Below are 57,218 nucleotides of genomic sequence, written 5' to 3'. Positions count from 1 at the left end.
CGTGACGGAACGGTCCGAGCGGACAGTCCATTACCCGGAAGACCGAGCCGCCGCCCTGCGGCTGTCCGCCTTCACGCCGTTCAAGAGGTCGCCGAGGCCTCGGTCTCTTCGCTTCCCAGTCTGCCCCCTCCACCCACCCATGGACTCGAGCCGAGGAGCTTCATGTCCAGACCCAGACACAGCCGCGGAAGTGCGCTCGCCGCACAGGTACTTGCTCTCATCACAGTTGTGACGGGGCTTGTCGTCGCCGGCACGGGCGGCGCTTCGGCGACGGCAACCTCCCTGTACGTATCCCCCACCGGTTCGGGTGGGGTGTGTTCGGTGAGTTCACCGTGCAACTTGGACGGGGTGAAGGCGCGGGTAGCAGCCTTGGCGCCGACCATGAACGCTGACATCAACATCGTTCTACGGGGCGGCACCTACCGTCTTGACAGCACACTCAACCTGGGTGTGAAGGACTCAGGTCGCAATGGGCACACTGTCGTGTGGGCCGCTTACCCCGGTGAGACACCGGTCCTGAGCGGGGCCCGGAGAGTATCGGGGTTCACTCTCCGCGATCCGAACCAGGGCATCTATCGGGCTTCAGTGCCGGCAGGAACACAGAGTCGGCAACTGTTCGTCAACGGCCAGCGTGCCCAGCGAGCCAGGAGCACGGTGGACCCGGCTGGGTTTACCCTCACCGCGACGGGCTTCGCCACCGCTGACGGGTCGTACCGGTCGTTGACCAACCCCTCGGCGGTCGAGGTCATCGACAACAACGCGTGGAAGCACATGCGGTGTCCGCTCGCGAGTATCACGGAAGCAGACAGCAGTGGTTCCAATCTCAATGTCGAGCCGACCTGCTTCGCCAACAACAGCACTGCGGTCATCTCGCGGGGCTTCCCGTTCAACGGCAGTGGTCTCCCCTCTCTCAGCGGCGTGACCTACCTCGAAAACGCCTACCAGCTCCTCGACGAACCAGGTGAGTTCTACTTGGATTCGGCGGCCGGCCAGCTCTACTACAAGCCCAGGCCGGGCGAGGATCTGGCCACTGCGGATGTCGAACTGCCTGTACTCGAGAGACTTCTCGACGCTTCCGGCACGCCCGGCCATCTGTCCCCGATCGACGACACCAACGCAGCGGTTCGGTATACCGGCAGTGCCTGGGAGGCCTACGGACCGGGCCGAAACCTCGGAGACCTCTACGACACCGTCCACGCGACCAAAGTCAACGGCGACTCGGTCAGCTACACCTTCACCGGAACCGGTGTCGACGTGATGTCGGAGACCAACTCCGACGAAGGCGCCGCCGACATCTACATCGACGGCACCTGGGTCCAGAACATCAACGCGTGGAACACCGATCGCCTGTCGCAGCAGGTGATCGCCTCGGTCACCGACCTGCCCAAAGGTCAGCACACCGTGACGCTGGTCAAGACGGGCGGGGAGTTCCTGGTCGTCGACGGCTTCACCGTGCTCCCCGATCCCATCGCGCCGGTGCATGATGTCGCCTTCCGCGGCCTGCACTTCGCGCACACGACCTGGAACGGTCCGAGCACCACCGGGTACGTCGACAACCAGGCCGGGGTCCTGTGGGACAGCGCGCCGGAACACAACCCTGTCCGTATCCCGGCAGCCGTGCAGGTGCATCGTGGCTCCAACATCACCTTCACAGGGGTGACAGTCACGCACGTCGGCGGGGCCGGCATCGATCTCGCGGACGGAACACAGCACTCGTCGGTGATCGGTAGTTTCATCGACGACGCGTCAGGCGGAGGGATATCCGTCGGTGAAGTCGACGACTACTACCTCACCGACACCCGGCGTATGACGACCGGGGACACGATCAGCCAGAATTGGATTTCCCGCGTGGGCCAGGACTACTCCGACGCTGTGGGCGTGTGGGCCGGCTATACCCGTGACCTGACCATCGACCACAACGACATCGGCCACACCCCCTACTCCGGCGTCTCCGTCGGTTGGGGCTGGGGCTGGTCCTCGCCCTGTGAGGACCAGGCCTCCCAAGGGCTTCCGTACTGCGCCCGCGGGACCATCTACGCGCAGGGGAACCGGGTCCTGTACAACCACATCCACGACGTGATGCAGGTCCTGCACGACGGTGGCCCGATCTACACCAATGGCGGTCAGGGCGACGGGTCGGTCCGCTCGGAGGTTGCCGGCAACGTGATCGAGGCCGGCAACCACACCAATTTCATGCTGTACCACGACGAGGGGAGCTCCTACTGGAACACCCACGACAACGTTGTCCGGTTCAACGGCCAGTGGTGGACCGGAATGTGGACGCCGACCATCCACGACATCGTCGGGTACCGCAACTACTCCGATCTGAAGGACTACGACTACAACCGCGGTACGAACGTCACGATGGACCCCGCTATCAGCCCGACGGACGGTGTCTGGCCACCGGCCGCGAAGGCGATCATTGCAGCCGTTGGCCCTGACGCGACCCGCAGTCCCCTCGCCGGCCGGATGGACGACGACGACACTGCCATCGACTACACCGGTGCCTGGAATGCCACCGGCGGCCGCGGCAAGGGCGAGTACCTCGACAACGTCCACTCAGCGAGCAGGGACGGCGACAGCGCGTCCCTCACCTTCGCCGGTACCTCTGTAGCCGTCGTCGGGGACAAGAACAGCGACCAGGGCCTGGTGGAGATCTTCATCGACGGTGAGTCGAGGGGACTCGTCGACACCTCACGCGGCACCTCCGAGGGCCGCCAGGTACAGGTAAGGATCTACTCCTCTGACACACTCGCCCCCGGTACTCACACCGTTCAGGTCGTCAAACGCAGCGGGACACGCATGGTTCTCGACGGCTTCCAGGTCAACGCCGTCGTCAACGACACTTCCCCCGCCATCGATTACGGCGGTCAGTCCTGGGTCCACTACACCTACCGCGGCTTCGGCGACCTCGCCGACGACGTTCACGCCACCACCGCCAACGGCGACACCGCCACCGTCACCTTCACAGGCACCGCCATCACTGTCCTGTCCGAGACCAACCGTGACCAGGGCACCATCGCCGTCAACCTCGACGGCGTCGTCCAACCCTCGGTCAATACCTACAGCGCCGCCCGCCACGCTCAGCAACCCGTCTACACAGCAACCAGCCTGAGACCTGGCCGGCACACGCTGACCCTCACGAAGACAGGCGGCACCTGGATGCTCATCGACGGCTACCGCATCCAGTGACGCAGCTTCACGTCGGGGTCCCTCGGCGGTCGACGGTCGGCCGAGACAGGGTGCCGCTGATCCTGCCCGCCTCCCGGGGAGCGGGGGCAACACCGGCGAAGACCGCAAGCGCCTCCGGGGAGGCGAAGCCGTCCGCACTACCGCCGACGCCGGCCTGGACCCGGCGCCGAGTACGGCGTCGACCCCCGGGACGCTCTCGACCGATGCGGCGACCTGATGCTCTCGAAGCCAGTCCCCGACGAGCGTGTCCGTCGCCGCGGGCCCGGAGCGCTACGCGGCCGGCCTGCACCTACGCGGATCGATCATGTGGCTGAAGTCCCAGACTCCAGCCACATGATCCGAACCTTGAACAGTTCCTGGCGCGGTGGCTGTGCTGCTGTGCGCCCACCCCGTGTGCGGTGCCTTGCAACTGTCACCGGGGCAAACTGGAACCGATCGAGGCAATGCGTCCAACGCCGGAGGGTGGAGCGTGTACACGATTCCGAACAGTTTCCCCTGTCCGTTCGATCTGGCGATCAACCCATTCACGGGCCGGGTTGCGGGCGAGATGTGGAAATGGATCGAGGAGGAGGAACTGGCGCCGAACGAGCGGGCGCGCGAGCGGGCACGGCGTTCAAGTATCGATCTCGCGTGCTCGTTCACCTGGCCCACCGCCGACCGAGAGGTACTGCTGGAGGGCATGAAGTGGATGCTGTTCTTCTTCCGCTTCGACGACCAACTCGAAGAGGGCGCCGTCAAGGGCGACCCACGGGCGGTCGGACACGCGGTGGAGGAACTTGTCGCGATCCTGGAAAACCGCGGCCGGCCCGGCACCAGCCGTCTGTCCCAGTCGATGGCCCGCACCTGGCGGCACACCCAGAATGCCCATCCTGCGCCCTGGCTGGACGTGTTCTCCCGCCACTACTGCGAACTGCTGCGCTCCTACAACGACCAATCCCGTTACGAGTACACCCCCGGCACTCGCGAGCTCCTCGGCATCGCCCAGTGGGAGGACTGGCGCGAGATCAGCTTCGGCATGGACTGGTGCTACGACTACATGGAGCCCGCGCTCGGCACCTACCTCCCCGACCCTGTCCGCCGCATGCCCTCCATGCTGCGACTACGGCGCGCCGCGTCCCTGCACATGGGCATGCTCAACGACGTGTTCTCCACCCCCCGCGAGGCGTATCAGGAACGCGCCTTCAACAGCCTCGCGATCCTGCGCCGGGACCTGGGATGCAGCCCGCAGGAAGCCGTGGACGAAGTCGTGCGGATTCTGGCGCACCGGGTGGAGCAGTTCCACGCTGCGCGCCTCGACCTGGAGAGGGACCTGGCCACCATGGCCGTCGACCCAGGAGACCGGACCGCCGCGATGGCGCTCGTCGACAACATCGCCATGATGGTCCGCGGCAATCACGACTGGCACTACCTGGTCATGCGCTACCAGACCGACGACGTCGCCGCCCCGACCGGTGCCTTCCGATACCCCGACGACCTCCAACAGCCCCCACCCGCTACCTACTGAGGTTTGCAAGGCAGGGGCCGAGCGTGTCCGAAAGATCGTGTAAGTCCGTGATGTGACAGGCTGGCCGAGGCTCGGCCTCGGGTCTTGGCCGGCCGGAACGGACGGACATGACTACTGACAGCGAGAACCCGGCCGTCGAGCAGGTCGGGGACGACTTGGTGGACGAGGTCGTCGAGCGGTTGATGGACCGCGCCGATGCCTCCGGGGCGGCCCTGCTGGGCGAGGGTGGGCTGCTGACCCAGATCACCCGGGCCGTGCTGGAACGGGCGCTGGAGGCCGAGATGACCGAGCACCTGGGCTACGAGAAGCACGATGTGGCCGGCCGGGGCTCGGGCAACAGCCGTAACGGCACCTCGCCGAAGACGGTGCTGACCGATGTCGGAGCGGTGACGGTGGCGGTGCCCAGGGACCGCAACGGAGAGTTCGAGCCGCTGCTGGTGCCGAAGAACGCGCGGCGGCTTGCGGGGTTCAACGAGCGGATCCTGTCGCTGTACGCCCGCGGCATGAGCGTGCGGGACATCCGCTCCCACTTGGCCGCCATCTACGGTGTCGAGGTCAGCCCGGACCTGATCAGCAAGGTCACCGACGCCGTCACCGACGAACTCACCGCCTGGCAGAACAGGCCGCTGGACCCGGTCTGGCCGATCATCTACATCGACGCGCTGTGGGTGAAGATCCGCTCCGGCGCGGTGAGTTCGAAGCCGGTCTACCTCGCGGTCGGGGTCGACATGGACGGCCGAAAGGATGTCCTGGGGCTGTGGGTCGGCTCCGAGGGCGAGGGCGCGACCACATGGATGGCGGTGCTGTCGGAACTGCGCAACCGCGGCGTCGAGGACGTCTGTATCGTCGCCTGCGACGGGCTCAAGGGCCTGCCCGACGCGGTGACCGCGACCTTGCCCCGCGCCACGGTCCAGACGTGTGTGATCCACCTGATCCGGGCGTCTCTCAGGCTGGCGTCCAAGCGGGACCACCCCAAGCTGGTGCCGGCACTGAAGGCTATCTACACGGCCGCGACCGAGCAGGCCGCCGAACAGGCGCTGGAGGAGTTCGCCGCCTCCGATCTCGGCACCCGCTATCCGGCGATCGTCCAGACCTGGCAGCGGGCCTGGCCCGAGTTCACGCCCTACCTGGCCTTCCCGCCCGCGATAAGGAAGGTCGTCTACTCCACGAACATGGTCGAGTCGATCAACTCCCGGCTGCGGAAGGCTACCCGCAACCGCGGCCATTTCCCCTCCGAACAGGCAGCGTTGAAGGTGCTCTACCTCGCCGTCCGGGAGCTGATCGCTCCCCGGGCACGCGACGTCAACCGCGTCGCCGCACACTGGAAGGAGGCGCTGAACCAGTTCTCGCTGTTCTTCGAGGACCGGCTCAGCATCTAATGATCACAAGTGACTTACACGAGGTCGCTGACACGCCCCAGGGGCCAGCCCTGCACGCGCGGGGACAAGGAGCGGGTCCCCGTCGGTGCCGGTGTCAGCCCTGCGTGCGCGCGGGGACGAGGCGAGGTAGAAGAGCAGGCGGCGGTAGGAGCGCGTGTCAGCCTCGCATGCGCGAGGACGGTTCGACGAGGTTCGTTCCGGCTGGGATCGCCGTGTCAGCGTGGCTTACGCCGAGACCTGAGGGGGGTCGCCCGGTCGTCATTGTAGCCAGGACGTTCGGTGTGCTGCGTCGGTTCGCGGAAGTTGGGGATGGCCTGGCCTGTCGCTCCGGGGCGGGGGTGCGGTGGTGGTTGGCTGCGGGGGTGGGTCATGGGCGTGTGGGTGAGCGGGTGCCGGTCGGGTCGGGGGCGTCCGATGTGGTGGCGGAGGGCCGTTTCGGTGGGCTGTCGTTGCAGCCGTGGGGGAAGTCGGACAGCGCCGACGGGGTGTTCTACGGGCTGCTCTTCCATCTGCTGGACACCGCGGCGATCACGTTGGAGCTGTGGGACCGCTTCCTCACCAGGAGACAGAGGGAGTTGATCGCCGACGGGCTGGGTGTGGACGGGGCGGCGGCACGGTCGTTGACGGCGTTCTTCGCCTCGTTGCACGACATCGGGAAGCTGACGCCGTGGTGGCAGCACTCGGTCCCGGCGGGGTGGATGCGATTGGGGGAGGAGCTGCGGGAGGACGCGGGCCGGTTGGTGCACGTCCCGCACGACCGGGCGTCGATGCACCTGCTGGCCGGCCTCTTGGAGGAGCTGGGCTACGACGTGTCGGGCAACGACGCGCCGGGGGTGCGGGTGGCGCAGATCGCCGGTGGTCACCATGGCCGGTTCCTGCAGGTGGACCTGTCGGGCGCGGCCGCGGGAGCTCGGGTGAGGGCGGCTCTCGGGGGGTCGTTGTGGCAGGAGCTGCGCCGGCGCTACGTGGCGCAGCTGCGGCATCTGACCGGGGCGGGGCAGGTGCCGGGGCGGGTGTCGGTGGAGGCGGCGGTGGTGATCTGCGGGCTGGGGACGGTCGCGGACCGGCTGGCGAGCCGTCGAGCGGTGTGGCTGGGGCGGGCGCATGCTCCCGCCTACGGCGCGCGGGAGCATTTCGCCTGGTCCAGGGGGACGGCGAGGGAGGTGGTGGCCGACTCGGGCCTTGGGCGGGTGGCGGTGCCCGGGCTGCCGTTCGAGGTGGCGCACGGGCTGGAGGAACCGAACGCGCTGCAGGCGTCGGTGATGGCGCGGTTGCCGCTGCTTGCCGGCTCCGGGCGGGCGGGGATCCTGGTGGTGACCGACGCGACGGGGACGGGCAAGAGCGTCACCGCCCTGGAGGCGACGCGGGTCCTGAACGAGGCCTGCGGCACCAGTGGGGTGTGCTGGCTGACCCCGACGACGGCACTGGCGGACGCCGCCTTCGACACGGTCCGGAAGTGGGTGCGGGCGCACCGCCTCGAGGGTACGGAGGTCGGCCTGGTGCACAGCCACGGCTGGCACAGTGCCGCGTTCACCGATCGCCGGATCGCCGCCGTCGAGGGGGTGGTGACGGACGACGCGGACACTGACGGGGCCCGCGACGACCACCCCGGAGGTATCGGCGCCGAGGCCGGCCACGGGCGGCAGGGGCAGGCGCCGGCCGGTGCGGCGGAGAGACGGTCGGCGGGGTGGGAGCAGGGACTGCTGGCCCAGTTCACGGTCGCCACCGTCGACCAGGCACTCATGGCCGTCCAGCCCGTGCGCCACAACGCGCTGCGCCTGCTGGCCCTGTCGGGGCGCACCGTCGTCGTCGACGAGGCCCATGCCCTTGAGCCGTTCAGCGAGCTGCAGCTGCGCCGTCTGCTCGCCTGGTTGGGGGGCCTGGGCAGTCCGGTGGTCCTGTTGTCGGCCACCCTGCCCGCCAGCCGGTGCGACGCGCTGGTACGCGCCTACCTCGCGGGCACCGGCCTGTCGCGGCGCGCGCTCGAGCAATTCGTGTACACGCCAGCCTACCCGGGCTGGCTGTTCGCCGACAGCGCCACCGGGGTCCCGCATCGGATGGACGAGGAACCCAGGCGGCGCCACATCCGCGAGCACACCCGCACCGTCCGCTTCGAGGAGTGCCGGGTGCCGCTCTGGGGCCGGGCCCGCACCTCGGACGGGCCCGCCGCGCCGACGCACCTGGACGCGGCCGCCTCGCTGCTGGCGCCCTTCGCCGAGCACGGCGGCTGCGCCGCGGTGGTCAGGGCGAGCACGGCCGACGCCCAGGCGACCTACCTGCATCTGAAGGACGCCTGGCCGCACGCGGCCGGGGACGTGGTGCTGCTGCACGCCCGCCTGCCCGCCGACCGTCGCCAGGAGGTCACCGCCCGGGTGCGGGCCGCACTGGGACCCGCCGGCCCGCGCCCGCGGCGGATGATCGTGGTGGCAACCAGCGTGCTGGAGCTGGGCCTGAACCTGGACCTGGACGAGATGGTCGCCGACCTCGCCGCGCTGGCCCGGCTCCTGCAACTGGCGGGGCGGCTGCGCCGCTTCGAGCTCGCCTGGCGCGGCACGGGGGACCGGCGGGCCGCGTGGCTGCGCGGCCTCGTCGCCCGCCTGACCGTCCTCGTACCGACGAACGCGGACGGCAAGACGTCGATCCCGCCACACTGGCGCCCGCTCGAGCCGGCCTTCCTCCTGCACGAGACCGCGGCCCTGCTGCAGGACCTCGGACAGGAGGACATCGAGATCCCCGGCCGCGTCCAAGAACTCCTCGAGGCCGTCCACGGCGCCCCCTCCACCTTCCACCGCGCCACCTGGGACCTCGAGCAGCGGCTGGCCGGGTACATGGCGGCCGTCGGTGCCCAGGAGCACCTGAGTGCCCGCCAGCTCGTGCCGCCGCCCGCGAGGGTCTCCTCCCTGGCCGACCTGCACCGCCAGCACCTGACCGCCGCCCAGGCCGTCACCCGCCCCGGAGTCCTGCCCAGGCGACTTCTCCCGTGCCACCACCGACCGGGAAGCCGGAGCCTGACGCTGGACGCGGCCGGGGAGCACCCACTGCCCGTGACCGGCCGGCCCACTGCCGCGCAGGTACGCGCGATCCTGCAGCGCACCCTGCCGGCCCCACGCGCCTGGATCCCGCACGTGCCCGTGTCCAACGCCGCCCCGCCCGCCTGGCGCGACCATCCGCTGCTCGCCGACATCGTGCTGCTGCCCGGCGAGGGCTTCCACCGGTTCGGGGACAGTCGGATGCGGATCGACCCCGAACTCGGCCTGGTCCGCGAACGGGACTGACCGGGGCCGGTCCTTGTTCGACGTGGCCTCGAACCCGACGGGAGCGCCGGCCCGCGGTGCGCCGCAGCGCCGGGGGAAGGAGGAGTGGGACCCGGACCCGTGTCCGGGCCGCGCCCGCGCGGCGTGCACGACGGTGTGACCGGCATGGGGCGGGTGCCTGGGCGCCGTGAACGGGACACCTTACCCCATATGACGACTGTAAGTCACATAATTCTCACCGGTTGTGCATTGCCGGGAGGGCCGTGGTTGGCTGGCGCAGCGGGCACAGTCGAGCCGGAGCACGACCGGAAATCCTCACTGTTCCCTTGCTGCAGAACAGATCTGACGAAATATCAGCAGTAGCGATGGATGTGTTCCGCCTGCTTCGGATACCGCACTTGCGTCGCACGCCCCGTGCCGAGCGGTGACGGCGGCCGGGTATGCGTCTCGGTGTGGGGATGCCCGCCGCCCCCCTCCCGGCGCGTGCCGCGCATGCGTCCCCGGCGGTGCGCCGCCCGCACACTCCACCCCTGTCCACCTCTCCTGCCGCGCCCCCGCGCCGACCTGTGGAGCCGTCCCGTGTCCAGCACCGCCGCCCCCGATCCGCCGTCCTTCAGTGTCGCCGACCGGCCCTGGATCCCGGTGCGCACCCGCACCGCCTACGAGCACGTCGGACTGCGTGAACTCCTCCTGCGCGCGCACGAGTTCGACGACCTGGCGTTCGCGATCCCGCCCGTTGCCTCCGCGGTCCTGCGCGTGGCGAGCGCCATCGCGGCCCGTATCTGCGCCCTGGACGACACCGACCTGAGCGCGTCGCGGTGGAACCGGCTGCGCCGTGACCTGCTCGAGAACACCGACCGCTTCGATCCGAAGGAGGTCCACGCCTACTTCGACCGGCACGAGCACCGCCTCGACGCCTTCCACCCCGAGCGCCCCTGGCTGCAGGACCCGCGACTGGCCCACCAGAGCGACCCGGCCGGCATCAACACCCTCGTCCTCGGCCGCGCCACGGGAAACAACTTCGCCTGGTTCGGCCCCCACACCGACGCCGCACCCCACCCCCTCCCCACGGCCGAGGCCGTCCAGCACCTACTGCTCCACCACTTCTACGGACGCTCCGGCGCCGCTAAACCCCGCACGGTCGGCACCTACCGCAACAACAAACTCACCAGCGCACCGCTGCGCGGCACCGTCTCCTTCCACCCGCTGGGCCGCACCCTGTACGAAACCCTCCTGGCGGGCATACCGGCGTTCCACGGCGACTACCACCCCGCCGTCGACCTGAGCCCGTGGGAGGAAGAGGACCTGCCGGACCCGATGGCCCCGCCGGCCCCGGTCACCTGGCCGGGCCGGCTGCTCACCGGCCGCTCCCGCCACGCGCTCCTGCTCGTCCCCGGCCCCGACGGCACCACCGTCACCGACGCGCACCTGGCCTGGGCCACTCGCCACCCCAAACCCACGGCCCTCGACCCCTACGTCGTCCTGCAGCTGAACCCCACCGCCAAGGACCCCGAAAAACGCTGCACAGCGCGCCGGGCGGACACCGGACGGGCCTGGTGGCGGGAACTGGAAGCACTGCTGCTGGCCCCCGACGAGAGCGCCCGCACCCGCAGGCCACAGGTCTTCGACACCCTCAACGACCTCCCCGCCACCGTCCGCGACACCTTGCGCGTACGGGTCCACGGCTTCCACCAGGACCACCAGTGCGTCGACTACGGCTGGTACACCGCGCTGACCCCACCACTGCTCGCCTGGGCCCAGGAGAACGACCCCGGGCGCGCCCAGCGCATCGCCGACTGCTGCCGCACCGCCGAAGACATCGCGCACGCTCTGACCAGGGCCGCCAACCAGGCATGGAAGGACACCACCACCCCGCCCGGCGCCAACAGGAGCAGCCGACCCGCACGCAGGAGCCGCTGGGCCGAGCGCGCCGGCGCCGCGTACTGGCCACTCGCGGAGAAGACGTTCTGGCGCCTGCTGCACGACACCGACCACCCGGTGGGCCCCGCCTTCGCCCACGACGCGATCACCGCCCTGCGCCAGGCCACCGACAGCGCCGTGATCCAGCACAGAGCAGCCGCCCGAGCCCGCACCACCGCCACGACCACGCTGCGCCTCGCCGGCGCCCGCCTGCCCAAGGGGAGCTGATGGCCACCGCACCCGAGCACCGCCGCCACTGCCAGGACTTCGTCACCGACATCGCTGCCCTGTGCACCCGGCCCGGCATCCGCGCCGTCCTGAAGAGAGGCCGGGGCAGGCCCGTCGAGGACTGCCTCGACCTGACACCCCACCTCAGCCGCCTCACCCGCGGCCACGGGGCACGCCGCGCCCACTACACCGTCGCCGCCCTCATCGCCCTGACCACCCCCACCGTCCCCGCGGCTACCGACCCCTTCGACGAGAACACCACCCCCGCCGCGGACACGGGGGAGGACCCCTACCGGACCCCCGCGTGGCGCCGGCGCCCCGACCTCGGGACGACCCTGGCCACCGCAGCCCGCGACCACGGCTTCAACCCCGGCCGCACCGAGGACGACCTCAAGGTCCTCGTGCGTCTGGGCGAGGACCAGACCCACCGCCGTCTGCCCGCCCTCGCCGAACGCCTCGCCGCCGCAGGGCTGCGCCCCGACTGGGCCGTCCTGCTGGACGACCTGGCCGTGCGCGCCCACACCGCCGGGCAGGTCGGCACCCGCTGGCTCGACAACTTCTACCTGCGCCTCGACACCGTGAAGGACCCGACCTGATGCGCCACCGCTTCCTCGACCTGCACGTCCTGCAGGCCGTCCCCGCCGCCAACCTCAACCGCAACGACGCCCAGGAACCGAAGACCATCGACGTCGGCAACACCACCCGCGCCATGGTCTCCAGCCAAGCATGGAAACGCGTCATCCGCCTCGACATCGAGGAAGAACTCAAGGAACCCGCCGCCCGCACCCGCCAACTGCCCGCCGTCCTCGCCGAACACCTGCTCGCCCGGGGCTGGCCCGCCGACCTCGCCGCCTTCGCCGGCGCCCAGGTCGCCCGCAGCGCCACCACCGGCGGCCTCAAGACCGACCCCGCCAACAACGGCCGCACCCTCGCACTGGCCTACGTGCCCGCCGACATCACCGACGCCCTCGCCGACCTGTGCACCGACCACCGCACCGCCCTTGAGGACGGCCACACCGACTACACCGCGGCCACCAAGAAACCCGCCCTGAAAGCCCTGCTGCCCACCAAGAAGATCGCCGGAATCCTCACCCGCCGCACCGACAGCATCGCCCTGCTGGGCCGCATGCACGCCGAACTGCCCGACGCCCATGTCGAAGCAGCCCTGCAGATGGCCCCCGCCTTCACCGTCCACAAGGCCGACCTCCAGCCGGACTACTTCACCAGTGTCGAGGACTGGCCCCGGCCCGGCGAAAGCGGCAGCGCCCACCTGCAGACCGCCTTCCTCACCACCGGCCTGTTCTACCGCTACGCGACCGTCAACCTCACCGGCCTGCTCGACAACCTGAACGCCGACATCGACCGCGCCCGCCGCGTGCTCACCGCATTCACCGACGCCTACCTCATGACCCTGCCCCAGGCCAAGAAGACCGCCACCGCCCACCACAGCCTGCCCGACCTCGTCCACTACACGATCCGCGAACGCCGACCCGTCTCCTACAGCGCCGCCTTCGAACAACCCGTCACCGCCCACCCCCGCGGCGGCTACACCCAACCCGCCCGCGACGCACTCGCCTCCTACGCCACCGCCGTCGACCGCCTCATCGGCACCCGCCACCGCCACGCCCACGGCCACGCCGGCACCCTCGACACCCCCATCACCGAACTGGGCACCCACCACCCCTCCTTCGAGCACCTCACCGCCGCCGTCACCGCCACCGCCTACCCCCACACCCGGGACACCGCATGAGCGGCCTGCTGCTGCGCCTGGCCGGCGTGTGGCAGGCCTGGGGCCAGCACGCGGCCTTCCCGCACCACCGCGACACCGCCCTTCACCCCACCCGCTCCGGCCTCATCGGCCTGATCACCGCCGCCCAGGGCCGCACCCGCGACAACGCCCTCACCCCCTACGAGCAGCTGCCCGGCCGGCCCAGCCACCACGACCTGACCTTCACCGTCCGCGTCGACAACCCCGGCACTCCCCACGAGGACTACCACACCGTCGGCGGCGGCCACCCGCCCGACAAACGCCTGTACCTGGCCAACGGCAGCAAGCGCACAGCCCAGGCAGCCACACTCGTCTCCCGCCGCCACTACCTGGCCGGCGCCGTCTTCACCGTCGCCGTCACCGGCCCCGACCCGCTCATCGACGACATCGCCGACGCCCTCGACAACCCCGCCCACGCGCCCTTCCTCGGCCGCCGCGCCTGCATCCCCGACGAACCCCTCGTCCTCGGCCCGCCCCTGCCCGACCCGATCACCGAACTCCTCACCCGCGCCCCCGTCAGCTGGCCCACACCCCCCACCGGCCCCACCGCACCCGTCATCCTCTGGTCGGAAACACCCCCCACCGACCACCCCCACACCTCTCCCGACAACGAACTCGCCGCCGAACCCACCGACTGGCGCACCGAACACCGCACCTACCTCGCCCGCCCCCTGTGGCGCACCACCGAACACCTCCCCGCCCACCTGTACGCCGGAAAACGCCCCATCGACACTCTCACCGCCTACCTCCACAAGGACCCCGCATGGCCGCCCACACCCTGACCCTCATCCGCCTCAACCCGCACCACAACGCCGCCCGCGCCGACCTGAGGGCCGCCGACAGCCTCCACAAGACCCTCATGCGCCTCATCCCCGAACGCACCGGACCCACCCCCCGCAAGGACGCCGGCCTGCTCTTCCGCCTCGACGAGGACAACACCCCGACCCTGCTCGTCCAGACCGCCGTACACCCCGACCTGAGCGCCCTGCCCAACGGCTACGGCACCTGCACCACCAAAGACCTCACCCCCATGCTCAACGCCCTCACCCCCGGCCTGCCCGTCCACTACCGCATCACCGCCAACCCCGTCGCACACCGCATGACCGAACAGGTCCGCAACGGCACTGCCAAACGCGGCACCCTCACCGCCCTGCACGGCGACGACGCCCTCGCCTGGTGGCGCCGCAAAGCCACCCACGCAGGCCTCGACATCCGCACCACCACCGCCACCCGCCTGCGCTTCCGCCGCGACTACACCACCCCCGGCCCCCACCACAGCCTCACCCGCTTCGACGGCACCGCCCTGATCACCGACCCCGCCCTCCTGCACACCGCCCTCACCCACGGCATCGGACGCGGCAAGGCCCACGGCGCCGGCCTGCTCACCCTCGCCCCTGCCTGACCACCCGACCCCCCACCGGAAACCGCCATGAACCCACCACTCCCGCCCGAGCCGAGCACCACCGAACTGCGCGCAGCCGGCGTACGCCGCCTCCTGCACCTGCACGCCGAAGGCCAACTCACCGCCACCCACATCAGCCTCACCGCCGCCACCTTCGGCGTCACCCCCCGCACCGTCCACCGCTGGATCGCCAACGCCCGCACCCACCACGGCCACTACACCCCCACCACCCGCGACCGCTTCACCCTCACCCCCGACATGCACACCGCCATCGCCCGCCACCGCGGCAACGTCGCCGCCGCCTACCAGGAACTCCGCGACGAAACCCCCCAAGACACACCACCCCTGCCCTCCCGGGCCACCTTCTACCGCGCCGTCGAACACGACATCCCCAAAGGCCAACGCGCAGGCCTGGCCGGCGGCGAACAAGCCCGCCGCCGCCACGACCTCCACGGCACCCGCCCCCGCGGCCACCGCAACCAGTACTGGGAGACCGACCACGTCGAAGCCAGCGTCCGCGTCGTCATCGACAACCGCATCGTCCGCAAGCCCTGGATCACCTGGTTCGTCGACGCCGCCACCAACGCCATCTGCGGACTCGCCGTCAGCCCCCAGTACGGAAGCAGCGAAAGCATCCTCCTCGCCCTGCGCGACGCCCTGCTGCGCACCCCGGGCCACGGCCCCTTCGGCGGCCTGCCCGGCCGCGTCCGCGTGGACGGCGGAAAGGACTTCCTTTCCAACGCGGTCGGCCAGGCCCTCGCGGCCTTCGGTGTCGAACTGGTCAGACTGCCGCCCCGGCGCCCCGACCTCAAACCCCACGTCGAAGCCGTCAACGGCGCCGTCAAGGACATGCTCTTCAAGGGCCTGCCCGGCTACACCCACGACCCCGCCGCCCCACGACGCAAGAACAAGGAACCGGAACACCTGCTCACCCTGGAGTCCTTCGTCCTCATGCTGCGCGAATGGGTCACCCGCTGGAACACCGAGCACACCATCCCCACCATGGGCGGGCGCACCCCCGCCCAGGCATGGAACGAAGACCTCTCCCCGGTCTGGGACGTCAGCCCCACCGACGTGCACACCTTCACCCTCGCCCGCCACGGCAACGCACTGACCATCCACCCGGCCGGCGTGCGATGGCGCAACCGCGACTACACCGCCCCCTGGATGCACACCCCCACCACCCAGGTCGGCCGCAAGGTCCACCTGCGCTACATGCCCCACCACGAGGACGAGATCGAACTCTACGACGCCGCCACCGGTCGACACCTCGGCCAGGCCCGACCCGCCGACCAGGCCACCCCCAAGGAAGTCCGCGCGCTCCTCAACGCCCGCTCACGCGAAGCCGACCGCCTGCGATCCCGCCTCCGCGACGCAGAGAAGAGCAGGAACGAACGCTTCGCCGCACTCACCCAGCCCGCCCCGCCCAGGCACCTGCTCACCATCACCCACCAGGAAGCCACCCGCGAACTGCGCGAACTCAACGCCCACGACACGGCCGGCGAAGCCCTGCCCGACTACATCCCACTGCCCCAACCGTCCGCCCACTGGACCACCCCGCTCGGCAACAAGCCGACCGCACACCCGGCCACCGACCCCGAGAGCAACGAGGACACGTGAACGATCACCGGCCCACCGCGCGCCCCGGCCTGCTGCCCCGCCCGCAGGACGACCACTACCTGCGCCTGCCCGAAGCCCGGGCCGTCGCCACCGACGCGGCCCGCAGGGTCGCGATGCAACTGGAGAAGGTCATCGCAGCCCGCGCCATGATGGGCATCCACGGCGACGTCGGCCTCGGCAAGACCTTCGCCGTCCACGCCACCCTGCGCGAACTCGCCCCCGACACCACCATCCGCCTGCAGGTCCACCTGGGCATGAAGAACGGCGACATCCACACCGCCCTCGCCCAGGCCCTCGAACTGCCCCCCGAGGTCCCCTACGAACGCCTCGTCCACACCCTGGCCGACACCCCGAACGTCCTGCTGTGCGACGAAGCCCAACACCTCAGCGCCACAGCCTTCGAATACCTGCGCACCCTCTGGGACCGGACCCAGCGGCCCCTCGTATTCGTCGGCGCCGACAGCACCCACAAGAAACTCAGGGACCGCCGCGCCCTGGCCTCGCGCATCCACGACTGGGAGCAGTTCCGCCCCCTCACACCGGCCGACGTGCTCACCCACATCCCCGCCTTCCACCCCCTGTGGGAGCAAGCGGACAACGACCTGATCATGTACACCGACGACTATGTCTGCCACGGCAACTTCCGCAGCTGGGCCAACGTCACCTACCACGCACGCGACGAGATGGCCCGGAATGCGGGTATCGCGCTCGACAAGAAACTCATCCGCTGGATCATGAGTCGCCTCGACAGCACCATGCGGGACTTCTGAGCCTGTACAGGGGCCCCAGCCGGCGGTTCTGCACCGCAGGTACGGGTGTATCCGCGGAGACTGTCGCAGCATGCGGGCCGGACGCGGATCACGGGCAGATGATGCCGAGCGCGGCGTCAAAACACCATCGCTCGCAGAGCAGGCCGCCCTGTTCGGAGAGCCGGTGGTCTTCGTGTCCGCAGGCTCTGACCCGGTGAGCGGACGTCGAAGCCGGCGGGCCGGCTTTCGGTTTCCTGGGCGGCTCGGGCAAGAGCGAGACGCTCATGGCTGCGGTCGCGTAGGGGCCGGAACGGCCTGGGCCCGATCGACGGCGTGGGCATGCCGCGGTCACAGGGCGATTCCGGGAAAGGCGAGGTGACGGTCCGTCGGCGGTGTTTCGGTAGTTGTAGAAAGTTATTGCGCGCCCCTTGCCGACAGCTGTAGATTGTTTGGTGTGAAGACTCCGAAGATGACCGCGCACACCCAGACGGTGCTGCGCGCGCTGCTGGGGAAGACGCCGGACGGGTCGGCGATTCCGGGTGCACTGGAGGACGGCGTGTACGGGCTGGAGCTGTCGCAGGTGACGGGCTTGGCGACCGGGACGCTGTTCCCCCTGCTGGAGCGCCTGATCCAGTCGGGCTGGGTGGAGCGGTACTGGGAGGGCGACGAGGCCGCGGAGGCGGCGGGCCGTACCCGGCGCCGCTACTACCGGCTATCCGCTTCCGGCGCGGCGAGCGCCCGCCTCGCTCTGGCCGAGGCAATGGCTTCCGGAAAGGCGGCCCCCTACACTCCCCGTCGCCGCGCCACGGTTTCGCACGGGGGCGCCGCGTGAACGGCACCCCTCCCGAAGGCCGCATGCGGCGCCTTCTCCTGTTCAAGCAGCAGTTCGACGTACTGCCAGCCAGCCGTGGGGCCGACTGGCGCGTCACTGAGTTGGGCCGGGTTTTTTCCGCCGACCGCGATCCGGTGTCGCAGTCCGACGGCCGCAGCTTCCTGGTGTGGGCGACCGAGTCGGCCGAGGACCGCTGGCACGGAGACGCGGACGAGTCCGAGTTCCTCTTCGTCTATTCGTCGAGGTCCGAGCACCTGGCGGCCGACACCGTCATGAAGGCTGCTGCGGCAACACCGGATGGCTACGGCAGGACCGTCGGGGACGTTGCCCTTGCCGCATCGGCCGAGACCGGCGCCGCTGTGGTGGGGCGTGAGCGCCTGGGTGGTCGGCTGTGCCGGGTGATGGCATTCACCATTCCGTCGAAGGACCGCCCGGAGTGGGTGGAGGAGCGCCGGCAGATGCTGTCGGAGACGCCGGGGCGCTGGCACCGGGCGCGGTTTCTGCTGTCCGAGCTTCGCGGCCTGCTGGTGAACGCGGTCGTCCTGAGGTCCGGTCGGCAGCGGGAATCGGCATGACGATCGACACCGACAGGCCCCGGGTTCCTGCGCCGACACTGCTGGCTGTGGTGAGGCGCTGGTTCGACCCGACCACCGCGCGTGGCCTGATCCTCATTCCCGTGACCGTCGGCATCATCCTGTGGCTGGTAACAGGCGTGATCCCCAACCACCTGTCGGTGAGCATCACCTGGCGTTGACCCGCCGCTGTGTGCAGGACCTCCACGTGCCGGGTCCGCACCGGGTTGTTCCGGTTCGATGCCAGTTGGGTTCGGGGGCAGGGGGCCGGGGGCCGGATGAGTTGTGTGCGCCGGGTGACGGCGCTCCTCGAGATCAGCTCTGCCCGGACTGCCGTGCAGGATCCTTTGGCCTGGTTCAATGCAACGGTGATCAAGGCAGCGGGACCGGAGCGTCCCGATGGCGGGTGGGGGAGAGGACCAGTAGTGGCGTCCGAGTCCCGCCCCACTGCGAAAGGGCCGGCGCGGGCGGACTGGGAACTGACGCCATTGGAAGGTGTCGGGCCGCTGAGTTTCGGCGCGCTCGTCCCGGAGGTCGCCGCAGAGCTGCCGGGTATGGCCGAGCTGCGTCGATTCCAGGCCGACCCGTCGTTTCCCGAGACCCTCGGAGTGGAGTTCGGCACGGAGCCGGAGAAGCCTGCCGTCTATGCCTACTTCACAGACCACCGACTGTTCTGTGTCGCGGTCGACGCGGTCCACGGACCCCAGGTATCCCTCTGGGGGCGGGAGCTGACCTCCTGTGTCCCGGGCGATCTGGAGAGGTTCCTCCTGCACGCTCACAGGTGCGGGGTGATCGATGTGTCCTACGGCCCGCGGGGAAACCCTGGGGCCAACGCACTCGGCCTGGTCCTGCGGGTCCAGGAGACTCCCGGTGGCCCGGGCACCCGTCCTGTCATGGTGGGCCGGGCCTGGGCCGAACGGTGCACCGACGATTGGGAAGGCGCGATCCCGGAATGCGAATGGGTCGGCCGTCAGTGGACCTACCCGGGTCACTCGGAGAACTGGCCTGCACCTGGCCACGCGCCGAGCTGGGGAGACTGGCAGCCTCCCTTCTGAATCGAACACCCCTTCCGTCGCAACCGGGCCCGGACGGACGTGGCGGGACCCGGCGCCAGGGGTGGGGCTCAGGTCAGCAGGCGTCCGTCCTGCGGATCGAAGCAGACCAGGCCTGCGGACCGTGCGACATCGACGGCGTACGCGGCGGCCTCCTGGTACTTGCTGAACACCATTCCGAAGTAGAACAGGGGGCCGCTCGCGTTGGCGATCAGCGGCCCGTCCGACCAGGGACTCGCGTCCTCGTCCTCGTCGTCCGCGCCCAGGTCGGGCCACCGTGCCACCAGCGCCGCGACGTACTGCCCGATGCGCGCGGTCGGCTCGACGCTCCGACTGCCCATGAACTCACTGTGGAGATCCGCGAACACCGCACGCGCCGCGGCGTCGCCGGCGGGACGCTCGCCTTCCCAAACAGCCAGGTCGTAACTCATGGCCGCATTCTGCACGCCGCCGCCGACAGGTCCCCTGCCGAACGCTCTCCGCGGACGACAGCCTGCTTCCGCAGATCCTCGTCAACCTCGAAACGAGTGAGCCACGTCGGGCGCTCCACCGTCCCGACGCCGCCCCTCCTGGCGCGTGGAGGTTCCGCACGACTCCCTCGTCGCTCGCCTCGCAGGACCCGATCTGCGCGCTCCTACTCGAGGGCGGATGCTCGTTCGTCGAGTTCTTCGACGCCGGGGATGTCGCGGAGCCGGTAGAGGCGGGCGCGCATGTCGTGGACGGCGTCCTGGACTTTGACGGAGCGGATGCCGTCCGCGCAGTCGAGGAAGTCGTTCCAGACGGTGAGGGCGCCGTCGACGTCGTCCTGGCGGAGGCGGACGGTTCCGAGGTCGGCGAGGACGATGGCGCGGGTGCGGCGGCGGTCGAGGCCGTGGATGTCGAGCGCGTGGTGGAGGTGGTCCTGGGCGCTGGCGTGATCGCCGAGGCGGGCGAGGATCATGCCGGCTTCGTGGGCCCAGCGGCCGATGCTGTAGTGCGAGGCCCAGGAGTCGCCCGGTGTGCCGGTGGCGCGTTCGATGGAGGTCTGGGAGGTGGCGAGGGAGCGGGTGGCGGTGGGCCGGTCGCCGTCGAGCGCGGCGGCGTTGGCCAGGGTGGCCTGGTAGTAGGCGACGGCGCGGGGGTCGTCGAGGTTCTTGGCGTGGTTCACGCAGTCCTCGGCGACGCGGACGGCGGTCGCGCGGAAGCCGAGGTCGATGGCCTGGACGGCCAGGCCGCGCAGGGCGGTTGCGGCCAGTTCGGCGTCACCGGCCTCGGAGGCCAGGCGGAAGGAGTGCGCGTAGTACTGCTGGGCGGCGTCCTGGTTGCCCTCGTCCTGGGCCATCCAGCCCGCCAGGTGCACGAGTTGGGAGGCGGCGGCGAACAGGTCGCGGCCGACGGCCTCGGTCCAGGTGCCGTCCAGCCAGACGGAGACGTCCTCGTGGAGGTAGCGGACGGCGAGGTGGCGGGCATGTCCGCCGCCGAGTTCCGCCGCTGCGTCGCCCAAGGACCTGGTCATCTGCCGGACCGCCGCGACCTCGCCCTGGCCGACACGGACCTTCCCGCCGGACTTCAGGCGGACGCGACGCAGCAGGCTCTCCGGGTCGGGCAGCCCCAGGGCCGCGAGCGCGTAGGCGCTGGAGGCGGCCACGAATCCCCGGCGATCCACCACGTCCCTCCGGCTCAGCTCGATGACGCAATCCACGGTATCGCCCGGGGCCGGATCTTTCGGACCGGTCGGCGAACTGTCGTCCGCCGGCGGTGGCCGCAGTTCCAGGACCTCGATCAGGTACGGCAGCCAGTATGTGGGGACACGTCCACCGAGTTCCCACCGCGACACCTGGTCACGCCCGGGCCCGGCGGCTCCCTTGCCCTCGGCGGCGCCGAGTTCGCGGCCGAGCCGGGGCTGCGACCAGCCGTTGTGCTTCCTGGCGGCTCTGATCAGTGCCCCGATCGGTGCGGTGTCCGCCGACACGACCATCCCTCCCCTGGCCGACACCGGCCGACAAACGGCCGACGACTGGCCTACACCCTGGCAGCTTCTGCTCCAGCGTGCACGGTCGTTGACTGAGAGTCAGCCGCTCGTGGTCGGAGAGGACACAGTTCCCTCCCTCGAACCGTCCGCGGGCACGGGCCCCGGCCCGTGCCGGGCGGCCCGAACCCCACCCCCCTTTCGTGGTTCAGGAGGCACAGCATGCGCATCCTCGTCGACGGACTGGACATGTCGGGCAAGACCACCCTGGTCGCCGCTCTGATCAAGACCCTCGAAGCCCGAGAGGTCCCCGCGGTGCGCCACCGCGGGATGCTCGCCGAGCACCACCCCGTCGAGCCGCTGCTCAAGCGGCTGCCGCTGGTCCGGCAGGCCGAGAGCAGCGCCATCACCGCGGCGTTCCTCGTCGGCGGGTACGCCCTCGACGGACTCCTCGCCCGCCTCGATCCGCCCCTGCCGGCCGGCGCAGTGATCATTCAGGACGGCTACGCGGACCGCACGATCGCCTTCGGCCTGGCGGGCGGCCCCTACCTCGCCGCCGTGCTGTCGCTGTGGGCCCGCCGGGTGTTCGCCACCTTCGACGTCGCCGTGTACCTGCACGCCGGCCCCCAGGTGCGGCGCGAGCGGATGCAGATGCGGGCGGACGTGGACGCCGCAGACCGCCGCAGCGTCGAGGACGAACGGTTCGCGGCCCGCTTCAACGCGAGCCTCCTGCACCTCGTCTCCCGCCGCCACCGCACCCTGCTGGTCTTCGACACGGCCGAGCACACGCCCGAGGAGATCGCCGACCAGGTCCTCGCCGCCACCGGCATGCCCGCCCTGCAGGCCACCGGCCCCGCCTACGGGCGGACCGCATGACCTTCCCCGTTCCCGCGCACGACACCGCACTGTGGCAGGCGGCCGAGCACGACCTGCGCACCGCCCTCGACGGCAGGCCACTTGTGGCGGTGGAGCGGTTCGCCAGCAGCGGCCGCACCTCCTACACCGGGCCGGCGCCGATCGCCGCCGCCCGACCGGCGCTGGCCATCGGCTGCTACGAGACCTGGGGGAGTGCCTCGCCCATCCAAGCGCTCACGCTGGAGGGCCGAACCGCCCGCCGCGGCACCGCCCAGCGCCGGACCTGGACGAGAGACCTCGACCGCAGCGCCCAGGAAGTCCTGCGCCGCCACGGGCGGCCGGTCATCGCCGCCTGGTACGCCACCGACCGGCTGCGGCGGTGGGCCGGGCCGCGCGGCACGCTGGCCGCCGTCGACACCGCCCTGCGCGCCGAGGTCGAGGACAAGGCGAACTTCGGCGACATCCTCGACCAGGCAGGCGTCCCGGCCGCCCTGCACCTGACCGGCGCCCGCATCGACGCCACCCTGCCCGCCCTGAGCGAGCTGCGCCGCCTCGTGCGCTCCGAGCGGGTGGTGGTGCAGCGCGGCGCGGACTGCGGCGGCCGCGGGACCGTGTTCGTCGACGACGAGGCCGACCTCGCGCGGGCGGCGGAGATTGCCGGCCCCTACCGGGTGACGGCGTTCGTTGCGGGCTGGTCGGCGAACACCACGGTGCTGTCCGTCCCGGACCACGCCGGGCGCCTGCGCGTCTACGTCGACCGCCCCTCCCACAAGGCCGTCGGGGTGCCGCAGGCCGGCATCGCCGCAGGCAAGAGCGCCGGCAACACCTGGTGCCTGCCCTGGCCGAAGGACGCCGCCGCCCGCCTGGTGGACGCGGCCGTGCGGATCGCGACCTGGGCCTGGGACAAGCACCGAATGAAGGGCCTGTTCGGCCTCGACGCGCTGCTGACCTGCGACGGCGAGGTGTTCCTCAACGAGATCAACTGCCGCAACCAGGGCACCACCGAGGTCTCCGCGGTCAACCAGCAACTGCGCGCCCTGCCGCCGTTCCTGATCGCCCACCTGACCACGATGCTCGACCACCCGGTCACCTGGCTGCCGGACCCCGACGACTTCAACGCGGCCACCGTCGACCTCGCGGCCGGCTGCGCACCGGGGCCCTACTACCTCAAGCTCCGCCACCGTGGCCAGGTGCCGGTCCACCTCGGCCCCCACCTCGGCGTCCCGGGCGTCTACCGCGTCGGTGGGGGCCGCCTGCGGTGGGTGCGCTCCGGCGCCCACCCGGCCGACGCCGGGCCCGGCGAGGTCCTGCTCGCCAACCTCCCCGCCCCCGGCACCGTCTGCGAGCCGGGCGCCGAACTCGGCACCGCCGAGGGGATCGCCACCGTCGTCGACGCGCCGTTCGCCGGCCCGCACACCCTCTCCGAGGCCGGCCGCGCACTCCTGGCCGCCTTCGACCAGTACCTCGTCCCCGCCGACCGCAAGGAAGGAACCGCCCCATGACCACCGCAACGGTCCCCGGCCTGCGCGACCAGCTCGCCGCCGTGCCCGACGACGCGCTCACCCGCCTGCAGTACCTCGCCGCCGAGGTCGGCTGCGTCAACACGTGCGCGATGTGCAGCCAGGCCGCCGGCAGCGACCTGTGGCGCTTCACCCCGCGCGGCCTGGCCCAGCTGATGACCGCGCTCGCCGACGAGGCCGCCGCCCGCGGGATCCGGATCGCCCGGGGCCGCATCCACCGCCCCGGCGTCCTCTTCCCCTACCTGGACAACGACATCGGCTCCTACCCGTACCTCGACACCTACGCCGAACTCGCCCGCGACGTCCTCCGCGTGAAGATCCGCATGTCCTCCGTCGGGTTCTCCGCCAAGAACACGGCGCTGACGCAGATGCACCGCCGTATCGCCACCGACCTCGGCGACGTCTTCGACGGCATCCGCTTCTCCCTCACCCCGTACGCCGCCGGCTACGTCGGCAAGGCCCCCGGCACCTCCCGCGACCAGTACACCGCCGACCTCGCCCACACCCTGCGGATCTACCGGCCACTGCTGGAGCGCCTCGGCCACGGTGCCGCCACAGCCGCCGTCGAGCTGCGCTTCGCACCGCTCGTGGGCATCGCCGACCTCACCGACACCCACATCGACGGCCACCACGTCCTGCAGGTCGGCCCGCACCTGCTGATCTCCGCCCGGCCCAACGCCGACCCGCTGCCGGTCACCGCCATCGAGCGCCTGGACGAACAGGGCCGGCCCGTCCTGTCCGACCCCGGCCGACCCTACCTCCACATCACCGCCGACGCCGCCCGGCCGACCGGCGCCACCGTCCACGACGCCCTCGCCGGCCTCCTGACGGTGCAGCACCGAGCCACCCCCGTGGGCCTGCACCGCCTCACCAACGCCGACGGCGACTACTACAGCGCCGACCCCGACTTCCACCCCGACGGCCGCTTCACCGCCCTCAGCATCTACCCGGCCACCGGCAAGCGCAGGAAGTCCGGCTACACCGACGCCACCCGCCACTTCCTCAACACCCTCCTCGACCACAAAGCAGCCCGCGGCCTCGCCCGCCGCGACCCGTTCCCCGACGCCACCGCCGCCGACATCGACACCGTGCTCTGCGCCCTACGCCTCAAGGCCCAAGCACTCGACCCCGTCGACAAGGCCGCCGCCGCCCACCTGCGCGAACGCGTGATCCCTATGGTCGGCGTCCACGCCCGCGCCCTGCTGAGCGCCGGCCACCCCGCCGCCGCGTTCTTCTCCCGCGACTTCACCATCGACACCGGCCAGATCGTCAACCAAGGACGCGCCCTCCACCTCCTGCGGGGCCTGGCCGCCACCGACGGCGAACCCATGACCCTCCGGGAGGAACGCGGATTCGGCCGGGCCAGCCTCTCCACCGCCCGCGGCCCGATCTGGCGCATCACCCCACTGCCCTTCACCGGCACGCGCCTGCCGCTCGCCGTCACCGGCCGCAAGAACCCGCCCACCGAGCAGCCCACCGTCCTCATCGAGAAGCTGGACCCCTGCCACCTCGCCCCGGTCATGCGCACCACCGGCCGCCGGCTGCGCCGCTTCACCCTCACCGGCGTCGAGATCGAGCACATCGCCCAGAGCGACGCGCGCGCCGCCCACGGCTTCCCCGGGGCACGCTAGAGCACCTCAACCCACCGACCCCTCCCGGCCGTTGAGCCGGGAGGCCGCTGGAAACCTCCAGCACGACACCGTCCCCACCGAGGAGAACCAACCCCATGAGCACCACCGAAGCGACGACGCCCGAGCCGTTCAGCAGGATCAAGGTCCGCGTCACCGGCCTGGTCTTCTGCGGCACGGATGTCGCGCTGCTGCGACGGGACCGGGCCGACTCCGTGCACTGGACCACCATCGGAGGCAACGTGCAGGACGGCGAGGACTACCGCGAGGCCGTCCTGCGCGAGCTCGAGGAAGAGCTCGGCCTCGGACCCGGCCTGGCCTCCACCGCCCCGGAACTGATCTGGATGGCGGACGCCCGGATCACCCGCCCCGGCCCGACCCCCTCGCCCCGCAAGTTCCACCTGATCTACCGGCTCCATGTCACCCCCGAGGTCCGCGCCCGCCTCGCCACCCAGGAGTTCGACGAACTCCCCGACGGCGGACACGAGGTCGGGACCGTCGAATGGCACGACTGGCGCAAGGTCGACGCGCTGCCGCTCTTCCCGCCGATCGGCACGCAGATCGCCGCACTGGCCAGCCCGACCGCCCCGGTGCACAGGTTCGAGCTCGAGCCGATCACCGACGAGAACTACACCTGGATCTGACCCGCACCACAGCAGCCGTGCTCCGGCCGAACCGCAACCCCGTGGAGTCGTTCGAGGAAGGGCGACTCCACGGGAACACACGCAGGGCCCCGACCGGTGTCGAACCGGCTCAAAGCGACGCGCGCCGGCCGGCCCCGGCCCTGCACACAGGAACGGGTTCCGGCTCGACCTCCGTGACCCGGACCGACGCCGACCTGCCGGTGCCGGGAGCTCCGGGTCGGCTGCGGTGCCGACAGGCTTCGAACCCGCGGACAGATCGGAACAAGCACCGCCCCGTCTCCGTCGGTCGACGTGAGCGGGACCCGCCCACGCCGATCGCAAGGGGCCGCTCTGCCACGGCACCGCAGCCTGCGGGAACACGCGCCGTCCCGCTCCGGCCCACGGCAGAGGGCCCTCGTCGGCGCAGCGAGGCCCTGTCCGCCAGCGGCAACCCCTGCGACAGCACCCCGGACGTCGAGCCGGAACCGTGGCTCGCCGACAAAGTCGGCCCCCACGCCACCGGGGCGGGGGCCGACCCGGGGGAGAAGGAGAAGACGCCGGGACGTCACCGCGCAGGCGTGCACAGCAGAAGACCGGCGCCCACCGTCCGCCAGCGATCGAGCAGCCCCACCGCGCCGATCCCGGCCAGGGCCCTCTCGAACGCCTCCGGGCACTCCAGCCCGCACACTCGCGCCCCACCGTCCGGATCGAGGAGGAACGGCACCCCGGACTCCTCCTGCCACGCGGCCACCGTCAGAGCGGCCAGCCGCGCGCAGGCACCGGAGCCCGCCAGCCGACGATCGGCCAGAGCATGCAGCGCCCACTGGCCCGCCCGCAGCCGTCCGGGCCGGCCGACGAGTTCGGGGAGGAACACGGCCGGCCCCCCGTTCTGCGCCCGGGAGAGGTAGCGCAACCAGCCCGCCGCCTGGAGCTCGGCGAGAGCGGCGGGGCCCGGGATCCGCAGAACCTTGAGTAGGCCGGGCGGCAGCGGCGACAGGCCCGACGGCCGCACCCGCAGCGTGCAGACCACCGCGAGCAGCCGGGCCTCGGGCCCCACCGACGCCTCCAGCGACGCAGCGGTGTACATGAGCGCGGCGCGGGCCGCGAGCCGCTGCTGGCGCGGCGACGTGGCCTCACCGCCGCCCCGGCGTCCGCGCGCGGCCCGGTGATCGGCCCGGTGCCCGGGGACCGGGGCGGCGGGGGAGCGGACCGGGACCTCGGCGGCCCCCCGGATCGCACGGGTGCACCCCTCGCAGACATCGGCGAGATACCACATGTGTCCGTTGCTGCGCCGGAACAGCGACAGCACGACAAGGCCGGTGCAGGCGCCGGTCCGTCGGTGCCAGGGACAGCCGGCCGCACGGCAGCGGCAACTGCGCAGATGGGCCGGGAGCCTTTCGCCCAGCGCGTGTTCGGCCAGATGCGCGACCACCGTCTCGCGCGCGGCCGCCGGGGTCGCCGGAAGCCGCGAGCGGCGCCCGCACCGCGGTGACCCGCAGAGCCACGAGCGTCGCTGCGGATCGATCACCACCGACCACACACCGACGGCCGGAGCACCGCTCCCGCCCCCCTGCATCGACCGCGCCGTCCTTTCCCGCGCCCACCCGCCCTCCTCGGCGCGCGCCCGGTCGGCGGCCCGGGACGGAGCGGCGGCCACCCTAGTGCAGGCTCCTGCCCTTCCACACGAAGCCGGAACCGGAACAAATAGGGCAGAGGTCTGCACTGACAGGGCAGGGGTCTGCACCGTGCGATAGCACAGTGATCATCCCGCCGCCCGAACCCAACCTCACCGCGCTGCGCCTGGAGCTCGCGCGGCTGCGGGACAGGCGCGGCTGGAGCTACGACCAACTCGCCGCCCAGAGCGGCCTCTCGCGCCGCACCCTCATCGAAATCGAGGCCGGTCGCACCATCGGAACGCTCGCGACCTGGCACGCTCTCGCCCACGCCTTCGACATCCCCTTCGGCGGCATCATCGCATCCCTGTGCGACGGTCACACCCCGCCCGGGCCCGACCGGCAGGCTGACTGACCACCGGTCGCGCCGCCACTCGAACGAGCACCAACAATCGAACGCCAGCCCAGTGGACGGCCGCCCCTGCGAGAAGACACCCACTATCGGATGACCTCGGCGCCGTCCGCCGCCGGCACACGGCAGGACACGTGTGATCTTCACGCGCATGACATCCCGTTCCTTCCCGCCCGGACTTCGCTGGGACGGCTCCCGTCGCGGACCGCAGACCAGCAGAGCCCTGCGTATCGACCCGAACAGCCCCACCAAGGCCCTGCGCTCGGCACTCATGGACACCTGCCGCCGCTGCGGCAACGCCATCGAATGGTGCTACCGCGTCGACAACGGCCACATCCCCCTGCACCCCGCGGAACTGTCCGCCGCCCGCGTACCCCCGTCCCTGCGCTGGTACATCGCCCACGGCATCGCCTACCCCGTCGGCTCCGATTCGCCCTGGTGCCGCATCCCCCACCCCGACCTGTGCCCCGCCACCAACCCCCGCCCCCCGGCGGACAACCTCGACGGACTCCGCCGCACCCTCGCCCTCCGCACACGCAGCCTGATCGACCTGGGCCTGCTGCCCCCACCCGGCCCGGACGACACACCATCGGCAAATTCCGGACCCGCCCGCCCCGTCGTCCACCTCCTCCACACCGACTACCTCGCCCCCGGCCCCGTGCACACCATCCGCTGCGTCGCCCAGACCCGTCGGCGGCGCCGCTGCCCCCAACCCGTCGACACCCCTGTCCCGGCCGGCCGATGGATCCTCCTGCCCCTCCAGGGCATCCCCACCACACCCGCCGTCACGGCCGTCTACCACCTCGCCGACCTGTCCCACAGTGAACAGATTCGCTGGCGCCACCAGCACTGCTCCTTGCACCGGGCCGGCCACGCGGCCGACGTCCTCCCCCCGCAATGGCAACTCTTCGACGCCACCCTCCACCACCAGCACATCCACCCCGCACTACCCGACACGTACCACCACCGAGGCACCGATGCATGACTCCCGCGTCCTCGTGTGCGGAAGCCGCCGCTGGCCCTGGCCCGACACCATCCACACCGTCCTCGACCGCCTCGCCGACCGCCACGACACCCACCTCGTCATCATCGAAGGAGCCGCCACCGGCGCCGACCGCGCGGCCCACCGATGGTGCACCCAACAAGCCCTGCCCGCCTGGCGCCACCGCTGCTACCCCACGGCATGGGACGCCGACCGCGCCCGACGCCCCCACACCTGGCACACCACTACCACCGAACGCCACCTGGCCATGCTCCTCGACGAAGAACCCGGCCTCGTCGTCGCCTTCCACGAAGACTTCGACCCCACCGGCGAAACAGGCGACACCTGCCTGAAAGCCCTACTCCTCAGCACCCCCGTCTGGCTCGTCCCCACACCCTCCGCCGACCACGGCCAATGGCTCACCGAAACCGACTTCACACCCGGCCACACCGCCCGCTGCGCAGCCCAGCTCCAAGCAGTCCGCGCCCGGCAAGCGCTCTCCGGCTGACCCGCGCCCCGTCGACTCACACCCACCGGGACGCGCCCGTACCGACACCCCGCGACAGCACCGCAAGGTGCGCCGCGTGAACTTCGGCACCGCTAACGTCCTGCCGAGGCGAGCCATCGCCCCGCCACACCCGCCCACGGAGGAAGCACCACCGATGAACGGCCAGCAGGAGACGGTGAACGGCATCGTCGAACGGATTCTGTACGTCAGCAGCAACGGCTGCACCACCCTGCGGCTCGGCCTCGAAGACGGCACCACCGTCACCGCCAGAGGCGAGGCACTCCTCGGCGTCCACCCCGGTGAAACCCTCAGGCTCACCGGCAAGACCACCCAACACCCCACCCACGGGCCACAGTTCCACGCCCACGACTGCCACTACACCGAACCCGCCACCCTCCACGCCATCCGCAAATACCTGGCCTGCGGACTCGTCAAAGGCATCGGCCCCAAACTCGCCGACGCCATCGTCGACGAATTCAAGGAGAACACCCTCCACATCATCGACACCACCCCCGACCGGCTCCGGGAAGTCCACCTCATCGGCCCGGCCCGCTGTACCGAGATCATCGCCTCCTGGCAAGTCCACCAGGAGATTCGCCAGCTGATGATCCTTCTCCAGAGCGCCGGCATCTCCGCCACCCACGCACCCCGCATCGCCCGCCACTTCCGCGTCGAACGCCAGGAGGCCCACGACGTCGCGGACGTACTGGAGATCATCCAGGACAACCCCTACCGGCTCACCGAGGTCTACCGCATCGGATTCAGACTCGCCGACAGACTCGCCCTCTGGCTCGGACTGCCCGAACAATCCCCCCACCGCCTCCGGGCCGCACTCCTCCACACCCTCGACGAAGCCGCCCTCAAAGAAGGCCACTGCTTCCTCTACGAACGCCAGCTCTACGCCCGCACCACCAAGAACCTCGCCGACGACGCCCTCACCGATCTGCTGCCCGCCCAACTCGACGCCCTGCGCGCCGAACGGCGAGCCATCGTCCAGCCCATGCCTTACGGGGACCACTACCGCCCGGCCGTCTTCGCCCCGCACCTGTACGCCGCGGAGTCCTCCGCCGCCTCCCGCCTCGCCCGCCTTCGCGCCACCGCCACACGCCTGGCGCAACTGGACCACTGGCACACCGCACCCCTCCCGCTCGGGGACCGCCGACCGCCCTTGGCACCGGCACAGGAAGCCGCAGTCAGGATGACACTTAGCGAACCGGTGTCCGTCCTGACCGGCGGCCCGGGCTGCGGAAAATCGTTCACCGTACGCACCGTCGTCGATGTCGTGGAAGCAGCTGGAGGCCGGGTCGCCCTCGCCGCGCCCACCGGCCGCGCTGCCAAACGACTGAGCGAACTCACCGGCCGCACCGCCACCACCGTCCACCGCCTCATCGGCACACCGCACCACGAGAACGACGGACCGGTCAGCCTCTTCGACGCCCACGACCCTCTCGAAGCGGACCTCATCGTCGTCGACGAGGCCTCCATGCTCGACCTCGCCCTCTTCGACCGGCTGCTCGGCAAACTCACACCCGGCACCCACCTGCTCCTGGTCGGCGACGTCCACCAGCTCCCGAGCGTCGGCGCCGGCCAGGTACTGCGCGACCTCCTCACCGTCGCCGCGATCCCCCGCACAGAACTGACCGAGGTCTTCCGGCAGGGCGAGGACAGCGCCATCACCCGCAACGCCCACCGCATCAACGCCGGCCAGAACATCCACAGCACCAACGACTTCTGGTTCATCAAGGTCCCCGATCCGCAGAACATCCCCGCCACCGTCCTGGACATCGCCACCCGCCGCCTGCCCACCGCGTTCGGCATCACCCCCACCGACATCCAGATCCTCGCCCCCACCACCAAGGGCCCGGCCGGCACGCACGAACTCAGCCTGGCTCTCCAGGCCGCAATCAACCCCCACTCCGACGGCCAGCCCCAGCACTGGGGCGACGGACGCCCCTTCCGCTGCGGCGACCGCGTCATCGCCGTGCGCAACGACCCCCGCAAGAGCGTCCTCAACGGCTCCACCGGCACCATCACCGCGATCGACGACAAGGAACGCCAGGTCCACGTCACCCTCGACGACGCCACAACCGTCCCGTACGGGTACGACGAACTCGACGAACTCCTCCACGCCTACGCCATCACCGTCCACCGCGCCCAGGGCAGCGAGTACCCCTTCGTCATCGTGCCCCTCACCACCGCAGGACCCGCCTACCTGCTCCTGCGACGCAACCTCCTCTACACCGCCGTCACCCGTGCCCGCCGCATGCTCGTCCTCGTCGGTGACGAAGACGCACTCACCATGGCGATCAAACAGCCCGCGACCCCACGCAACACCTCACTGGCACCCCGTTCGCACGAAGCGCTCACCGGCACAACAGTCCTCCCACGCCCGCTGAAGCCCCTCGACCAAGCGGCCCTCTACTGACGGGCACGGCCGCAAATCCACGCCTCACACATGCCGGTCCTGGCCAGCTGGCAGAGCCCGGGGTCGGCGACGGGGTCGGGCCGACGCCGTACGGTCGATGGCGAAGAAGACCCGCTGCCGAGCGGCCGGGCCCGGTTCCGGGACGGACAGGACGTTTCCGCCCCCATGCCGCAGAACACTGCCCGACCGATCTTCGCGTCGGAGCAGCTCGGCGCTGAGTGCCTGTGGCAGAGACAGCCGCTTCCTGATGTCCAGAAAGAGCGCTCCCTCGACCATCCCTGTTCCGGGACACAGGACGCGGGTGCCGGAGCGCTTGCTCTGACCCTGGTCCCAGGGGCACGGTGACGTAGGTCTCCCACTCGTACATCTGCCGGTCGCCGCCGAGCACGATCGGCTCCGCCGAGATGATTCGGGCGCTGACGCGGTGGGAGGCGACCCCCACCAGCGCTGCGGCGGCCGGATCTGCCGGTCCGACGCAATTGCTGCAGGCGACGCAGACGTGGGGGGCGGAACCGAACACCAACCACGCTCGGTAACCGAGCTTGTTCCGATCGCTGCGGTGGTCCTGGACCCGTCCGGCCGGTACCACGCCGGCTTCGTCGCGGACGTCGAACCGCAGCACCTGGCCGTCCTGGACACCGAGGTGGGGATCGACCTCGGGCTGACCGCCTACCCCGTGTTGTCCGACGGCACCGTGATCGACAACCCCCGCTTCCTGCGGAAGGCCGAGAGGAAGCTCAATGCCGCGCAGCGTGCCCTGTCCCGCAAGGCCGAGGGCAGCAGGAACCAGGCACACCGGCAGACGACCAGGACCATCCGCTAAACCCAGGCGGTGGAGGACCTGAACGTGCGCGGCCTCGCCGTACGAGCCCGGCCAAGTCCGTGCACGACGCCGGACGGCCCCCTTCCGGCGGCTGCTCGAGGAGAAAGCCGCCCGCTACGGACGGCACGTCGGCATCGTCGACCGGTACGAACCCCACATCGCAGGTGTGTTCCACCTGCGGGGTCCTGGACGGACCCAAGCCGCTGAACGTCCGCACGTGGACGTGCGGCGCGTGCGGCACCCGCCATGACCGTGACCTCAATGCTGCTCGAAACACCCTGGCCGCCGGACGTACATCGAAAATGCAGCGCGATGCCGCACAACCCTGAAGCACAGGCGCGCCCGATCGAGCGGAACCTCCACTCCTGCTGCACCATCGGGCTGTGATCGGCGTGTCGACACCGCTGCGCCACTCGCGGGCACCCGGCGACGGCTCCTGCCCGGGCCCATCTGCACCTCCACCCCCTTGACGGACCGTCGCCATCGGGTGAAGTGTCGTGCAAAACTGCGCAACCGACTTGGTACGGGAGGGCATCATGACGCTACGGTTCGCTGGAGTGGACTCCAGCACGGGCAAGGACGAGAGCCCAATGGTGTGGGTCGACGACAAAGCGAGAGAGCTGGTCCTTCAGGGCCTCAAACCCGGCGAGGAGCTCCTGGCGGAGATCGGTACGACCTCGTGGGTGCCCGGCCACACGGTCGGCATCCCCGACCACGAAAACGTGACCCGTATCCCGCTACGCATGGCTCAGGTCATCAGGAAGGCGCTGGACGATGCCGAACGTGAAGGCCTTCTCTGAGCTGCTGGCCGCCGCCCGGCATTCCGCAGTGCACCTGGAGATGCGTGACTCCTACGGCATCGCCAGCGAGGCCGCCGAGTTCGAGGAATTCCGGCGGACCGGTGTGCACCCGGATCTCGACCCCGAGGGCGCGGCCTGGTCCGGCTGGGTGTCGATGGTCCGGGCCACAGTCGCCCGAGGCGTTGCGATGCGCCGGGTTCGAATCGTTTCCGAGCCGGTCACCGAGTACATCCGCTACGAGCACGCCGGGACCATCGTCAACGTCACCGCCGGCGAGCAGGTCCGCTGGCTGCCGCGCCGCCGCGCCTCCGACCTCGCACTGCCCGGGAACGACTTCTGGCTGTTCGACCGGACCACGGTACGCTTCAACCACTTCACCGGCGACGGCGCCTCCGCCGGATCGGAGATGCGCCATGAGCCAGCCGTCGCGAAGCTCTGCGCGGACGCGTTCGAGGCCGTGTGGGAGCGCGCCGTGCCGCACGAGCAGTACACCCTCTGACACCCGACCGGACAACGAGCCCAGTGCCCGCCTCCCCGTCCTCCAGCGCCCAGGAAGCCCGCCTGGCCGTCGCCGCGCGGCTGCGTGAGATCATGCAGGACGCCGGCCTGCAAGGACGGGAGCTGGCCGCCCGGTGCGGCTGGGACGGCGCCAAGACCTCCCGCATCGTCAACGCCCGCACTGCGCCCTCGGACGCCGACATCCGCACCTGGTGCGCGGCCTGCGGCTCCGACGACCAGGCCGAGGACCTGATCGCCGCCAACCGGGCTGTGGACTCCATGTACGTCGAGTGGCGCCGCCTCACCCGTACGGGCCTGCGCCGCCTCCAGGAATCCGCGACCCCCCTCTACGAGCGCACCCGGCACTTCCGCTCCTACTCCTCCCGCGTCGTGCCGGGCGTCCTGCAGACCGAGGCATACGCCACCGCCCTGCTCACCACGGTCGCAGACTTCCGTCGCACTCCCGACGACGTCGCCGACGCCGTGAGGGCGCGCATGGCCCGCTCCCACGTCGTGCGCACCGGCCGCCACCGCTTCGCGATCCTGGTGGAGGAGTCCGTCCTCTACTACCGCCTCGGGACCGTCGCGACCATGGCCGAGCAACTGGAGCACCTACGGGCCGCTATGACGTTGCCGACCGTCTCACTCGGCGTCATCCCGTTCACCGCGCAGCGCACCATGTGGCCTGTGGAAACGTTCAACATCTTCGACGACACCGAGGGCGGGGTGGAACTGCTGTCCGCGCAGGTGACCCTCACCGCACCTAGCGATCTCTCGCTCTACGCGAGCGCGTTCGAGAGACTCAACGGCTTCGCGGTCCACGGTGCCAAGGCACGGGCCCTGATCTCCAGGGCCGCCGCCTCCCTGGGCTGAACTTCTGCAAACACGTGCAAACACGTTGAACGTGAATACCGTCACTCCCTACGGTCTATCCGTCGCCCACGGTGACGGGCCGGATGGCCGGGCCTTCCCAGTGCGGGTGGCGAGTTCGGCGCCGGTGCGTGGGCCCGCCCCCGCAGGGCCCACGCACCGGCCGCCGTCAACGACAGAACGGAGCCCACCATGACCACCCACCCCGCGCCCCGCCCACCGGGTGTGGCCCCGCCGACGGCGGCGTCGAGGAACGGGAGAGGAACAGCGAAGGCCGTCGACAGCCACGCGCCTCCGTCGGCTGCGGACACTGCCGAGACGTCGTTGCCCTACGAGCCGCAGTCCGCCACTGCGGCGCGCCGCCACGTGCGCACGACCCTGCAGGGCTGGGGCTTTGAGAACCTGGCCGAGGCCGCCGAGCTCATCACGAGTGAGCTGGTCGGCAACGCCGCGAACACCGGCTGCTGCCTGAAGATGACCGTCACCGTCGCCCGCGTCACCGACCAGTGCGTGAGGATCAGCGTCCGCGACGGCTCCCGGGTCCTGCCGTGCCTGATCGATGCCGGCCCCACCGCCGAGTCCGGCCGTGGCATGGCCCTCGTCCACCACCTCACCGGTGGCCACTGGGGCGCCACCCCCGAACCGCACGGCAAAACCGTTCACGCCGACCTGCGAACCCGGCCGCCGGCCGCCGGCTGACGTCCGGGGAGCGCGGCATGCACCAGGTCCACGACGAGCGACTCGGGGCTGACGGCCTACCCGGCCACGAACACCACCACCCTGCGGCGCACGAACCTCGGTCGGCAGGCGGTGCTCTTGATGCGAGGTGTGTGCCGGTCGGCCCGCGGGAGGTCCGGTGGCGCCCGTGTGCGGGATGCATGCAGGTCACGGTCCTCGTGGGATGCGAGGACCGTGACCTGTTCAGCGCTCAGTCGTGGTGGGGGGAGCGGGTTGTGGTGTCAGGGTGTCCGCTCGGGCTGGATCGTCCACTGCTGGTTGGCCTGGAGGCCGGGGCAGTCCCAGATTCCGAGGCGTGTCCCCTGGACGGTGGCCCAATCGGGCAGTTCCAGGCACTTGCCGCCCGGGTTGCCGTCGTCAACGGTGGCGGGCAGGTAGATAACCACCGAATCGTCCTGCTCGGAGGCCCGGCCTGCGGCCGCGTCCTGGTGACCGACCGGCCGATCGGCGCCGTCGTCGTCAACGGCGCCCGCTACACGATCACTGGCGTTCCCGTCCCGGCCCACCGCGCTATCGCGGCGGAGGGGGACGGGCGCGGCCTGTAGGACCTTGTCTGGTCGTCAGGTGGCCGGCGTTCGGAGATCAACGGCGGCCACCTCGGCGACGATGAACCACGGTTTGTGGCCGTCCCGCCTGCACTCGATCTTGAGTCGCAGTGGCTTGTTCTCCCACTGCCGCGTCCAGGAGCCGGTGTTCCAGTGCGGTGCGAGGCTCGGCTCCATCGCGAGCGGCTGGTGATCCCCGGCCTCCAAGGCGAACGTTCCCGAGACCCGGCCGAGCCGGTCGGCCTCATTGACGCCTGGCTTCAGGCGCAGCGGCGACCACACGACCGCGGCGAGTTCCTCCTCGGACGGTGAACCACCGAGGTGGGAATGCCCGGTGTGGTCGACGCCGGCCTCGTTCTGCACGGTGACGACGACTTGGTCCAGGCGGTCCAGGCCGACGGGGCCGGTCAGCTTGACCTGAAGAGTGCTCGTGTCGGGCACGAAGGTGAGCTGGATCTGCGGGGTGAGTTCCCGGTGCCAGCGGTCATGCTCGATCGCGGCAAGCGAGTCGGCGGTGCGGTTCGCGGCCCGCGAAGCCTCGTTCGATCGACGAGACGACAAGAGGGCGAGTCCTGTGGCTATCGCACTGCCGAGCGCGCTGGCGGTGCCCAGAAAGGTGGCGAGCGGAAAAGTCATGGCGGAGGCTACCAACCCCCGCTGACAATGCGCCTGCCTGTGTCAGGACAGGTCTGGCGCGCTCGGAAAGGCGGATGACGGAGACCAGGGGGCGCGTGGCGCTGGTACGCGCCCTTTCCTCTTTGGATCCAAGAGCGGACGCCCGTAGCATTTGGTTATGTTCTACTGTTTGGGGGAGCTCTCGTGATAATCAGTATCGGCGGTGAGCGGGTCGAGGTGCACGACGATCTTGGTCGGGCGCTGCTCGCGGCGCTGCGTGGCGAGCGGTTGGTGGAGCCGCCGCAGGCCTCCGACTTCGATGAGCTGACCGCCCTGGTGGCTGGCATTGGCCGGGTCATCCAGCACTTGGGCGTGGTCAAGGAGTTGGCGATGTCGCGCGCGGACGCCAGCGACAGCTATTCCAACCGGCGCGCCCTGGGACTTGCGGCCGGCATGGCGCCCTCGCAGCTGGGCCGGGTGCTGGAGGGCCACGGGTTGCCGCGCGACCGCCGGGCCGGCGGCGTGGACCTGGCGGTTGCGTTCCGCACGACCGACGACGGTGTGCTGCACCTGGCCGCCGAGGACGAGGTGGCCGACCTGCCGTCGTTCACCTTGGCGTCCAGCCCCGCACAGGACGGGGTCGAGCCCACCGGGTTCGCCGGCCGGGAACTCGAGTTCTACTACCGGCCGCAGGTCCCGATCGCGGTGGCCGACCTCGGACGCACCGCTGGCTACACCCTGCGCCCCGACCGGGGCCCGATCGCCTGCCTTACCGAGCAGGTTTTCGACGCCCTGTTCGGCGACCCCCGTGTCGACCCGACCCGACCCAACGGACGCTGAGGAGACCGGCCCTGATGTCGGATGACCTGTTCGACTCCGTGGATGCCCTGCTGGCGGCCGTCAACACTGGCCTGCCGCTGCCGGCTGAGCGGGCGCGGCTGCGTCTGGCGGCTGGGCTGACGCCCGCGCAGATCGCGGCGGCGCTGCGGGTGGACTCGGCTCTGGTGAAGGGCTGGGAGGACGGATCCGCCGTCCCGGGCCCGGACATCGCCCCGGCCTACGCGCGGCTTTTGGCGGGCCTGGCGGAGCGCTTCCCCGCCGCGCAGCCCGCAGCTGCTCCCGGCCCGGCTGTGCCGCAGGCGTTCACCGCCCCGGCGCCCGCCCAGGAGGCCACGGACGGCCTGGTGGTCCCGCTGCTCGACCAGAACCCGGACGGCTCGCTGGTGATGGGACCGGCGGCGCCGTGCGTGCAGTGCGGCCAGCCCTCCGTCTACCGGGCCCAGGGCCGCCCGATGCACCTGGGCGGGTTCTGCCGCCCCGCCGCCCCGGCGCCCGAGGCCGCCGCCACGGCCGTCCAGCAGCCTGTCCCGGCTCCGGCGGACCAGGCTCCGACCGCCTCGGCCCCGGCCGCGCCCGCTTCTGTCGCCTCGGCGCCGGTCCGGCCCGCACCCACCACGTCCCCGGCTCCGACAGCCAAGGCGCGCCCGGCGACGTCCCGTCCCGCCAGCCGCCCGGCTGCACCGCGCTCCTCCGGCCCGACCGCTGCTCCGTCCGCTGCTGCTGCGCGTTGGTGGCCGGCGGTCGCGCTGGACGTCGCCGACGGCGGTGGCTGGGTGCTGGACGTCCCGCAGGTCCCGGCCCCGGCCGGGACGAAGCTGGGTGACTGGTTCGCGTGGTTGGGCACCGGGCTGCCGCTGCGCGTCGACCGGTCCCACCCGGCCGGACGCGGGGGCGACGGCATGGTCTGCCTGACCGCTGCCGCGCTCAAGCAGCTCGGCCTGCCCACCGCACTCCCGACCACGGAGAAGGCCCTGACCGCGCTGCACACCAAGTTGGTGAAGGCCGCCGCCACGGTCGGCATGGAGATCAGCGACCAGATCGGCCCGTCCTTCCACGTCTTCCGGCGTGCCGGGTCGGCCGGTGGTCCGAAGACCTCGGTGCGGGTCACCATCGCGCCGTGGCTGGGCCAGGGCGACGGCCGCCAGCAGGCCGTCAGCGCGCTGGCCGCCCCGCTGGCCACCGCCCCCGACGGCGCCAAGGATGGGCTCACCCTGGCCCGCCGCTACCGCGCCTTCACCACCGACCTCGGTGTCGCCCCCGGCGCGACCACCGCCTCCACCGCGATGCTGCTCCTGGACGCGGTGCGACCCCGGGTGGAGTGGACCCGGGACCAGGTGACGGGGGAGTGGTCCTCGCATCTGCGCGAGGGCGCCCTGCCGACCGGGGACCTGTGCGTGCCCCCGGCCGCCGGCGCCCGCCACCCGCTCACCCGCGAGCTGCTCTCGCGCGGTGAGGCGCTGTGCGAGGAGGAGGACTACAAGTGGTGGGCCCGCGAGCTCACCCCCGACGAGGCCGCCCGCCCGTGGGCGGTCGCGGTCGACGTCTGCGCCTCCTACCTGTCCGTCACCGACTCCCTGCGCCTGCCGATCGGCCCGTACCAGTACGTGGAGCACCCGGCCTGGGACGGCAAGACCGCCGGCCTGTGGTGGTGCGACTTCACCACCACCGAGACCGACCCCCTGCTGCCGCACCCGGCGACCTTCCACGGCCAGCCCCCCACCGGACCCGGCTGGTACGCCACCCCGACCGTCGCCTACATGGCCACCACCTACGGCTTCGACCCGGCCACCATCACCGTGGCGTACCTCAGCACGCATACCGCTCCGCTGCTCAAGGAGTGGACCGGCCGGATCCGCGCCGGGTACAAGCGCGCCTACGCCGACCTTGGCCTGACCGACGGCCAGAGCCCGACCGAGTTCCTGGCCGCCTACGCGGTCCACAAGGACACCGGAGGTGACCCGGTCCGCGCGGACGCCCTGGTCCTCGCCGGGCTCTACAAGTCCATCTACAAGGGCGGGATCGGCAAGTGGGCCGACTCGGCCCGCCACCTCGACGACGCCACGTGGCTGGAGAAGATCGCCGCCGCCTGGTCCTACCGCCCCGAGCTGCGCTTCCACATCATCGCCGCCGCCCGCATCGCCGCCCACCGCCGCCTGCGCAAGACCTTCCAGCTCACCGGCCGGGCCCCCTTCGCGGTCAACGTCGACTCGTACCTGTACGCCGCCGACGACCCCTCCCCGCTGGAGCTCCTGCCGGTCAAGGAGGACGGCACCCCGGTCCCCGGCGCGCTGCGCCTGGGCATCGCGCCGGGCAGCCACAAGCACGAGTCCTCGATCCCGCTGGCGGCCGTGGTCGAGGTGATGGAGCGCCGGGAGCACCCCTCCAAGCTGGTCCACCACTACACCACCGACGGCATCGCGCTCCGGCAGGAGCAGGCCGGCACCGACATTGAGGAAGGCGGGAACTGATGGCGGGCAAGGGGTTGTTCGGCCGGGTGCGTGAGGCGCTGTTCCCCTCCCGGAAGGCGCCGGTGCAGTCCACGACGCAGGCCGGCCAGGTGCGGGAGCGCAAGTACGGCGGGAACACCAAGGCCATGGCCGCCGCCTACGGCGTCGTGCCGCGCACGGTGCTCCGCTGGATCGACGGCACCCGCCACCCCAAGGGGGAGGACGCCGAGCGGCTGCAGCGCGAGGCGGTCGATGTGCAGACCACCGAGCGGGGCCGGGAGCGCAAGGCCAAGCAGCTGGCCCAGCGCGGCACGGTCTCCGGGGTCGGGGCCCGGGTCGGCCGCGCCGTGAGCTTCGAGATCCGCGGCTCGGACGCCGTCCGGGCCCGCGACATCCAGCTGAACCTGACGGGCGAGCAGGCCGCCGCCCTGGCCCTCGCCGAGGACGAGGGCGAGGTGCGGCAGATCGTCGGTCAGGCCCTCGCGGACTATTTTAACGGTGGCGCCGGCTACGGCGGCTTCACCGCCGACGACTTCGACTTCGACCCCAACGACTTCGACCTAAGCTGATCACCCCCGCCCGGGTGCCGGGGGTGCAAGATCGGTTGGTCCGGTCCGCGCTGGACAGCGGCGCCGCTCCTGCTCGCCGTCTCGCCCGTGGCGCTGCCCGTAGGTCGGATGGCTCGGTGTGTCGGTGGTGGCTGCAAGACTGATGATATGGCTGGAGACTCACAAGGGGCGTTCGACGACGCGGTGCGGGTGGGGAACGCCAACGCGCAGCTGATCGAGATGGCGCGGCGTCACTGCCTGCGCATGACGTTCACCCCGTGTGGCGGGCAGGGGTACGCGGAGGCCGCGACCGGCCTTCCGATCAACATGCGCCAGGTCGGCTGTCCCGTGGCCATCGGCGGCGCGAGTGTGAACCTGGAGCTGGTCGTGGGGGAGTTCTACGACCAGCACTGCGTCGGCTGCGAGCTACGCGACCCGACCGGTGACGTCCCGAACCTGGCGACCCTCATGGACGAGCGGAAGGCCAAGGCCGCTCGGGCGAGGGACGCGGCCGAGGAGCGCACGCGCCAAGCTCACGCCGACTGGGAGCAGCGGGTCGAGCGCCGGCGGAGCCTGCGGGTCGGCGTCGATCCGGCCATGGCGAGTGCCCTGGACGACATCGGTGTCCTGGACGCCGATCCGGCCGCAGACTTCGACGTCACGGCACGGGACGCGGCGAGGCGACGGCTGAACGCCCTCGCGGAGCGCAGCGCGCACCTCTTCACCGCCGCTGTCATCGACGTGGCGGTAAGGCTGGTGGTCGATCACGGTGTTGACGACCTGCTGACCCCGCTGCGGCACATTGCCCGGCACGATGACGACATTGCCCCACTCGTCCTAGACGCGGCGATGACCGCGCTGCGGCGCGCCCCGGTTCCGGACGCCGGCCGCTGCCTGGCCGACCTCCTGCTGCCGGCCGGGACAACGGACCTGGACGAGACGGTGATCGAGGCCCTGGTCCGACTCGCCGAGTCCCCGCAGGATCACATCACCTCGCCGCGCGCCGGTGGTGCGGGGGACGCGAGCGGCCTGCGCGCGGCAGCGGACATCGCGCCGGAGCGGGTGGTGAAAGTGCTGAAGCGCATGCTCCCCCAGCCCGTCCCACCGGCCGGATTCATCCTCCCGCCGGGCAGCGCCGCCGCCCCTGCACCCGATGCCGCCACAAGGGACAGTCGGCGGTGCGCGGCCTCGAGCGCGATCACGGCGCTCGCCCAGACCCATCCGGCGCTCGTGGCGCCGCTGGTGAGGCCGCTGCTGCTGAGCCTGGGCGTGGGCAACGCGGACCGATTCGACCAACAGTCCACCACCACCGCCCAGCAGGCGCTGGCGACCATGCTCGTCCTCGACGCAGGAGACGTCACCGACCAGGTGGAGGCTATTGGCCACGGTGTGGGAGCCGAGCACCGCGAGCGCCTCTTCGGTGTCCTCCAGCAGGCGGAGCGCCTGATCGACCCCCATGACCGGTGGCGCACCTCGCGCGACCCTGTCCTCGAGCCGCAACGCCGCCGGGACATCTACGACGCCCTGCTGTCCAAATCGTTGACCCGCGCCAGCGGGGATTGGGGAGACGAAGTACGCACGGCAGCTGCTGAGCTGATCAAGAGCCTCGCCGAACTGCATCCCGAGTGGGCGCGCGACCAGCTTCCGGCGCTCCTCGGCGCCGTCCTGCTCCTCATAAGTTCCGACGAGGATCTGGCCGCGGGCACCGCCGGAGCAGCTCTCCAGACCGCTACCAGTCCCTCGGCGGCCGTTCTGCACCACCTGGAGCGGCAGTCCCGCCGGATTGCCTTGCGTTCGACCGGGCAGTGCCTGCTCCGCGCGATCGAGTCCGTTGCCCGCGTGGACGCCGCCGGTGTGAGCTCCGCCCTGATTGAGACGATCGCGGACGAGCGAGCGAGCCAGCGCGGCAGCGCCGTGGCGTGGTGGCTGCTGCCAGGGCTGGGAGACCTCGGGCAGCGACATGGGCAGGAGCCGGCCGTCCTGCACGCCATCCTCCCCGTGCTCCACTCCTACCTCGTCGACGTCGACGCATCGCTGCGCGGGGCCGCGCTGTCGGCGTGGGCGAAGATCGGGGCCAGCCACTCGCTCCCGTCTAGCCTGGCCGACCTCCTGCCCGCACTGTTGCCGGACCGCCACGTCGTGGTCATCGACGCTCTCCTCGGCGCCGCAGTCAACCTTGAGTGGAGCGACGCCGACCGCTACAGCCTTCTCCGCTACGCCTTGGAGATCTGCCAGGGGGTCGACGCCCGACAGCACGCGGGGACGCTGAAGAAGTCGATGGACGCGCTCTCGGAGCTGGCCCGAACCGGCAGCGAGGACCTGCGCGCCAGCGTCGACCAGATCATCCTCGACCGTGCCGCCGACCTCGATGGCTACGACCTCGAGGAAGCCCTGCAGCGCCCCTGGCTGCCTGCGACCACCCGCATCACCGCGATGGCCGCGCTGCGCTTGCGACAGGCCCGTGACCTGAGGATCAACGACCGCTTCAACAACGGCGGCGACGACGAGCTGTGCGCGCTGCTGGACTGCGGCCCTGGCCTGGACGGCCTTCCCGTCGAGGACCTGAAGGCCGCGGCCGTCGAACTGGCCCCAGAGCGCCCGCTCGGCGCTGCCGAGTTCGCCGAAGTTGCCCTGGCGGGCCGCCCGCCCCGCCGACGCGGCAGCCATCATGACCGCCGTCGCGGCAGTAACCCCTTCCACCCCCGCCTACCGCCCGCACCAAGCGGTGATCCAACTCGTCGCTGCGGCAGCAGCGTTCGACGCCGCCGTGGTCGACGGGTCGGAGCAGGTCGACCAGGCGGCCACCGCGCTCGCCCAGGCAGCCGACGCCCTCGACGCAGCCGTCCCCGGCGACGATCTGAAGCTCGCGGACCAGGCACGGACCCGCATCACCATGCGCTACCTCCTCTCTGGCCGTACCACCTTGGCCGCACTGTCGCCCGCCCTGAAGACGATCGTGGAGACTGCGGCGGGACCGGGCCAGGACCCGGCCGCAGCCCAACGCCACCGCGCCCAGCTCCTTCAGAAGGCAACCGCCGACCTGAAGGCCTCCGCCCCGCACAACACCGCCACGGCCGACTATCTCCGCCACTTCGCGGGGCTCACCGCTCTGGCCTGCCAACTGCTGGAACTCGACGCCGCCGAACTCGACGCCGACCACACCACCGTCAGCGCCCGCGCCCAAGCCGTACGCCGCCGCGCGGAGATGCTCACCGACCAGGTGCGGGAGCGATTCGACGAACAGGACCCCCTTGCCGGCCCGCTCCTCGCCGCCCTCGCACACGCCGCGACGATCACCGACGGCAGTGCTGTCACCGGCGCCCTCGCCGCCTGGGCCGCCTTGCTCCTGCCCCTGTCCGTCACCCGCGGACCGCGACGAGTGCGCACATCCCACCAGCCCACCCCAGAAGCCGCCCCACAGGCCGAAGTGGCCGTCGTCCTGGCCAGCATCGACGACCACCTCATCACCGGCCCCCAGGTGCTACGCCCCACCACCGTGTACGAATTGCGGCTCGACGTGCAGCCCGGACCGTGGCCGGACTGGGCCCAGGTCCTTGAAGCCGACCTGCTCAGCCGGTTCACCCCGGCCGAGGCGGAGACCCCCACTTACACCTGGCGGCGCCCCACCGACCTAGCGCAGGAGACCTTCAGCGCGACAGGCACCCTCATCCTGCGGTTCGGCCTACCCGCGGGGCGGCCGGCCCCTCCGTTCCTGGTCCGGCTGCGCTGGCGCGGCACCAAGGACGGCCAGCCGGTCGTCGAGGACCTCGACGTTGCCGGGCACCGCGAGATCCGCTGCCGGCCCTTCGACGCTTCCAGAGACTTCCTGACCGACTTCCCCGTCTTCGACGAGCGGCTGCTCGCCTTGTACGAACGCCTCCACCAGGCCGGCTACGACGACGCCCACCTGCAGGCGTTCTGCCGCCTGTTCACCGCGATCTGCCGTGTCGGCCTGGTGATGACCTGGAACAAGCAGTACAAGCGCGGCACCCATGTCACCGAGCGGAAGTTCCACGACGACCTATACGCCCAACTGCAGGCGGAGCCCGAACTCGGCGGCCGGCTCGAACGCGGGACACCGTTGGCGCTCGGCTTCCTCGACGTGCGGCACGACGGGATCACCGCGGAACTGAAAGTGGAACGCAAGACACCCGTCTCCCAGGCCACTGCGCCGAAGTACATGGGGCAGCCCACCCAGTACGCGGCGGCAGACGGCGCGCGCCTGTCCATCTTGTGCATCTTGGACATGAGCAAGAAGTCCTCGCCCATCGGCGTACCGGAGAACTACCTGTTCACCCTGCAGCCAGCCCTCCACGGGCTCGACAACCCGGAGGCCCCCTCCCTGGTGGCGGCGATCGTCGTCAACGGGAACCTGCCCACCCCCAGCTCCTGGTCACGCCGCCGAATTGCTGTCCAGCCTTCGTAGGCCGCAGATGCGGCGCCCGTCCTCGCTCTGTTCGCAGATGGTGGGTCTACTGGAAGTACCAGAATGACGCCCGCGCGGCGTCGATCGTCAGGGCTTGTCAGCAGGCAGGGGGAGGCGCGGCTCCTGGTGGACCGTCCGGCTGGACGACAACGACGGGGACGGCTGGCGCGAGTACGACGATTCGGTGCCGGTCGTCGCGACCGAGCGTGAGCGGGTGGCCGCCCTGATCTCCGGCCTGGACGATCCGTAGTGGGAGGTGCGGGTGCTGCACGCCGAGCTCTACCCGGTGAAGGACCGCGCCGCCTGAGTGCTGGCCGCCGCGCGGCTGTCGCGGTCCTCTGTCGCGCGGGTGCTGCCGCGCCCTGCGACCTGCACGGATAGGTGCTTACTCCGGTGCGTGACTGGGGCACGACAGCCGCGCGCGACGCGGTCTTGGAGGCGGCCATCGCGTGGGGGAGGACCGTGAACTACCGCGTCCTCGGGCGTCGGCGGTTCTCTTCCGGCGTCAGCAGCCCGAGTTGGGCATGCTCCGTCCAGTGTTCGCGCCAGCGCCCGGCCTGCCCCCGATCGACCAGCTCGCCAAGGCCCTGAGCAGTCGATGGAGTCATTCCGATGCTTCCCCAGCCGCCCTCGCTCTCGGCGAAGGTCTGGCTGATGTCGTTGAACGACGGGCCGCGGAAGTAGCTCACATGCAGGTTCTCCGTACTCAACGGCACTCCGGACTCATCGGATACCAAAGTCCCGCTGGACACACGTTGGGCCAGGTACGCGGTGGTCAAGTCATCGACCTCCATACGCAGCACGTTACGTACTTGCGAGTCGAGGCTGGGGGCTTTCAGGCAGGTCTTGTACGAGAAGTCGATGGTGCTGCCGTCCTCCCGGATCACCTCGAAACCCGGAAACCTACCGATCAAGGGCGGAGCGATGCGGATGTCCGCCACGCCCACACCGATCTTGTCGGTCGCCTCATGGTGCATGGCGAGGAGATCCCGCACGAGCTCGAAGTCTTCGCCGGACAGCACGGTTCCGACCGGGTGACCATGCAGCACAGCCTGTACCGCCTTCTCAGCCTCCCCCTTTGTCCGGTATAGACGCGATCCGATCCGGAACACGGGCATCCCTTACTCCTAAGCTCAACTGCACAGGAAATGCTCACGATAGGACTCGGCGACGCGCTCCCGGGAGCGTTTCACCCCCGCGTCCGCCAGCCGGAGCGCGCCGACGCTTCTGGTGCAGGCGCCGCCCGGGACTGTCTGCGGCTTCCATCGGAGGCGGTCCGGGCGGCGAACGCTGGGCTGCGCCCGTGCTGGACATGCCGGGGCTCGATCGGGGGCGACGAGGACTCGGAACTGGAGCTGACGGAGAAGGCCGGCCCCGACCGGCTGGAGTGCCCCGGCTGCGAGCACGAGCGCCAGGAGAAGCGGCTCGGGCCGCTGGTGCTGCCCGCGCCGACCAAGCGCGAGCAGGTCGCCGCCCTGGTCTTGGGCCCAGACGATCCGTGGCGGGAAGTGCGGGTGCTCCACGCCAAGCTCTACCCGGTGAAGGACCGCGCCGCCTGAGTGCCGGCCAACGGGAGGCTGGCGCGGGTGCTGTCACCTGTGCGGACGGGCGCGTTCTCCCATCCGTGGTCGGCACGCGATACCCACCCAGCACAGATCTGTCAGAGCGGCGTGCAAGCATCCAGGCCAGAGAATGCAAGGAGTTGACGCGATGCCAGCTGCTCTGACACATGAAGAGGCCGAGCGGCGCGCTCGTGCAAGGGGTTGGATACCAGAGGGTAGGTTCCCCGGGGCAGAGAAGCGGTGGCCTGGCCACTGTGAGCACTGTGGCCTGCCTGGGGAGCCGTTCTTCCGAAACTTCGCCTCACCGAACTCGAAACAGCTGCCGTGTCGCCCGTGCAGTGGTGCGATGAAGTACACAGAGCGAGAAGCGCGGGCTTTAATGGCCGAGCGCGGTCTGACCCCCCTGCTCCCAGTGCCGTACCCGGGCAACACGGTTCCGTGGGAATCCGAGTGTGGGAACTGCCGCCAGGTAACGGCGCCGACGCTGGCGAGCGTGCGCAAGGCGATCAATCGGGGGCAACCGAAATGCTGTGACCTGTGCCGTCGCAACGCGCCCATTACGCAGAGGGCTGCGGTGGATCTACTTCTTCGGGCTGGTGCGGAGCCGCTGGAACCATACCCCGGCGTCAAGATTCGCTGGAAGGCACGATGCCTGAACGACAAGTGCCGGCAGGTCATCTGGGCGCTTCTGGACAGCATCAAACACGCGGGCACTGGCGCATGCGAGTCCTGCGGCGCCTATGGGATCAAGGCCGACGATGACGCGCTCGTCTACCTGATTGTCCATCGAGCACTTGGGGCTGTGAAAATCGGCATCGCGAAGGCTGGCAGTAGGAGGCTCGCGCTGCACGCTGCTCAGCGATGGGAAGAGATCATCCAGATCCAGCTCATCGGCCGAGACGCGCGAGCAGTCGAGCGCGCCGTCCTTCAGAAGTGGGCCAGGCTCGGACTGCCCTACGGTGTAAGTCCGACCGACATGCCCCATGCTGGTTACACGGAGACCGTTAGCCTGTCTGCCCGGTCGGAGGCTGAGGTCCGCGACGATCTTGCCCGAGCGCTCCGGGGAATAGGCTTGGCTTATCCCTGACTCCGAAGGCGAGCGGCGCGGCTCCTGGCGGCCGCTCCTGCACCCCGAGTGGTCCGGCTCGGCGTCCGGTTATTGCCAGCGGATGCCGAGTTGGGTGAGGCGTGCGGCGCGGGCGGTGGGGATGTCGGCGCGGCGGCTGCGGCTGTTGGCGATGAACAGGCCGAGGCTGATCTGCGCCGTGGTGCCGTCGTCCAGCTCCAGGGTCTCTTTGTGCTTGCGGGGGACGTTCAGGTGGCCCTCGCGGGCCCGGTACTGGGCGGCGGCGGCGAGGTTGCGGGCCTCCTTCTCCGCGTGGCTCACCTTTCCCGCCGGCTTCTGCTCGGCGGGCAGGGGCTCGAGGCCGAGGACGTGTTCCAGGGCCCACTGCTGGGCGGTGTTGAGCTTGTCCCAGCCGATCTGCTGGGCGCGGGCCCATCTGGCGAGGTCCTCGCCCTGGACGACGATGCTGCCCGGTTCGGCCCCGGCGAGCGTGCCGCCGGCCTTGATGTGGCGCCAGGACAGGGTGAAGGCGCGGTGCCAGTCCACCGGCCACCCGGCCGGGCACCAGGCCGGGTCGATGGCGTCGAGGGCGGCCTTGCGTTCGGCGGTCAGCGTGCCGGTCCAGTCGAGGCCGGTCTCACCGGCCTCGGCACGGCGCTGGAGGGCTTCGGTGCGCCGCTGGGCGGTGCGCAGGTTCTTCATGATGGTGCCGACCGGCCGCCCACCCCAGACGGCCTCGTTGGGCGGGCAGGCGTGCCCGTGCTCGGCCGCGTACCCGGCGACCACGGTGAGGTTGTCGGTGAAGGCGGTGTCGAACGCGGACCACGCCATCCCGAGCTCGTCCAGCTCCTTAACCCGCTCCGGGCCGAGGACGTCGGCGGCCTTGTAGCGGCGCTGGTCGGCCACCCACACCCCGAGCCGGTGCCCGGACGGCGCGGCGTAAGCGTAGGGCACCTTCACGTCGCCGAACGTCTTCCGGTAGGCGCGCAGCTCCTCCAGGCCCCGTCGGAACTCGGCCCGCTCCGGCTCCAAGACCCGGGTGCGGATGAACGCCGCGATCACCGCCGGGTCGCGCTGGGTGGAGAACTGCAGCAGCTGCGCCTCCCCGGCAGCTGAGCGGCGCTCCTCCGGCTCCCCGGCATGCTTCGGCTCCCTCGGCGGCCGGGTCTCGGACTGCGGCAGGGCCAGGCGCTCGACGGCGGCCGCGTCGTGCGCCCGCAGCGCCATGAGCAGCTTGGACAGCCCGTCGTATGCCTTCGAGGTGAGCAGCTGGTCGCCGTTCTCGCCGGCCCCGAGCAGCACCGGCACGACGATCGTGGCGACCTTGCCGCTGCCCGGGTGCATCCGCAGGGCCCGGCCGACGGCCTGGACTAGGTCGACCATGGAGCCGCGTACGTCGGCGAAGAACACCGCGTCGCAGTCGAAGGTGTCCACGCCCTCGCTCAAGACCTTGACCGAGGCCAGGACGTACCGCAGCAGCCGCCACCCGTCGTCCCTGACCAGCGAGGCGAACGTGCCCAGCACGGCCCGCCGCTCGGCGGAGGTGTGCTCGGCCTCCAGCCAGCTCGTGCCGACCAGTGCCGGGTTCGGGTGCAGCGCGGGGTCCTGCTCCCACAGCACCCGGGCGACATCGCCAAGGCCGGTGCTCAGCGCCCTCGCCTCGGCCACCATGTGGTGGAAGGACAGCACCCGGCTCAGGTCCCACTCCGCGCACGCGGTCAGCAGAGCGGTCTGCAGGGCCGCCAGCCGGGCTCCCCTGTACTCCACCGACATCTCGTGCGCACCGCGCTGCTCCAGGCCCTGCAGCACAGGGTCCGAGACGTCCACGCACACGATCCGGTACGGCGCGATCACCCCGTCCGAGATCGCCGTCCCGAGCGGGTAGTCGTGGGCGACGGGCCCGAACAGCGCCTCGTCGTCCATGGAGGCGATCAGCTCGGCCGACTCGATCCCGGCCGCCGCCGCCCGCAGCCGATCCGTCTCCTTCACCGCCCACAACCGCGGCGTGGCCGTCATGAACAACCTGCGGTCACACGGAATCCGCGCGTTGTCCAGGATCGCCGCCCACGGCCGCCCGGCCTGCCCGGAGACCCGGTGCGCCTCGTCCGTTTTACCGGCGGTGGAGTTGCATGGAAGGCCGCTGACCTTGTGGTCCACGTGACATGCATGTGCGCGACGTGACTGTTCCGGTTGCTGATGCGGGATGCGCCCTGCGTCCCGTGAGAACCAGCCTTGGCGACGAGGGAGGTTCCTTCCGGGCGGTGTCTTCGCCGGTGGAACTGGAGCCGTGTCGGTTAGTTAGGACGGCTCGTTGGTGGTGGCAGGGCTTCCGCTTGGGGCTGCTGTTCGGGTCGCGCTCCGCGGTGTCTGGTCCGTGCCGCGTCGCGGGCCGGTACGCCGGGCTTTCGGCCAATGTTCTGCGGCGGTGTGGTTGGCCGTCTCAAGCTCGTCGGTGCTCATCGTGCGGTAGGCCCGCAGGATGTCGGCGATAGCGTCGGGGGAGAGGCGCGCGTTGATCACGAGGGCTGCGAGCAGTTGGGAGCGGTTTACGTTCTCGCCGGCTGCGAGTCCTGCTGCCACCAGCAGGTCCAGGCGCTCGTCGACGGCGTCGGGCCAGGTGACGAGCGCATTGCGGCGCCGGGCGCGCCATGCCAGTTCCATCTCGCGCCTCTCTGGCTGGCAAGTCTATGTTCAATATATATTGATGCGATGGTGACGATGCTGCAAGCCCGACCGGGAGAGCGTTCGGCGGAAGAATACGAGCCGCCCGCTGGGGTCCGGATCGCGGGGCGTGTGCTGACGCCGACGCCGGTGTTTGATACCTACTGGCGCTTCGCGGCGGTGCGGCAGCAGGTGTACTTGGCGCGGCTGGGGGAGGTCCCGGCGTCTGCGATGTCGGACCCTGTGCTGGCGCAGCACCGGTTCACCAATTGCTTCCGCGCGGCGGACCGGGTGAGCCAGTACCTGATCGGGGAGGTGTCCTACCGCGGCGACCAGGACTGGCAGGAGGTGTTCTTTCGAACCCTGCTGTTCAAGGTTTTCAACAAGATCACCACCTGGCAGCTCCTGGAGGAGCACCTGGGGGAGGTCACCTGGCATGGTTACGACTTCCTGACCGTGGATCGGGTGCTGTCAGGAGCGTTCGCGGCGGGGCAGCGGCTGTACTCCGCGGCCTACATCACGCCGCCACCGTCGTTGGGCGAGCAGCGCAAGCACAGCAACCACCTGCGCCTAGTCGAGATGATGATGGACCGCGGCGCGCCGGAGCGGGTGCAGGAGGCCACGTCGATGCGTGAGGCCTACCAGGTTCTGCTGGACTTCCCGGCCCTCGGCCCGTTCCTGGCGTACCAGTACCTGATCGACCTGAACTACGCGGCTGGCCTGTCGTTCTCTGAGATGGACTTCGTCGTGCCCGGCCCAGGGGCGCGGGACGGGATCCGCAAGTGCTTCGGCGCGGCGGCGAGTGGCATCGAGGCCGAGGTGATCCGCTACATGGCGGACACGCAAGCCGAGCACTTCGCCCGTCTCGAGCTCTCCTTTGGGGGGCTTCGTGGACGTCCGCTTCAGCTGATCGACTGCCAGAACCTGTTCTGCGAGGTCGACAAGTACGCACGGGTGGTCCATCCGGACATCGCCGGGATCAGTGGCCGCAGTCGCATCAAGCAGCTCTATCGCGCGGACAGCGCTCCTTTGACGGCGTGGTTCCCGCCGAAGTGGGGCATCAACCAGTCTGGCTGACAGATGTGAAGTCGGGGTTGCGCTGGTCAGGCCGCGAGCCGGGACTGGCCGGACAGGACGGGTCGCAGGGCCTGGAGGTTGCCCTCGATCTGTGCATGGCCGGCGACGACGGTCAGGGTGCCGGGTTGCACCTCGGACTGCTGGGCCAGGTAGGCCAGCAGTCGGCCCAGGCCCAGGTAGTTGCCGTAGGCGCGCTCCACCATGTAGTGACTGCGGTAGTGGGCGAGCGCGTGCAGGACCCGGTCGCGGTCCAGTTGGAACGAGCAGTGGCTCAGACAGGGGAAACCGCGCAGCTTCTTGTCCTTTCCCGGGACCTGGACGGAGGTAGCCCAAGCGCCGATCTGGGAGCCGTCTGTCTCTGCGGTTTCCGCGGGGCTGTGGCCATCCTCGGCGCGTCCGGTCGCGTCCGGGCCGTCGTCGGGGTCCCCAGGGTGGGCGAGACCCATTTCGTAGGCGGCGGTCATGGGGCCGTTGCCTGCGGCCTGGCTCCGGATACGGTAGATGAGCGCAGTCAGCTGGTCCACCATGCCGCTCTCCCCGGGGTAGGCGACAATGCGGCCGAAGTAGGTGCCGGTCGCGTTGGCCCGGTCCAGGCGGCGTAGCCGCGGGTACATGTCCCGGTATCGGCGCACCAGTTCCTGCGGGGTCGGGCAGATGGCTGCGAGCTGGGCCGGGAACACGGTATTGGCCACCGTCTCGATCGGAGAGTAGCCCCGCTCGTGGCGCATCCGGTCGAACTCGGCCCGCAGGTGCGGGTCTTCGGCCGTAGCGTTGTGGATGTGGACCGTGGTGTGAAGGGCGTCATGCCTCCGGTTGCCCGGCGTATCCAGCTTCAGGCAGACGTCCTGCCAGGCCAGCGAGGTGTTCGGCTTCTCGACGACGATGAAGGCCATGAGCGTGCTCCTGACGTTCGCGGGGACCCGGAGGTCGTGGCCGGCGGTGCGGGCAGTGCAGGCGTGGAACAGCTGGACAAGAAAGGGGCTGCCGGTCAGGCCGGCCAGAGGGTGTTCACCCCCACACGAGGGGCTTGGCGCTCCAGGGTGAACCGGAGCGGCCCGATCGCTCCGGGAACGTGCACCTCCACCAGTGCGGTCCCGGTGAATGCTTCGCTGACCTGTGCAGTTGTCCCGGGAGAGACTTCGGTCAGCGCGTGGGGCAGCGACGTGAACACCGCGTTGGTGGTGCTGAGGACCACGAGGTCCCCGGCGTCGGCCCGCACCACGGAGCCGTGCGTGCCGGTGTCGATCGGATGGACGTGGGCCTTCCCCGGCGCCAGGCCGCCCGCCAGGCCGGCCTTGACGGTCGCCGGCCTGAGGCGCAGCCACTCGGATTTCTGCGTCTGCGTCAGTAGCCGCAGGCGGTGCAGGTGGTGCACCGTCCCGGCGTAGGAGGTGCCCAGCAGGCGGGCGATCCGGTAGGCGTGCTCGGGGACCTGTGGGCGCCTTACACCGATCTGCGTCAGCGCGGCCTGCACCGCTGGTAGTGGCATCAAGAACCACGCGGCGAATGCCTCCGCGACTTTCTCCTGGTCCGGCCAGGACCCGTCCCCCCACGTGCGAGCCCGGTCCAGCTCCTCATCGAGTGCCGTGCCGTGCCCGGCGCGGTGGTGCCCAAGCTCGTGCGCCGCGGTGTGCCGCTGGGCGACGATGTCCAAGCCGGCGTTCAGTAGAACCCCAGGTCCGCCTTCCCTCAGGGCGAAGTACGCCCCGAAAAGCCGCGGCATCGGTCGGGCCATCCCGGCTATACCGGAACGCAGTAGCGCACCGTACACGTCCACGTACCCGGTACGGTCCACCGTCAGGTCGCGGTGTGCCTTGACGGCCTCCATTGCGGCGACCTTGTGCGCTACGTTCCAGTTCACTCGCCGCCCTCCTGATCTCGCTCCGGCCCGGATGCAAGGACGGTCTGGTCGCGCTCGGCTGCCTGCTCCTGCTCGCTCGCGCGGCGGAACTTCAGGAACTCGGCGAAGCTGAGCACCTCCTCCCAGTCTCCGTCGGTCAGCCCCACCAAGGCGCGCGGCAGCCCGGCCAGCGCGTGCTCGCCGAGGTCTACCTCCTCCTCCTTGTCGAGGAAGTACGACACCGGCCGCGTGTACAGCCGCGCCAGCTTCTTCAGTTCGAGGCTGTCCACGCGCCGGGTGCCGCGCTCGATGTCGCTGATCGCGGAGCGTGGGATCCCGGTCATGTCGGATACATACTGCTGCGACATACTCAGGTAGTCGCGGGTGTTGCGCAGTCGCTCCCCGAGCAGCTCCAGTTCTGTCTGAGGGCTCATGGCGTCCGCCTCTCGTTGATTACCTTCAAGATGGTCCCGGCGAAGGTGTGCACTGACCTGGTCGAGTGCGCAGCCTCCTCGTCCGCAGGGATGCTGATGCCGTAGCGTTCCTCGATACGGGTGAGGATCTCCACGATGAGAATGGAGTCGACGGGCAGTTCCTGTCCGGCTCCCTCCAGCTCTGCCCGCAGTTCCTCGGGGTCCCGATCCTGCAGCTCGGCCAGGAACTCCACGACCACGGTGATGATGTCCTCAAGGGACGGCTCGCTCGCGTTCAGCAGACTCTCCGTTCGTCGGCTTTTCCGACACTGCTGCTATAGCATACGACAAGCGGTCGTAGATTTCGACCGCGCTGCTGGATTTTCCGACAGGAGGTCGTCGTGGACTTCAACCGCTACCAGCACGCCGCCATCAAGACGCTCCAAGAACCGACTCCCGGCACCGACCCGGTCCTGGTGCCGCTGCTCGGCCTCGCCGGCGAGGTCGGCTCCCTAGCCACCGCCTACAAGAAGCGGCTGCGGGACGGCCCTGACCACACCTCCAGCAAGCAGCAACTGCGTGAAGAGCTCGGCGACGTCCTGTGGTACGTCGCTGCTCTCGCCCACCGCTTCGACCTGGACCTCGAGGACATCGCCGCCGCTAACCTGGTCAAGATCAGCGACCGCTGGCGCCCCACGCCGCCCACCGAGCGCACCGTATTCGACGCCGATTTCCCGGCGTCCGAGCGGCTCCCGCGGCAGGCCACGCTCACGTTCGCCCTCGAGGAGCGCAATGGACGTACAGTCGCGCTCCTCAGCCGCAACGGCACAGCTTGCGGGGACCCGCTGACCAACGCGTCCCACGTCGACGACGACTACCGCTTTCACGACGTCTTCCACCTGGCGCATGCCGCGGTCCTGGGATGGTCGCCCGTCTCCCGCTTCCTGCTGGGCTGCAAGCGCAAGAGTAAGCCGGAGATCGACGAAGCCGAAGACGGCGGACGCGCCATCGCCATCGAGGAAGGAATCTCCGCCCTCGTTTTCTCCTACGCCGCCCGCCACGGCTTCTTCGAAGAGGTCCGCCACGTCGACCACGAGCTCCTCAAGACCATCGCCGCCATGACCTCCCACCTGGAAGTCAGCGTCCTGCGCGCCGCAGATTGGGAACAGGCGATCATGACCGGATATGACGCCTGGCGGCAGCTGCGCGAGCAGCGGGGCGGGACCCTGCACCTGGACATGGAACGACAGACCCTGACCGTCGAGCCCTGACTCCACCACGTGAATCAACGCAGTCGTCGGCCGCAGCGCCTCCGCCGCCGACCTGCTTCGGCAGATCCGTCGGCACCAGGGTGGGCCCGTCAAGGCTGGTAGGGCGACTCCGGAATGTGATTGCTGACGTACGCTCATCACCCGAGAAAGACGAAACTTTCGTGGTCTCTCCCGCCGGAACTGGAATGTCGGTTTCGCCGTTGGGGCAGCGGCTCTGTGCGCTGCTTGATGCCGATCGTGTCGTGGATGACCTGCGTCGCTATTTCGGGCTGGGCCCGGCGTCGAGTGCTGCGTCGTTCACGGGGCGCCGGTTCGAGTTTCTGGGTGGCGGGGGAGACCGGCCCGAGTGCGCTGACCGGATCACGGCGGAGGACCTGGTCGCGGTGCAGACCTTGTCGGTCACCGTGCCCGCGCCCGTGGCGCTGGACATCTTGGAGGGCCCTCTCGGCGTACGGCTGTCCTGGTTACTGCAGGCCATACCGAGGAACAAGGACATGGCCGAGGCTGAGGTGCCCGACCTGGCCCCCGGGTCGCCGGCAGACCGGGCGTGGCATCTCCTTCGGGATCAGCCTGATGTGGGCTGGGTGATCGCGGGCAAGATCATGGCGCGTAAGCGTCCGAGGCTGCTGCCGGTCTACGACCGTGTTGTGCGCTGCGCCGTCGGCCGTCCGCCGTCCTTCTGGCTGGGCCTGCACGCCGCGCTGCGCGAGGATGGCGGCGCGCTGCACCACCAGTTGCTCGAGCTGCGGCAGGTCGCCGGTCTGCCGGACACGGTCAGTGCGCTGAGGGTGGCTGACGTGGTGGTGTGGATGGGACACCGGGCGAAGGATCACGACTGTCCCCGCTGACGCCGGCAGTGGTCGTGGCGTGGCGTGGCGTGTGAGGGTCACGGACTTTACCAACTGTTGTTGGGGTGTATGTGATGTTCGTCGGGTTTGGTCCGCAGGTGTGCTGTCGGGGTGTGGGGTGGTGTAGCGCGGCCCCGGAGCGGGGGCTGGGACCGGGTTGGTGGTGGCGGGTATGGATGGCCGGTTGGTGGTGGGGGACCTTCGGGTGCAGGAGGTCGTGCGTGGGGACGGGCGGGTGAACTACACGGTCGTGGACGAGTCCTGCGCGGTGGTGGGGGCAGCGGACCGGTTCCTGCGGTCGTGCCGGGCGGGGACGGACCGCACGTACACCTACCTGCTGGTGGACCATCTGCGGTGGCTGCGGTTCACCGGGCTGAGCGTCGAGTCGGTGGTGCTGCGGGACCTGGTGCACTACATGGCGGCGGTGGGCGCCGAGTTCACGGGTCCGTTCGGGTTGCCGTGGCGGGTGGGCCGGCGACCGTACGAGAACAGTGCGCTGAAGGCCGCGGCGGCGTGCCTGAAGGGCTTCTACCTCCACCAGGCCACCTGCGGCGTGAACCGCGCCGTGGCGCAGGAACTGCGCGAGACTCGGTTGCCGACCCGGGCGGACCGGCGCCGTTCGATGCTCGGGCATGTCCTGACCGAGATGCCGGCGAACCCGCTCGCCCCCCAGCGGCGGGTGCGCAGGCACTCGAAGATGCTCCCCGAGGGCGCGCGGGAGCAACTGGTGGACCGGGCGGCGTGTGCGCGGGACCGGATGGTGGTGACATGGCTTGCCGACGGAGGCTTTCGGGTCGGGGAGCTGTGCGGTCTGCACTTGGTGGACCTGCACCTGCGTGAGGGGGCGGCGTGCGGGCAGTGCCACTTCGCGCACGTGCACATCTGCCACCGTGAGGGCAACGCGAACCGGGCCCGGGTCAAGACCAAGACGCCTTGGCAGCGACAGGATGGCGTGGTCTCCGGAGGCGCTGTCCGCCGAGCCAGCCCGGCGATGATCCACACCTACTTCGACTACATCGCCACCGAGTACCCGCGGCAGGCCGCCCACGGGATGCTCCTGGTCAGCCTGCACGGCCCCACGCGGGGCCAGCCGTGGACCACCGACGGCGTGCGGGGGATGCTGCGCCGGGCCGGGCACCGTCTGGAGCTGGGGCGGGTAGCCCCGCACGCCTTCCGGCACTCCTTCGCCACCGGGGTCCTGGACGCGGCGGGCGGCAACGCGGTCATCGCCCGTGACGCGGGGGCTGGGCATCGGCCGCGACGGTCGAGGAGGTCTACGGCCACGCGGACGTCCACGACCCGGTCTTCGCCGCGGCCCTGGACCGCGTCTGGGGGGCGCAGCCG

53 protein-coding genes and 1 pseudogene are annotated in these 57,218 nt (G+C 70.5%); 40 read left to right on the top strand and 14 right to left on the bottom strand.

The window, feature by feature from the left end; genetic code table 11:
- Positions 1 to 228: 228 nt before the first annotated feature.
- From BLU95_RS00260 to BLU95_RS00190, 15 genes are all read left to right on the top strand, one after another.
- A complete protein-coding gene (locus tag BLU95_RS00260) occupies positions 229 to 3,192 on the top strand; it encodes a right-handed parallel beta-helix repeat-containing protein (RefSeq protein WP_159424650.1) in 2,964 nt (987 codons plus the stop codon).
- Between the two features lie 547 nt (positions 3,193 to 3,739).
- A complete protein-coding gene (locus BLU95_RS00255) occupies positions 3,740 to 4,696 on the top strand; it encodes a terpene synthase family protein (protein ID WP_159424649.1) in 957 nt (318 codons plus the stop codon).
- Positions 4,697 to 4,803: 107 nt separating this feature from the next.
- Positions 4,804 to 6,075 carry an IS256 family transposase gene (locus BLU95_RS00250; protein WP_093858086.1) on the top strand — a complete coding sequence of 424 codons (1,272 nt, stop codon included), beginning with the start codon at positions 4,804 to 4,806 and terminating at the stop codon, positions 6,073 to 6,075.
- A 377-nt stretch (positions 6,076 to 6,452) separates the two neighbouring features.
- Positions 6,453 to 9,350: a CRISPR-associated endonuclease Cas3'' gene (locus BLU95_RS00245; RefSeq protein WP_231978165.1), complete on the top strand. Its 2,898-nt coding sequence runs from the start codon at positions 6,453 to 6,455 to the stop codon at positions 9,348 to 9,350.
- Between the two features lie 558 nt (positions 9,351 to 9,908).
- The gene (gene casA / locus BLU95_RS00240) at positions 9,909 to 11,477 is read left to right on the top strand and encodes a type I-E CRISPR-associated protein Cse1/CasA (RefSeq protein WP_231978164.1); all 1,569 of its coding nucleotides are present in this window, start codon (positions 9,909 to 9,911) and stop codon (positions 11,475 to 11,477) included.
- The gene (locus BLU95_RS00235) at positions 11,477 to 12,073 is read left to right on the top strand and encodes a type I-E CRISPR-associated protein Cse2/CasB (RefSeq protein ID WP_093858083.1); all 597 of its coding nucleotides are present in this window, start codon (positions 11,477 to 11,479) and stop codon (positions 12,071 to 12,073) included. The genes casA and BLU95_RS00235 overlap by 1 nt, the downstream gene beginning before the upstream one ends.
- Positions 12,073 to 13,227 (top strand): type I-E CRISPR-associated protein Cas7/Cse4/CasC, encoded by a 1,155-nt coding sequence (cas7e, locus tag BLU95_RS00230; RefSeq protein ID WP_093858082.1) that lies wholly within the window; start codon positions 12,073 to 12,075, stop codon positions 13,225 to 13,227. The genes BLU95_RS00235 and cas7e overlap by 1 nt, the downstream gene beginning before the upstream one ends.
- Positions 13,224 to 14,027 carry a type I-E CRISPR-associated protein Cas5/CasD gene (gene cas5e / locus BLU95_RS00225; RefSeq protein WP_093858081.1) on the top strand — a complete coding sequence of 268 codons (804 nt, stop codon included), beginning with the start codon at positions 13,224 to 13,226 and terminating at the stop codon, positions 14,025 to 14,027. Before cas7e ends, cas5e begins: the two co-directional genes overlap by 4 nt.
- Complete coding sequence (gene cas6e / locus BLU95_RS00220; protein WP_093858080.1) at positions 14,009 to 14,647, top strand: type I-E CRISPR-associated protein Cas6/Cse3/CasE; 639 nt, start codon at positions 14,009 to 14,011, stop codon at positions 14,645 to 14,647. The genes cas5e and cas6e overlap by 19 nt, the downstream gene beginning before the upstream one ends.
- Positions 14,648 to 14,674: 27 nt before the next feature.
- A complete protein-coding gene (locus BLU95_RS00215) occupies positions 14,675 to 16,267 on the top strand; it encodes a TnsB C-terminal domain-containing protein (protein ID WP_093858079.1) in 1,593 nt (530 codons plus the stop codon).
- A complete protein-coding gene (locus tag BLU95_RS00210; protein ID WP_093858078.1) occupies positions 16,264 to 17,037 on the top strand; it encodes an AAA family ATPase in 774 nt (257 codons plus the stop codon). The genes BLU95_RS00215 and BLU95_RS00210 overlap by 4 nt, the downstream gene beginning before the upstream one ends.
- A gap of 448 nt (positions 17,038 to 17,485) precedes the next feature.
- Complete coding sequence (locus tag BLU95_RS00205; RefSeq protein ID WP_093858077.1) at positions 17,486 to 17,848, top strand: PadR family transcriptional regulator; 363 nt, start codon at positions 17,486 to 17,488, stop codon at positions 17,846 to 17,848.
- The gene (locus BLU95_RS00200; RefSeq protein ID WP_159424648.1) at positions 17,845 to 18,423 is read left to right on the top strand and encodes a hypothetical protein; all 579 of its coding nucleotides are present in this window, start codon (positions 17,845 to 17,847) and stop codon (positions 18,421 to 18,423) included. The genes BLU95_RS00205 and BLU95_RS00200 overlap by 4 nt, the downstream gene beginning before the upstream one ends.
- Positions 18,420 to 18,602 carry a hypothetical protein gene (locus BLU95_RS00195; RefSeq protein ID WP_093858075.1) on the top strand — a complete coding sequence of 61 codons (183 nt, stop codon included), beginning with the start codon at positions 18,420 to 18,422 and terminating at the stop codon, positions 18,600 to 18,602. The genes BLU95_RS00200 and BLU95_RS00195 overlap by 4 nt, the downstream gene beginning before the upstream one ends.
- A gap of 243 nt (positions 18,603 to 18,845) precedes the next feature.
- Positions 18,846 to 19,475: a hypothetical protein gene (locus BLU95_RS00190; RefSeq protein WP_093858074.1), complete on the top strand. Its 630-nt coding sequence runs from the start codon at positions 18,846 to 18,848 to the stop codon at positions 19,473 to 19,475.
- A 68-nt stretch (positions 19,476 to 19,543) separates the two neighbouring features.
- On the opposite strand, the gene BLU95_RS00185 is transcribed toward BLU95_RS00190, so the two are convergent.
- Together BLU95_RS00185 and BLU95_RS00180 are read right to left on the bottom strand one after the other, a co-directional pair.
- A complete protein-coding gene (locus BLU95_RS00185; RefSeq protein ID WP_093864541.1) occupies positions 19,544 to 19,903 on the bottom strand; it encodes a hypothetical protein in 360 nt (119 codons plus the stop codon).
- 203 nt (positions 19,904 to 20,106) lie between these two features.
- Entirely contained in the window at positions 20,107 to 21,429 is a 1,323-nt protein-coding gene (locus tag BLU95_RS00180) for an NsdA family TPR-like regulatory protein (protein WP_502689782.1), read from the bottom strand.
- Positions 21,430 to 21,642: 213 nt separating this feature from the next.
- Between BLU95_RS00180 and BLU95_RS00175 the strand changes: the two genes are divergently transcribed.
- The 4 genes from BLU95_RS00175 (at position 21,643) to BLU95_RS00160 (ending at position 26,067) form a co-directional block, all read left to right on the top strand.
- Complete coding sequence (locus BLU95_RS00175; protein ID WP_093858073.1) at positions 21,643 to 22,296, top strand: nucleoside/nucleotide kinase family protein; 654 nt, start codon at positions 21,643 to 21,645, stop codon at positions 22,294 to 22,296.
- Positions 22,293 to 23,777, top strand: a complete 1,485-nt coding sequence (locus BLU95_RS00170; protein ID WP_093858072.1) for a hypothetical protein — start codon at positions 22,293 to 22,295, stop codon at positions 23,775 to 23,777. Before BLU95_RS00175 ends, BLU95_RS00170 begins: the two co-directional genes overlap by 4 nt.
- On the top strand, positions 23,774 to 25,426 hold the full coding sequence (locus BLU95_RS00165) for a hypothetical protein (protein WP_093858071.1): 1,653 nt from the start codon (positions 23,774 to 23,776) through the stop codon (positions 25,424 to 25,426). Before BLU95_RS00170 ends, BLU95_RS00165 begins: the two co-directional genes overlap by 4 nt.
- 95 nt (positions 25,427 to 25,521) lie before the next feature.
- Positions 25,522 to 26,067: an NUDIX domain-containing protein gene (locus BLU95_RS00160; protein WP_093858070.1), complete on the top strand. Its 546-nt coding sequence runs from the start codon at positions 25,522 to 25,524 to the stop codon at positions 26,065 to 26,067.
- Positions 26,068 to 26,611: 544 nt separating this feature from the next.
- Here BLU95_RS00160 and BLU95_RS00155 read toward each other — a convergent pair.
- Entirely contained in the window at positions 26,612 to 27,322 is a 711-nt protein-coding gene (locus BLU95_RS00155) for a hypothetical protein (RefSeq protein WP_093858069.1), read from the bottom strand.
- Positions 27,323 to 27,804: 482 nt separating this feature from the next.
- On the opposite strand from BLU95_RS00155, the gene BLU95_RS00150 reads away from it, so the two are divergent.
- The 10 genes from BLU95_RS00150 to BLU95_RS00110 all read left to right on the top strand — a co-directional run bounded on the left by BLU95_RS00150 (position 27,805) and on the right by BLU95_RS00110 (position 35,676).
- On the top strand, positions 27,805 to 28,074 hold the full coding sequence (locus tag BLU95_RS00150; protein ID WP_093858068.1) for a helix-turn-helix transcriptional regulator: 270 nt from the start codon (positions 27,805 to 27,807) through the stop codon (positions 28,072 to 28,074).
- A 148-nt stretch (positions 28,075 to 28,222) separates the two neighbouring features.
- Positions 28,223 to 29,056: a DUF6083 domain-containing protein gene (locus tag BLU95_RS00145; RefSeq protein ID WP_231978162.1), complete on the top strand. Its 834-nt coding sequence runs from the start codon at positions 28,223 to 28,225 to the stop codon at positions 29,054 to 29,056.
- Entirely contained in the window at positions 29,049 to 29,561 is a 513-nt protein-coding gene (locus BLU95_RS00140) for an SLOG family protein (RefSeq protein ID WP_093858066.1), read from the top strand. The genes BLU95_RS00145 and BLU95_RS00140 overlap by 8 nt, the downstream gene beginning before the upstream one ends.
- Positions 29,562 to 29,715: 154 nt before the next feature.
- Positions 29,716 to 31,986, top strand: a complete 2,271-nt coding sequence (gene recD2 / locus BLU95_RS00135) for an SF1B family DNA helicase RecD2 (RefSeq protein WP_093858065.1) — start codon at positions 29,716 to 29,718, stop codon at positions 31,984 to 31,986.
- A gap of 559 nt (positions 31,987 to 32,545) precedes the next feature.
- On the top strand, positions 32,546 to 32,809 hold the full coding sequence (locus BLU95_RS41940; protein ID WP_159424647.1) for a transposase: 264 nt from the start codon (positions 32,546 to 32,548) through the stop codon (positions 32,807 to 32,809).
- 59 nt (positions 32,810 to 32,868) lie between these two features.
- Positions 32,869 to 33,138, top strand: a complete 270-nt coding sequence (locus BLU95_RS45430; protein ID WP_353653530.1) for a zinc ribbon domain-containing protein — start codon at positions 32,869 to 32,871, stop codon at positions 33,136 to 33,138.
- A gap of 228 nt (positions 33,139 to 33,366) precedes the next feature.
- On the top strand, positions 33,367 to 33,609 hold the full coding sequence (locus BLU95_RS00125; protein ID WP_502689781.1) for a hypothetical protein: 243 nt from the start codon (positions 33,367 to 33,369) through the stop codon (positions 33,607 to 33,609).
- Complete coding sequence (locus BLU95_RS00120) at positions 33,584 to 34,108, top strand: DUF6879 family protein (protein WP_093858062.1); 525 nt, start codon at positions 33,584 to 33,586, stop codon at positions 34,106 to 34,108. The genes BLU95_RS00125 and BLU95_RS00120 overlap by 26 nt, the downstream gene beginning before the upstream one ends.
- A gap of 23 nt (positions 34,109 to 34,131) precedes the next feature.
- Complete coding sequence (locus tag BLU95_RS00115; RefSeq protein ID WP_093858061.1) at positions 34,132 to 34,980, top strand: helix-turn-helix domain-containing protein; 849 nt, start codon at positions 34,132 to 34,134, stop codon at positions 34,978 to 34,980.
- 363 nt (positions 34,981 to 35,343) lie between these two features.
- A complete protein-coding gene (locus BLU95_RS00110) occupies positions 35,344 to 35,676 on the top strand; it encodes an ATP-binding protein (protein WP_159424645.1) in 333 nt (110 codons plus the stop codon).
- Between the two features lie 260 nt (positions 35,677 to 35,936).
- Here the strand turns inward: BLU95_RS00110 and BLU95_RS41930 are convergent, their stop codons facing one another.
- On the bottom strand, positions 35,937 to 36,101 hold the full coding sequence (locus BLU95_RS41930) for a ricin-type beta-trefoil lectin domain protein (protein WP_159424644.1): 165 nt from the start codon (positions 36,099 to 36,101) through the stop codon (positions 35,937 to 35,939).
- 174 nt (positions 36,102 to 36,275) lie between these two features.
- Complete coding sequence (locus tag BLU95_RS00100) at positions 36,276 to 36,896, bottom strand: hypothetical protein (RefSeq protein WP_159424643.1); 621 nt, start codon at positions 36,894 to 36,896, stop codon at positions 36,276 to 36,278.
- 183 nt (positions 36,897 to 37,079) lie between these two features.
- Here BLU95_RS00100 and BLU95_RS00095 point away from each other — a divergent pair, with 183 nt between their 5' ends.
- The 3 genes from BLU95_RS00095 to BLU95_RS00085 are packed head-to-tail and all read left to right on the top strand — an operon-like array spanning position 37,080 to position 40,731.
- Positions 37,080 to 37,715 (top strand): hypothetical protein, encoded by a 636-nt coding sequence (locus BLU95_RS00095; RefSeq protein ID WP_093858057.1) that lies wholly within the window; start codon positions 37,080 to 37,082, stop codon positions 37,713 to 37,715.
- A gap of 14 nt (positions 37,716 to 37,729) precedes the next feature.
- On the top strand, positions 37,730 to 40,183 hold the full coding sequence (locus BLU95_RS00090; RefSeq protein ID WP_093858056.1) for a helix-turn-helix domain-containing protein: 2,454 nt from the start codon (positions 37,730 to 37,732) through the stop codon (positions 40,181 to 40,183).
- Positions 40,183 to 40,731 carry a hypothetical protein gene (locus BLU95_RS00085; protein ID WP_093858055.1) on the top strand — a complete coding sequence of 183 codons (549 nt, stop codon included), beginning with the start codon at positions 40,183 to 40,185 and terminating at the stop codon, positions 40,729 to 40,731. The genes BLU95_RS00090 and BLU95_RS00085 overlap by 1 nt, the downstream gene beginning before the upstream one ends.
- A gap of 405 nt (positions 40,732 to 41,136) precedes the next feature.
- Here BLU95_RS00085 and BLU95_RS00080 read toward each other — a convergent pair whose 3' ends face one another.
- Positions 41,137 to 41,523 (bottom strand): hypothetical protein, encoded by a 387-nt coding sequence (locus BLU95_RS00080; protein ID WP_159424642.1) that lies wholly within the window; start codon positions 41,521 to 41,523, stop codon positions 41,137 to 41,139.
- Positions 41,524 to 41,547: 24 nt separating this feature from the next.
- The gene (locus tag BLU95_RS00075) at positions 41,548 to 43,380 is read right to left on the bottom strand and encodes a hypothetical protein (RefSeq protein ID WP_093858053.1); all 1,833 of its coding nucleotides are present in this window, start codon (positions 43,378 to 43,380) and stop codon (positions 41,548 to 41,550) included.
- Here BLU95_RS00075 and BLU95_RS00070 point away from each other — a divergent pair.
- Entirely contained in the window at positions 43,379 to 45,136 is a 1,758-nt protein-coding gene (locus BLU95_RS00070; protein ID WP_093858052.1) for a hypothetical protein, read from the top strand. The two genes, BLU95_RS00075 and BLU95_RS00070, sit on opposite strands and share 2 nt — an antisense overlap.
- 94 nt (positions 45,137 to 45,230) lie before the next feature.
- Positions 45,231 to 45,386, top strand: a complete 156-nt coding sequence (locus tag BLU95_RS41925) for a hypothetical protein (protein ID WP_159424641.1) — start codon at positions 45,231 to 45,233, stop codon at positions 45,384 to 45,386.
- A 217-nt stretch (positions 45,387 to 45,603) separates the two neighbouring features.
- On the opposite strand, the gene BLU95_RS00065 is transcribed toward BLU95_RS41925, so the two are convergent.
- Positions 45,604 to 46,254 carry a DCL family protein gene (locus BLU95_RS00065; RefSeq protein ID WP_093858051.1) on the bottom strand — a complete coding sequence of 217 codons (651 nt, stop codon included), beginning with the start codon at positions 46,252 to 46,254 and terminating at the stop codon, positions 45,604 to 45,606.
- A 30-nt stretch (positions 46,255 to 46,284) separates the two neighbouring features.
- On the opposite strand from BLU95_RS00065, the gene BLU95_RS00060 reads away from it, so the two are divergent.
- Both BLU95_RS00060 and BLU95_RS41920 read left to right on the top strand, forming a co-directional pair.
- Positions 46,285 to 46,695: a hypothetical protein gene (locus tag BLU95_RS00060; RefSeq protein WP_093858050.1), complete on the top strand. Its 411-nt coding sequence runs from the start codon at positions 46,285 to 46,287 to the stop codon at positions 46,693 to 46,695.
- Positions 46,696 to 47,044: 349 nt separating this feature from the next.
- A complete protein-coding gene (locus BLU95_RS41920; RefSeq protein WP_159424640.1) occupies positions 47,045 to 47,785 on the top strand; it encodes a hypothetical protein in 741 nt (246 codons plus the stop codon).
- Positions 47,786 to 47,854: 69 nt separating this feature from the next.
- Here BLU95_RS41920 and BLU95_RS00050 read toward each other — a convergent pair whose 3' ends face one another.
- On the bottom strand, positions 47,855 to 49,780 hold the full coding sequence (locus BLU95_RS00050) for a DEAD/DEAH box helicase (RefSeq protein ID WP_093858048.1): 1,926 nt from the start codon (positions 49,778 to 49,780) through the stop codon (positions 47,855 to 47,857).
- A gap of 282 nt (positions 49,781 to 50,062) precedes the next feature.
- Entirely contained in the window at positions 50,063 to 50,425 is a 363-nt protein-coding gene (locus BLU95_RS00045; protein WP_197698689.1) for an NUDIX hydrolase, read from the bottom strand.
- A 48-nt stretch (positions 50,426 to 50,473) separates the two neighbouring features.
- Here BLU95_RS00045 and BLU95_RS00040 point away from each other — a divergent pair, with 48 nt between their 5' ends.
- On the top strand, positions 50,474 to 51,502 hold the full coding sequence (locus BLU95_RS00040; RefSeq protein WP_173861989.1) for a nucleotide kinase domain-containing protein: 1,029 nt from the start codon (positions 50,474 to 50,476) through the stop codon (positions 51,500 to 51,502).
- A gap of 26 nt (positions 51,503 to 51,528) precedes the next feature.
- On the opposite strand, the gene BLU95_RS00035 is transcribed toward BLU95_RS00040, so the two are convergent.
- The 4 genes from BLU95_RS00035 to BLU95_RS00020 form a co-directional block, all read right to left on the bottom strand.
- Complete coding sequence (locus BLU95_RS00035) at positions 51,529 to 52,395, bottom strand: thymidylate synthase family protein (RefSeq protein ID WP_093858047.1); 867 nt, start codon at positions 52,393 to 52,395, stop codon at positions 51,529 to 51,531.
- Positions 52,396 to 52,490: 95 nt separating this feature from the next.
- Positions 52,491 to 53,363, bottom strand: coding sequence for an ImmA/IrrE family metallo-endopeptidase (locus tag BLU95_RS00030; protein ID WP_093858046.1), 873 nt, complete (start codon positions 53,361 to 53,363; stop codon positions 52,491 to 52,493).
- Positions 53,360 to 53,776: a helix-turn-helix domain-containing protein gene (locus BLU95_RS00025; protein ID WP_093858045.1), complete on the bottom strand. Its 417-nt coding sequence runs from the start codon at positions 53,774 to 53,776 to the stop codon at positions 53,360 to 53,362. Before BLU95_RS00025 ends, BLU95_RS00030 begins: the two co-directional genes overlap by 4 nt.
- Complete coding sequence (locus BLU95_RS00020; protein ID WP_231978161.1) at positions 53,773 to 54,015, bottom strand: acyl carrier protein; 243 nt, start codon at positions 54,013 to 54,015, stop codon at positions 53,773 to 53,775. The genes BLU95_RS00025 and BLU95_RS00020 overlap by 4 nt, the downstream gene beginning before the upstream one ends.
- 141 nt (positions 54,016 to 54,156) lie before the next feature.
- Between BLU95_RS00020 and BLU95_RS00015 the strand changes: the two genes are divergently transcribed.
- The 3 genes and pseudogenes from BLU95_RS00015 to BLU95_RS45425 all read left to right on the top strand — a co-directional run.
- Positions 54,157 to 55,026, top strand: coding sequence for a nucleoside triphosphate pyrophosphohydrolase family protein (locus BLU95_RS00015; protein ID WP_093858043.1), 870 nt, complete (start codon positions 54,157 to 54,159; stop codon positions 55,024 to 55,026).
- A 185-nt stretch (positions 55,027 to 55,211) separates the two neighbouring features.
- Entirely contained in the window at positions 55,212 to 55,874 is a 663-nt protein-coding gene (locus BLU95_RS00010; protein ID WP_093858042.1) for a DUF6308 family protein, read from the top strand.
- Between the two features lie 172 nt (positions 55,875 to 56,046).
- A pseudogene (locus tag BLU95_RS45425) lies at positions 56,047 to 57,018 on the top strand (site-specific integrase); the annotation flags it as partial.
- Positions 57,019 to 57,218 lie beyond the last annotated feature (200 nt).

Origin of the sequence: Streptomyces sp. TLI_053, from assembly GCF_900105395.1 — a bacterium.
Taxonomy (GTDB): Bacteria; Actinomycetota; Actinomycetes; order Streptomycetales; family Streptomycetaceae; genus Kitasatospora.
The sequence above is the reverse complement of the archived record's forward strand: the minus strand, read 5'-3'. Positions and strand labels throughout refer to the sequence as shown.

Excerpts from the sequence above, each read along its gene's own strand:
- BLU95_RS00035 (WP_093858047.1), bottom strand. The coding sequence starts at position 52,395 with ATGGCCTTCATCGTCGTCGAGAAGCCGAACACCTCGCTGGCCTGGCAG.
- BLU95_RS00160 (WP_093858070.1), top strand. The coding sequence starts at position 25,522 with ATGAGCACCACCGAAGCGACGACGCCCGAGCCGTTCAGCAGGATCAAG.
- BLU95_RS00075 (WP_093858053.1), bottom strand. The coding sequence starts at position 43,380 with ATGATGGCTGCCGCGTCGGCGGGGCGGGCGGCCCGCCAGGGCAACTTC.
- cas5e (WP_093858081.1), top strand. The coding sequence starts at position 13,224 with ATGAGCGGCCTGCTGCTGCGCCTGGCCGGCGTGTGGCAGGCCTGGGGC.
- BLU95_RS00060 (WP_093858050.1), top strand. The coding sequence starts at position 46,285 with ATGCTCACGATAGGACTCGGCGACGCGCTCCCGGGAGCGTTTCACCCC.
- BLU95_RS00085 (WP_093858055.1), top strand. The coding sequence starts at position 40,183 with ATGGCGGGCAAGGGGTTGTTCGGCCGGGTGCGTGAGGCGCTGTTCCCC.
- BLU95_RS00235 (WP_093858083.1), top strand. The coding sequence starts at position 11,477 with ATGGCCACCGCACCCGAGCACCGCCGCCACTGCCAGGACTTCGTCACC.
- BLU95_RS00185 (WP_093864541.1), bottom strand. The coding sequence starts at position 19,903 with ATGAGTTACGACCTGGCTGTTTGGGAAGGCGAGCGTCCCGCCGGCGAC.
- recD2 (WP_093858065.1), top strand. The coding sequence starts at position 29,716 with ATGAACGGCCAGCAGGAGACGGTGAACGGCATCGTCGAACGGATTCTG.
- BLU95_RS00250 (WP_093858086.1), top strand. The coding sequence starts at position 4,804 with ATGACTACTGACAGCGAGAACCCGGCCGTCGAGCAGGTCGGGGACGAC.
- BLU95_RS00170 (WP_093858072.1), top strand. The coding sequence starts at position 22,293 with ATGACCTTCCCCGTTCCCGCGCACGACACCGCACTGTGGCAGGCGGCC.
- BLU95_RS00070 (WP_093858052.1), top strand. The coding sequence starts at position 43,379 with ATGACCGCCGTCGCGGCAGTAACCCCTTCCACCCCCGCCTACCGCCCG.
- cas7e (WP_093858082.1), top strand. The coding sequence starts at position 12,073 with ATGCGCCACCGCTTCCTCGACCTGCACGTCCTGCAGGCCGTCCCCGCC.
- BLU95_RS00010 (WP_093858042.1), top strand. The coding sequence starts at position 55,212 with ATGTCGGTTTCGCCGTTGGGGCAGCGGCTCTGTGCGCTGCTTGATGCC.
- cas6e (WP_093858080.1), top strand. The coding sequence starts at position 14,009 with ATGGCCGCCCACACCCTGACCCTCATCCGCCTCAACCCGCACCACAAC.
- BLU95_RS00255 (WP_159424649.1), top strand. The coding sequence starts at position 3,740 with ATGTGGAAATGGATCGAGGAGGAGGAACTGGCGCCGAACGAGCGGGCG.
- BLU95_RS00180 (WP_502689782.1), bottom strand. The coding sequence starts at position 21,429 with ATGGTCGTGTCGGCGGACACCGCACCGATCGGGGCACTGATCAGAGCC.
- BLU95_RS41920 (WP_159424640.1), top strand. The coding sequence starts at position 47,045 with ATGAAGTACACAGAGCGAGAAGCGCGGGCTTTAATGGCCGAGCGCGGT.
- BLU95_RS00140 (WP_093858066.1), top strand. The coding sequence starts at position 29,049 with ATGCATGACTCCCGCGTCCTCGTGTGCGGAAGCCGCCGCTGGCCCTGG.
- BLU95_RS00065 (WP_093858051.1), bottom strand. The coding sequence starts at position 46,254 with ATGCCCGTGTTCCGGATCGGATCGCGTCTATACCGGACAAAGGGGGAG.
- BLU95_RS00175 (WP_093858073.1), top strand. The coding sequence starts at position 21,643 with ATGCGCATCCTCGTCGACGGACTGGACATGTCGGGCAAGACCACCCTG.
- BLU95_RS00195 (WP_093858075.1), top strand. The coding sequence starts at position 18,420 with ATGACGATCGACACCGACAGGCCCCGGGTTCCTGCGCCGACACTGCTG.
- BLU95_RS00155 (WP_093858069.1), bottom strand. The coding sequence starts at position 27,322 with ATGTGGTATCTCGCCGATGTCTGCGAGGGGTGCACCCGTGCGATCCGG.
- BLU95_RS00215 (WP_093858079.1), top strand. The coding sequence starts at position 14,675 with ATGAACCCACCACTCCCGCCCGAGCCGAGCACCACCGAACTGCGCGCA.
- BLU95_RS00100 (WP_159424643.1), bottom strand. The coding sequence starts at position 36,896 with ATGACTTTTCCGCTCGCCACCTTTCTGGGCACCGCCAGCGCGCTCGGC.
- BLU95_RS00040 (WP_173861989.1), top strand. The coding sequence starts at position 50,474 with ATGGTGACGATGCTGCAAGCCCGACCGGGAGAGCGTTCGGCGGAAGAA.
- BLU95_RS00050 (WP_093858048.1), bottom strand. The coding sequence starts at position 49,780 with ATGACGGCCACGCCGCGGTTGTGGGCGGTGAAGGAGACGGATCGGCTG.
- BLU95_RS00165 (WP_093858071.1), top strand. The coding sequence starts at position 23,774 with ATGACCACCGCAACGGTCCCCGGCCTGCGCGACCAGCTCGCCGCCGTG.
- BLU95_RS00025 (WP_093858045.1), bottom strand. The coding sequence starts at position 53,776 with ATGAGCCCTCAGACAGAACTGGAGCTGCTCGGGGAGCGACTGCGCAAC.
- BLU95_RS00145 (WP_231978162.1), top strand. The coding sequence starts at position 28,223 with ATGACATCCCGTTCCTTCCCGCCCGGACTTCGCTGGGACGGCTCCCGT.
- BLU95_RS00205 (WP_093858077.1), top strand. The coding sequence starts at position 17,486 with ATGACCGCGCACACCCAGACGGTGCTGCGCGCGCTGCTGGGGAAGACG.
- BLU95_RS00090 (WP_093858056.1), top strand. The coding sequence starts at position 37,730 with ATGTCGGATGACCTGTTCGACTCCGTGGATGCCCTGCTGGCGGCCGTC.
- BLU95_RS00045 (WP_197698689.1), bottom strand. The coding sequence starts at position 50,425 with ATGGAACTGGCATGGCGCGCCCGGCGCCGCAATGCGCTCGTCACCTGG.
- BLU95_RS00120 (WP_093858062.1), top strand. The coding sequence starts at position 33,584 with ATGCCGAACGTGAAGGCCTTCTCTGAGCTGCTGGCCGCCGCCCGGCAT.